Raw genomic sequence first — 57,081 nt, 5'->3', positions numbered from 1 at the left:
CGTGCCGGGGTACTGCGATGCCTCGCACCCGCCGTCGCCGACCAGGAGGCCCGCATGTCCGTCCCCGCCACCCCGAGCAGCAAGGTCGCCGTGATCACCGGCGCGGACTCCGGCATCGGCCGGGCCACCGCCGTACGCCTGGCCGCCGCGGGCATGGACGTGGGCATCACCTGGCACGGCGACCGCGAGGGCGCCGAGGAGACGGCGCGGGAGTGCCGGGCGCACGGGCGGCGGGCCGAGGTGGCGCACCTGGACCTCACCCGGCTGCCCGCCGCCGCGGACACCGTCGACGAGCTGTGCGACCGTCTGGGCCGTGTCGACGTGCTGGTCAACAACGCCGGCACGGGCACGATGACGCCCTTCCTGGACCTGGAGCTGTCGAAGGTGCGCGAAGTGCTCGACGTGGATCTGATCGGCCCGTTCCTGTGCGGGCAGAAGGCGGCGCGGCACATGATCCGGCAGGGCGACGGGGGCCGCATCGTCAACGTGACGTCCGTGCACGAGCACCAGCCCCGCGTGGGCGCCGCGCCGTACTGCGCCGCCAAGGGCGGCCTCGGGCTGCTCACCCAGGTGATGGCGCTGGAGCTCGCCGAGCACGGCATCACCGTCAACGCGGTCGCACCCGGCGAGATCGCCACGCCCATGACCGGCCAGGAGGACACCGACCCGCACACCGAGAGCCGCCCCGGTGTCCCTCTCGGACGGCCCGGCGACGCCCGTGAGGTCGCCGCGGTCATCGCCTTCCTCGCCGGACCCGACGCCTCCTACGTCACCGGTGCCTCCTGGAGCGTGGACGGCGGAATGCTCCGGATGGGTCCGCAGGCCGGGTCGCACCTGACGGGCGACGACTGGCGGCGGCCCTGAACGCGGGCGCGCCCGCACGCCGCGTTCGCACCGTTCGCGCTCTACCCTCGATGCATGACCGAAAGCGCGAGCCCGTACATGTCGCATCCGCGGATCATGGTGCTCGGGGTACAGCCCGGGACTCCGCCGTTCCGGATCGTGGAGATCGACGGACAGGTGGTCGGCGAGGCGAAGACCGTCACCGACGTGCTGCACGCCGCCGCCGCGTTCGGGATCACGGTCCACGACCTGGACGACCCGGACGTGGTCCGCTGGGTGGGCGGCGACAAGTTCACCTGGACCCTGCGCGGGGCCCCACGCGCGCACGAGCGGCCCTGACCCCTGGAGGAGGGACGCCTCAGGGAGTCAGGGCTTCGGGCGGCGCGCGTGCACGGCGCGGCTCAGGCGGCGGCCCACGAGCAGGTATCCGAGCAGCGCCCCGCCGGTGTTCAGGATGACGTCGTCGATGTCGAAGGCGCGTCCGGTCACCAGGGCGCCCTGCGCGAACTCCACCAGCAGCATCACGACGGCCGTCAGCACCAGCACCCGCAGGAACCCGCGCGTGCGCGGTGCGACGACCGGCGCGAGCACGCCGAAGGGCACGCCGAGCAGGATGTTGCCGCCGATCTGACGCACGGCGTCACGCAGCGCGGGCTGGTCCAGATAGGCCCGCAGCGAGCGGCCCGGACGCAGATTGGTGTGGGTCAGCGCCTCCGAGGCGGGGGAGGGGTGCAGGGTGAGCCGGGCCAGGACCGCGGCGAAGGCGACCATGAACACGAAGGCGCACAGCATCGCCAGCAACCGCGGGAGCAGCGGCAGCGGGCGCCGCCCCGGACCGTCCTTTGCGGTGCCGCGCCCGGACGGTCGCGGACGCCGGTGGAGCAGGGAGCGCGGACGTGGGACGGCGCGGGCCATTCGGTCCTCCAGTGGTCAACTTCCTTGTGTGATACGCCGGTTACCCCCGGCTGTGCGGGTCAGTCGCCGTAGCCGACCCGCACCTCCTCGAACCCCAGGGAGCGCAGCAGCCCTTCGAGCATCTCCGTGGTGTTGGTCTCGGCCCGGGCGATGAGTCCGCTCTCCTTCGCCGCGTCGCCGATGTGCCGCACGGCGAGCTTCTGGACGGCCTGTTCACTGCCCGGGTTGTCCGAGAAGAGGTCGCCGAGCCGGTCGAACAGCCCGCGCTGCTTGGACACGGCGTAGGAGCGCTCGGGGTCCAGGGCCGGCTTGTCCAGGCGGGCGTGGGGCAGCCGCAGCGTGGCGGACGTACGGTCGTCGTCGACCCGTACGTCGTCCTCGTCCAGCTTCCCGAGGTCGACGTAGGCGTCGACGGTGCCCGCGCCCACGTACAGCGTGCGGCTGCCGCGGACGGCGTCCGGCAGGAACTTCGTGTCCTTCTCCAGGTCCACCACCACCTGGAAGTTGCCCGAGGCGGCGTCGTAGCGGCTGATGTCCTGGACGGACTCCAGGAGCGCGGGTCCGGAGCGGTCCTCGGTCTCCGTGCCGAACAGGTCCTTCAGGCCCGGCAGCACGCTCAGCCGGAGCCCGGCGAACAGCACGACGAGCAGCAGCACCACCGCGCCGAGCGCCTTCACCCATCCGGGTACGCGCGTGATCGGTCCCTTCACGGGAGTCGTCATGGCGACGGCCCTCCTTCCTCCTGACCGCATGCCCCTCAGTTCCCGGGACAGACAAGGAAGTCGAGGAACGGGCGACCGCACCGGGAGCACGGAGGGGCGCACGGTGGGCGTCGGGTCGCGGCCCCGGTGGTCAGAGTGGGCCGGAGGCGGTCCCCGGCTGTTCCAGGGCCGCGTCCAGGGTCGGCCACGGCGGCAGCAGACGGGACGTGCCGGTGATCCGCAGCATGCGCAGGGTCAGCGGGTGGGTGCACACGAGGCGCAGCCGGCCGGGGCCGTCCGTGATCCGCTGCCGGGCCCGGTACAGCAGGCGCAGCCCGGAGAGGTCGAAGAACTCGACGTGGGTCAGGTCGATCACGATCCGGGCGTCCGGTTCGGCGGTCGCCATGTCCAGGTGCGGGGCGATCTCCGCGGCCGCGGCGATGTCGATCTCACCGCGGAACTCCAGCACCGTGTGTCCCCGGTCGTGGCGGACGCGCAGGTGCCGGGTCAGCGGTGCAGGTTCGTACCGCACCACGTCATCGCCTCCAGCCTGCTCCGTGCAACGGGGAGCGGACCGGTCCCAACACCGGTCCCCTCCTTGCAAGTTACCTTCGGTCGAGTGCATTTGAGCATGTTCGATTGACATATGTCTTCGAATTGCGACCGAGTTCTTTCGAACCGGTCGGTCGGTCCCGGAAGTCCTCGTCGGAGCGTGACAGAACCCTCACTTCAGGCAGCGGCCGGACTTGATCCACAGGGCTGCCGACCCGATAAGCTCCTTGCCAGCGCCGCGAGTTGACCGACATCGCGACGGGTCGCTTCGTGGTGCGTACGCATGAGGGCGGTCCCCGTCGCACACCCCCCCATTGCACACCCCCCCATGTTGCTTCGAAGGATGCAGATGGAACTCGCCACTCCGCCACCGGCGGCGCGGGCCCCTGTCGCCTGGCACGGCTGGTGGCTGATGCCGTTCGGCCTCGGCGGCGGGACGGTCGCCGCCACGTCGATGAGTTCGGACCGGATCGCCACGGCCGTCCTCGGCGCCGCCGCGACGGCCGCCTGCTCCGTGTGCGTACGGCTCATGCTCCGGTACCGGATCCGGCTGCTGCGCGCGGAGGACGCCCACCGCGCCTCGCAGGCCGAGCACACCCGGCGGTGGCAGCAGCACATGGCGGACCAGGAGCGGAGGTTCACCGCCGAACGCACCACCAGGGAGCAGGAGTTCGAGGAGCGGCTGGCCGGACAGGCCAGGACCTACGAGGCACGGCTCGCCGAGGAGACCGAGGCCCGGCGGGAGCAGCTGGCCCACCAGTTGTCCGCGGTCGCCCGCCTCGCCGACGAGCAGCTCCCGGAGGCGATCGGACGGCTGCGCGCCGGTGACGCCATCGACGACCTGCTGCCGGGCGTCAACCAGTGCGCGAAGGTCGGCGCCGCCCTCCAGACCGAACTCCGCAAGCTGCTGCGCACCGCACTGATCGGCCTGGAGGAGGAGTTCGACCGCTCCACCTCCGCCGAACAGGCCGTCATCAGCATCGGCAACCGCATCCACGTACTGACCAGCAAGCTCCGCGGCCGGCTCCACGAGATGCAGGGCGAACACGGCCGGCTGCCCGCCGTCGCCCGGGGGCTGATGGAACTCGACCAGGAGATCGGCCCCGCCGACTGCCTGGCCGCCAGCATCGGCGTCCTCGGCGGTTCCGACCGGCCCGGCAGGCAGTGGCAGGAGCCGCAGCGGCTGCTGAGCGTGGTGCGCGGCGGCATCGGCCGGATCAAGGACTTCCACCGCGTCCAACTGAGCCGGCTCCCCGAACTCGGCGTGGACGGCGGACTGGTGGACCACCTCACGCTGATCTTCGCCCATCTGCTCGACAACGCGGCACGCTACTCGCCGCCCACGGAACCCGTGGTGGTCTCCGGCCGCGAGGTCCCCAACGGCGTCGGCATCGAGATCCAGGACTCCGGCAAGGGCCTGAGCGAGGAGAAGAAGCGCGCGGCCGAACACGCCCTCGCGGGCACCGCGCCCGGGGCGGGCATCGGCGGCATCACCGAGGACGCCAACATCGGTCTGCGGGTCGTCGGCATCCTCGCCCGCCGCTACGGCATCCGCGTCACCTTCGCGGACTCCCCCTGGCTCGGCACCTCCGTGGTGGTCGTCGTACCGCACAAGTACTTCAGCCCGCTGCCCGCGACCACCGCGGCGGAGACCCCCGCCGAGCCCGGCCCGGCGTCGTCGGCCACCGTCGGACCGGCCCCGGACGAATCCGCCGAGTCCGCCGACACCACCCCCGGCGGACTGCCCCGCCGCCGCTCCAGGCGGACCGGCGCGGACGCCCCGCGGCCCGTCGCACCGGCCGGGCCGACGACGGGCGCCGCCGTGGCCGCCGTACCGCCGGACGCCTCCTTCACCGGCCTCGCCGCCTTCGCCACCGCCGGTCGCGCCGGCGACCCGGCGCCCCGGACGCCCGGCGACCGTGACACCCCCACCGGACGTGAGTCCACCGAGCACCGCACCGAAGAGAGCGACCAGACCACATGACGCAGCAGGGAACCGACGTGAGCTGGGCGCTCCGCGACCTCGTCGAGAGCATCCAGGAGATCCGCTTCGCCCTCGTGGCCTCCAGCGACGGCAAGGCCATCACCTCCTACGGGGCGGACGACCCCGACGACGTCGACCGCTTCGCGGCGGTGGTGGCCGGCCTGCAGGCCCTGGCCCAGCCGGTCGCCGAGCAGTTCCCCGCCTACGCGGGACAGCTGCGGCTGGCGATGATCGAGGTCGACGGCGGCCACCTCTTCGTGGTCCGCGCCGGCGTGGAGACCTACCTCGGCGTCCTCGCCCGGGAGGGCCTGGACCAGGGGCTGCTCGGACACCAGATGAGGGACCTCGCCCGCAGAATGGGCGAGCTCCTCGGGACCACTCCGCGCCTGGAGGAGCACTCTGGATGAGTGCTCCCCGCCGGCCGGCGGACCCGTCCGGTCTCGAGCGTTACTACGTCCTCACCGGAGGGCGCAGCGGACCGGGCGGCTCGGCGGCCGGCCTCGACGTGGCGACCCTCGTCGTCTCCCGCTCGGGCCCCGTCCCGGGCCTGCAGCACGAGCACGAGGAGATCGTCCGGCGCTGCCGTGAGCCGCTCTCGGTCGCCGAACTCGGCGCCCACCTCGGGCTGCCGTTCAACATTCTCGCGGTGCTGCTGTCGGACCTGCTGGACGCGGGCCGGGTCGAAGCCCGTGACCCCGTCCCGGCACACGTCGCCGGGCGCGGGCCCGACCTCGCGCTCCTTGAGGAGGTACTCAGTGGACTTGAAAGGCTTTGACCGACCCGGCCGGCACGGCGGCGGGGACATCCGCTCGGTGAAGGTGATGATCGCCGGCGGCTTCGGCACCGGGAAGACCACCATGGTCCGCTCGGTGAGCGACATCAGGCCGCTCACCACCGAGGAGACGCTCACCCAGGCCAGCGCCGGCGTCGACGACCTCATCGGGGTCGCCGACAAGTCGCAGACCACCGTCAGCCTGGACTTCGGCAAGATCGGCCTCAACGACAGCCTGGTGCTGTACCTGTTCGGCACGCCCGGACAGGAGCGGTTCTGGTTCCTGTGGAACGGGCTCTTCAAGGGGGCGCTCGGCGCGGTCGTCCTGGTGGACACCCGGCGGCTGGCCTCCAGCTTCCGGGCGATCGAGGAGATGGAGCGGCAGAAGGTGCCGTTCGTCATCGCCCTCAACGTCTTCCCCGACTCCAAGGACTTCCCGGTCGAGGAGATACGGGACGCCCTGGACATCCCCGCGCACATCCCGGTGGTGTCCTTCGACGCCCGTGACCGTGCCTCCAGCCGTGACGTGCTGGTCGCCCTGATCCGGCACCTGAAGGAACGCTCGGTCGTCGCCGGGGAGTCCCGATGAACGACCCGGACACCCCCCGCGGCTGCCCCGTCGCCCACCACGGCGCGGAGCCCGTCCGGCTGTACGGGCCGGAGGCGGCCACCGACCCGGCCGGCGTCTACGAACGGCTGCGCAAGGAGCACGGCCCGGTGGCGCCCGTGCTCCTGGAGGGCGAGGTGCCGGCCTGGCTGGTGCTCGGCTACCGGGACGCCCGCCGGGTGCTGGACAACCCACGCCAGTTCACCCGGGACGCCCGCATCTGGCGGGACCGGATCGACGGCCGCGTCGACGAGAACTCACCGCTGATCCCGATGCTCGGCTGGCGTCCCGACTGCGTCTCCCAGGACGGCGAACCGCACCGCAGGCTCCGCGCGGCCGTCACCGACGCCCTCCAGGCGGCGGCCGGCCGCGGCATCCGCCGGCACGCCACGCACTACGCCAACAAACAGATCGACGCGTTCGCGGACACCGGACGCGCCGACCTGGTGCACGACTACGCCGATTACCTGCCGATGCTGGTGCTCAGCCGCCTGCTGGGGCTGCCCGAGGCGGAGGGGCGCGACCTGGTCGAGTCCTGCGCACAGGTCCTGGGGGGCGGCGAGGACGCCGTCGCCCACGACGCGCGCATCCAGGAGATCCTCGGCGAACTCGTCGTGCGCAAACGCTCCGAGCCCGGCAGCGATCTCGCCACCGCCCTGCTGGAGCACCGCGCAGGGCTCGACGAGGACGAGGTCGTCAGCCATCTGCGTCTGGTGCTGATCGCCGCGCACACCACCACCAGCAATCTGCTGGCCCGGGTGCTGCAACTGGTCCTCAGCGACACCTCGCGGCTCTCCGGGCTGATCAGCGGCCGGCTGAACGTCTCCGAGATCGTGGAGGAGGTCATGTGGGACAGCCCGCCGCTGGCCGTCCTGCCGGGCCGCTTCGCCGCGAGCGACCTGGAGCTCGGTGGTCACCGCGTCCAGGAGGGCGACCTGCTGGTGCTGGGGCTCGCCGCGGGCAACCGGGACCCCGAGATCCGTCCGGACGCCGGGGTGTCCGTCCAGGGCAACCAGGCACACCTGGCGTTCAGTTCGGGTCCGCACGAGTGCCCCGGACAGAACATCGGACAGTCCCTCGTCGAGATCGCCGTCGACGTCCTGCTGCACCGGCTGCCCGGACTGCGGCTGGCGGTGGAACCGGAGGAGCTCAGCTCGACCGCCTCCACCTGGGAGTCCCGGCTGGACGCCCTGCCCGTCGAGTTCGGCGGGTGACGTCGCTGCCCGTCGAGTTCGGCGGGTGACGTCGCCGCCCGGCCCCGGTGGCCGGGCAGCACGGCCGTCTCACACGGTCAGCAGATCGTCCACGGAGCCCCGCCCGGCCTGTTCCGCGGTGGCCACGGGGCCCTCCTTGGCCGCCGCGTACCGGCCGGTGGTCAGCGCCCACTCGTAGTTGCCGTTGATCCAGTGCCGGATGGCCTCCACACCCCGGCGCACCCGGTCGCGCTCGTCCGCGTCCAGCCCGAGCTCGTCGCACATCCGCGGCACCCGCGCCTCCAGTTCGACGTACTCCGCCAGCCGGGCGGTCGTCATGCCGTACGCCTCGGCGGCGGCCTCCTCCCAGGAACAGCCCCGCTCCCGGTGCAGGACGGCGATGAGGTTGTGACCGTCACCGCGGCGGCGCTCCCGCTCGAAGGAGTGGATGTCGTTCATGAACCCGATGGTGTCCGCGGCCAGATCGCGCAGGCGCTCCATCAGCGGATGCGCCATCGCCTGCGCCGGGACCTCGAAGCCGCGGCTGCGCTCGCCCGCGTCGATGCTGTGGTGGATGCCGACGGTACGGCGCCGGAAGGCCGCGTACTCGTCCAGGCCGAGCGTCCCGGCCAGCCCCCGGGCGGCCAGGTCGACCTCCTCGCAGTGCGCCACCAGGAACCGCCCCCAGGAAGCCGCGAACCGGGTCTGCCAGGTCAGGGACATGCCATCCGAGAGGCGCGCCCAGACCTGGGCCCAGGCCAGGGTGATGGGACAGGCGACCCGGGGTGTGCTCCCCGCCGGCCGCAGCGGGGTCACGATCAGTTCCCGGGCCACCTCGGCTATGCGCTCGGCGCGGTCGGGCCGCGCGGCGTCGAACTGGTCGTCGAAGAGGAACGCGAGGGAGAACCAGTTCATCAGGACGACCAGGTCCTCGGCCGAGGCGTGGGGATACGTACGGGCGGCGGCCTGGGGCAGGTCCCAGGACCGGTACTCCTCGAAGCCGGCCCGGCTGCGCACCAGTCCCATCTCCCGCACCCAGCGCAGATGGCGTGCCCGCGCGTACTCCAGATGGTCGCTGACGGGGGTGTCGAAGGGGAGATCGAACCGGACGTCCTGGGACATGTGTTTCCTTTCGGGAGACGGAACGCAGAGTCCCCCCGCCCTGCGAGCGGACGGCCGTGACGGCGACCGCCCGCACACTCGAACTCGACTTCCCCATACGGAAGTTGAATCGGCAAGCGCTACGAGGATGCCCCAAGATCGAAAAATCCGCACCGTGACGGTTGGTGATCTTCGTTACTGCACGGGACAGTCGGGGCGCGTACGCTCACACGCCCCCCGGAAGTCGCCTGCCACGGACCCCGGTTGAATCCGGCGAGCGGGGACAGGTGTCACGTACAGGGCGGGGCGGGAGCGCCCCGCGCCCCGGACTCCCGAGGAGGAGACATGACCCTGGTGACGGCCGGAGTGGTGGTGCTCGACTGTGCCGAGCCCGAGAAACTCGCCGAGTTCTACAAGGAGTTGCTGGGGGCGCAGGACGTCGACGCCCACGTCAACCGGGTGGAGATCCGGGCCGCCGACGGTTTCCGCCTGGCGCTGCGCCGCGACGTGAACGCGACCGCCCCGAGCTGGCCCCGCCCGGAGAACTCCCTCCAGGCGCACCTGGAGTTCGTGGTGGACGACCTGGACGCGGTGGAACGCCTGATCGTGGGCCTCGGCGGGCGCCCGATGGAGGCGGGCGACGCCTCGGGACCCACCGGGGAACGCGGCTACGCCGACCCGGCGGGCCACTCCTTCACCGTCCGCCGGGGCACGTCGACGGCGCCCAAACAGGGCTGACCCGCCGTCGGGGGACGGCGGGCCGGCCGTACGTACGGACGCGTCAGTCGCGGCCGCCCTTGTCCGGGACCGGCCAGGTGCCGGTGGAGCGTTCGATGGCCTTGGCGCCGGCCCGGTCCACGGCACTGCGCACCACCGCGAAGATGGCGCCCTGGATCGCCGCGGCCAGCAGGATCTCCCCCCAGCGGCGGTCCCGGTCCAGCGCGTCCGGCGCGTTGTCCTCGTGCCGGATCACCTTCCAGGTCTTCTGGAACGCCATCCCCGCCACGGTGCCGCTGGTCCAGCCCAGCACGAAGCCGATCGGCTTGTACGCCATGGGCAGCTTCTTCTTCGCCTTCTTGCTCTTCTTCGCCACGTGGATCTCCTAGGTCGGCTGCGTCGTCTCGTCGGTGGATGGATCGTCGGTGGATCGTCGGGCCGGGGCGGTCAGGGGCGGCCCGGCGCCGGCACCTCCTCGCCGGCCCGCACCGGACCGGGCGGAGTGCCCTCCCCGAACGGCCGGCCGCCCAGCTCCTCCCGGTGGTGGGGCGCCGTCCAGCCGGACAGGTCGGGACCGAGGGGCACGATGCCGGAGGGGTTGATGCCGGTGTGCACCCGGTAGTAGTGCCGCTTGATGTGGTCGAAGTCCACGGTGTCGCCGAAGCCGGGCGTCTGGTACAGGTCGCGGGCGTACGCCCACAGCACCCGGTTCTCCGTCAGCTTCCACCGGTTGCACTTGAAGTGGCCGTGGTACACCGCGTCGAACCGCACCAGCGTGGTGAACAGCCGGATGTCCGCCTCGGTGATGGTGTCGCCGACCAGGTACCGCTGCCGCTCCAGCCGCCCCGCCAGCAGCTCCAGCCGCCGGAACAGGGCCGTGCACGCGGCCTCGTACTCCTCCTGGTCCGTGGCGAAGCCCGCCCGGTACACGCCGTTGTTGACGTCCTGGAAGACGTCGTCCGTCACCGCGTCGATCTCCTCGCGCCGCGCCCGCGGATACAGGTCGGGCGCCCCCTCGCGGTGCAGGGCCGTCCACTCGGTGGCGAGGTCCAGGGTGATCTGCTGGTAGTCGTTGGTGACCAGTTTCCCGCTGGGCACGTCCACGACCGCCGGCACACTCACCCCGCCCGGGTACTCCGTCTCGCGCCGGTCGTACGCCTCGCTCAGGTACCGGATGCCGAGCACCGGGTCGCGGCCGTCCGGATCCAGGGTGAAGCGCCAGCTCCGGTCGTCCTGGACCGGGTCCGTGACGGCCAGGGAGAGCGCGTCCTCCAGCCCGAGCAGCCGCCGGGACACCAGCGCCCGGCTCGCCCACGGGCAGGCGCGGCTCACCACGAGCCGGTACCGCCCGGCCTCCACCGGCCACCCGTCCCGCCCGTCCGCCGTGATCCGGTCCGCGAAGTGGGCCTTCGACCTCTTGAACTTCTTCCTGCCGTACGAACTGTTGCCGCCGCCCCCGTCGTCGCGGCCCATGGTGCCCTCCTCGTCGCCGATCGGATGTCCCTGTGACCGCGTTCCCCGTTTTCCGCCGACGGCACGGTATGGCCTGGGCCGACCGGGGCAATCGGCCGAGGGTGAGTACTCGATCGGATCGCAGAACCCGGATCACCGTGCTGGTGGCGCTCGCGGCCAATCTGGTGATCGCCGTCGCCAAGGCCGTCGGCGGACTGGCCGCGTCCTCCCCGGCGTTGCTGTCGGAAGCGGCGCACTCGGTCGCCGACAGCCTGAACGAAGTGTTCCTGCTGGCCGCGCTGCGGCGCAGCCGTCGCCCGGCCGACCGCCGTCACCCGTTCGGCTACGGCAAGGAGCGGTTCTTCTGGTCGCTGCTCGCGGCCGTCGGGATCTTCGTGATGGGCGGCTGCTTCTCGTTCTACCAGGGCGTCGAGGCGCTCAGGAACGGGGCCGAGGAGGACCTGGGCGGCTACGTCGCCGGACTGGTCGTGCTCGGCGTCGCCCTGCTCGCCGAGGGCGGCTCCCTGCTGCGCGCCCTGTACCAGGTACGCCGGCAGGGCGGCCTGGGCGGCGGACTGCGTGATCCGGCGCTGCGCACGGTGGTCGCCGAGGACGGCACCGCGGTGGTCGGCGTCACCCTGGCCGTCGTGGGCATGGCGCTGCACATGGTCACCGGACAGGTGGTGTGGGAGGCGTCCGCCTCGCTCGCCATCGGCGCGTTGCTGGTCTACGTCGCCTTCCGGCTCGGCCGCGACGCCCGTGACCAGCTGATCGGCGAGGCCGCCGACCCGGAGGCGAGCAACCGGATCCGGGAGCTGCTGTGCGAGCAGCCCGAGATCGACAGCGTGGAGGCGCTCTTCACCATGAAGACGGGCCTGGACACCGCCCTGGTGGCCGCCCGCGTCGACCTGGTGCCCGGTATGGACAGCGAGCGGGTGGAGGAGGTCGCCGTACGCATCAAGCGGTCCATCGCCCGTGCGGTGCCCGAGGCGGAACAAGTCTTCCTCGACGTCACCGAGCGGGGGGCCCCGGAGGCGCGGGAGGCATGGGAAAGCCCCGCCGCGACGGGGGAACGCGGCGGGGCCTGAACCACGCGTGCCCGGATGCCGACGCTTCATGCACACCGGAACGCGGAAAACTTTTCCGGGACTCGCCCCTGCTGCCCGTCCGGCTCCGGCACGAGGACCGGAATCCCACGGGCCGTCAGGCGGGCGCCACCGCCATGTGGACCGCAAGGGCCGTCATCACCCCGGACGCCACCAGCGAGGTCACCAGCCGGCCCCGGTGACCGGTCAGCGCCCGGCCCAGCAGCGCGCCGCCGCCGGCGAGCAGCACCTGCCAGCTCGCGGACGCGGCGAAGGCCGCCGTCACGAACACGGCCTGCTCCAGGGGCCCGGCCGCCTCCCCGCTCCGGGAGCCGAACACGAGTGCCGCGAAGTAGATCACGGTGGTGGGGTTCAGCAGGGTGATCCCGAGCAGCGACAGGTAGGCGCGGGCGGCGCCCGGGGGAGCGGCTCCGGTGCGGGCGGCGAGCCGCCGCCCCCGGTAGCGGCGTACGGCGCCGGCCGCGCCCCGCACTGCCAGCGCGAGCAGCACCAGCACACAGACCCACCGCATCGGCTCCAGGACCGGTTCCAGCGCCGACGCGAGGGCCGAACCGCCGAGTGCGGCCGCGAGGGCGTACAGCCCGTCGGCCGTGGCGACGCCGAGGGCCGCGCAGACTCCGGTGCGCAGGGTGGTGCGGGCGGTGAGGGAGACCAGGTAGGTCCCGACGGCACCCACGGGGACGGCGATGCCGTAACCGGCGAGCAGTCCCGCGAGCAGGGCGGCCGTCATGAGCGCGGCGGCGTCGGTCCTCCCCGGGAGCCGGGCTGCTGCCGCCGGCCCGCCGCGGGGGCGGTGGCGGACAACGGCAGCGGGAGAGGGCTCGTGAACATGGCAGGATCCTGGGGCCTTCCGGCCGGGGCGGGCAATCGGTTTTCCGCCCCCGGACGGCGGCGGTCCGCGTCCGGCGCCCGGCTTCGAGCGGGCACCGACACGTACGCTCCTCCTGGCAACAACCCTTCCAGGCGACAGGAGCAGCAACGATGCAGTACGTGAAGCTCGGTTCGACGGGCCTGGACGTGTCGCGGATCTGTCTGGGGTGCATGACCTACGGCGTGCCCGGCCGCGGCACGCACGAGTGGACCCTCGACGAGGAGGCGTCCCGTCCGCTGATCCGGCAGGCGCTGGAGGCGGGCATCACCTTCTTCGACACCGCGAACGTCTACTCGGACGGCACCAGCGAGGAGATCGTCGGCCGGGCGCTGCGCGACTTCGCCCGCCGGGACGACATCGTGCTCGCCACGAAGGTGCACGGCCGGATGCGGCCCGGACCCAACGGCGGCGGCCTGTCCCGCAAGGCGATCATGACCGAGCTGGACCACAGCCTCACCCGTCTCGGCACCGACTACGTCGACCTGTACCAGATCCACCGCTGGGACCCCGACACCCCGGTCGAGGAGACGATGGAGGCGCTGCACGACGTCGTCAAGGCGGGCAAGGTGCGCTACATCGGGGCCAGTTCGATGTACGCCTGGCAGTTCTCCAAGGCGCAGTACACGGCGGAACTGCGCGGCTGGACCCGGTTCGTGTCCATGCAGAACCACTACAACCTCCTCTACCGCGAGGAGGAGCGCGAGATGCTGCCGCTCTGCGCCGACCAGGGCGTGGGCGTCCTGCCCTGGAGCCCGCTCGCCCGGGGCCGGCTCACCCGGGACTGGGACGCCGCCACCGGACGCAGCGCCACCGACGTGTTCGGCAGCACCCTGTACCAGGAAGGGGACCGCGCCGTCGTCGAGGCGGTCACCCGCGTCGCCGAACGGCGCGGCGCACCGCGCGCCCGGGTCGCCCTCGCCTGGCTGCTCCACCAGGACACGGTCACCGCACCCATTGTCGGCGCGTCCAAGGCCCACCACATCGAGGACGCCGTGGCCGCCGTCGAACTCGAACTGACCGACAAGGAGCTCGAGGAGCTCCAGCAGCCGTACGCCCCGCATCCGGTCGCCGGTCACTGAGCGGTCCCTAGGGCCCGGTGCCCGGCTCCAGCACCGTGAGGAACACCGAGGACGCGTTGCCGGACACCGGGACCGCACCGGCCTTCCACGGCACCTTCAGGGGGTCGCGTTCGTCCGGTGGGGTGACGAGGAGCGCCGCCGGGGTGGCCGCGCGGGCTCCGCTGACGCCGGGGCTCGCGTAGCGCAGCCCCGCCCAGGCACTGGCGCCGGGCGCCAGGGTGACGGTCGCCGGGTCACCGGGGGTGCGCTTCGGGTCCCGGCCCAGCTGCTCGCCGGCCGCGTCCACGAAGGCGGCGCCCGGATGGCCGTACAGGGTGCAGGTGCGGGAGGAGACGTTCGTCAGTACGACGGGGAAGTTGCGCTGTCCCGCACCCGGGTCCATCCGGCCGACGGCGGCGCTCAGTTCGGCGGTGCGGCACCGGGACGCCGAGCGGTCCGTGGGTCCGGCGGCCGTCGGGGACCGGTCGTCCGTGGAACGGGCGGCGTCGCTCGGGACGGCGTCGCGCGGGGAGTCCCCGGCGGTCCGTCCGGCGGACGCGGAGGGCCGCGGGGTGGAGCCCGCCGTTCCGTCCTCGGTGCCGCAGGAGACCAGCGCGCCCGACAGGACCAGCGCGCCCACCATCGACATGCCCACGTGCCGCGACCCGTTCGCCATGGTCCACCCCATGTCACATCTCGTCCACCAGGGCCAGTTCCGACCAGATGGTCTTGCCGTCGGCCGTGTGTCTGCTGCCCCAGCGCTGGGTGAGCTGGGCGACCAGCAGCAGGCCCCGGCCGCCTTCGTCCCAGGTCTTGGCCCGGCGCAGATGCGGTGCCGTGTGGCTGGTGTCGGACACCTCGCAGATCAGCGTCGAGGCGTCGTGGATCAGCCGTAGCCGGATGGGTGGGGCGCCGTACCGGATGGCGTTGGTGACCAGCTCGCTCACCACCAGCTCCGCGGTGAACGACGCCTCGGTCAGCGCCCAGGTGGCCAGTTGGTCGAGGACCTGCTTGCGGACGGGGGCGACCAGTGCCGGGTCGGCGGGGATGTCCCAGGTGGCGACCTGCGCGGACGGCAGACCGTGGGTACGGGCCAGCAGCAGGGCCACGTCGTCCGTCGTGCCGCCCGGCGCGAGCACGGTATGCAGGACCCGGTCGCAGGTCTCGTCGAGCGGGCCTGCGGCGTTGGACAGCGCCTCGCGGAGCAGGGCCTGACCGACCTCGGTGTCCCGCCCGCGGGACTCGACCAGCCCGTCGGTGTAGAACGCCAGCACCGCGTCGTCGGGCAGCTCCAGCTCGACCGACTCGAACGGCAGCCCGCCCAGGCCCAGCGGCGGCCCGGAGGGCACATCGAGGTGCCGGGCCGGACCGCCCGGCGGGATCAGCACCGGTGCGGGGTGCCCCGCCCGGGACAGGGAGCAGCGCCGCGACACCGGGTCGTACACCGCGTACAGACAGGTCGCGCCGAGCTCGCCCGACGCGGGGTCGCCGCCCGACTCGTGCGAGAGGTGGAGGACCAGGTCGTCGAGGTGCGTGAGCAGTTCGTCGGGTGCCAGGTCGATGTCGGCGAGGGTGCGCACCGCCGTGCGCAGCCGGCCCATGGTCGCGGACGCCTGGATGCCGTGTCCGACGACGTCCCCGACGACCATGGCCACCCGCATCCCGGACAGCGGGATCACGTCGAACCAGTCGCCGCCCACACCGGAGCGCGCGGCCGGCAGATAGCGGGTGGCCGCCTCCACGGCGGCCGTGCGCGGCAGGGTGCGGGGGAGCAGGCTGCGCTGGAGCGCGAGGGTGGTCTCGCGTTCACGGGAGTACCGGCGGGCGTTGTCGATGCAGACGGCGGCGCGCGCGGTGACCTCCTCGGCCAGCAGCACGTCGTCGTGGGTGAACGCCTCGGGACGGGTGAAGCGGGTGAAGGCGGCCACCCCGAGGGTCGTACCGCGCGCCTGGAGCGGGACGGACAGCATGGAGTGGACGCCGAACTCCCGGACCTGCCGGGCGCGTGCCTCGTCCACCGCGAGCCACGGGTCGAGATCGCCGGAGGGCACCGAGGCCACGATGCTGTGGCCCGCGATCAGCGAGTCGGCCTGGGGCGCGGCGGCCGGGTAGACGACCACCTCGCCCGTGCGGGCGACCGACTCGGGGCTGCCCGGTGTCAGGGACTGATGGGCGACCCGGCGCAGCGAGACGGGCGTGGTCAGCGGGCCGGTGGGCTCGCCTCCGGGCTCCTCGGGCTCCAGCAGGTCCACGCTGACGAAGTCGGCGAGCGCGGGCACGCACACCTCGGCCAGTTCCTGCGCCGTCCGGGTGACGTCCAGGGTGGTGCCGATGCGGATGCTGGCCTCGTTGACCAGCTGCAGCCGCTCCCGCGCCCGGTACTGCTCGGTGAAGTCGTGGGCCGTCACGCACACGCCCCGCACCCGGCCGGAGTGGTCGGTGAGCGGTGCGAGCCGGGCCAGCCAGGCGTGCGCGCGGTTCTCGCCGGTGGCCTTCATGTACGTCTGCATCTCGGCCGGCCGGCCGGTGCGCAGCACCTGGCGCAGCTGGCGCTCGAGTTCGGAGTGCTGCGGCCGGCCGCCGATGTCGGTGGGCCTGAGCCCCCGCAGGTGGGGGGCCGGCAGGCCGAGGAGGTGGGCCATGGCGTCGTTGACCCCGCGCAGGCGCAGCCCTTCGTCGAAGACCATCGTGGCGCAGGGCGACTGGAACACGGCCGTCCTGACCAGCGGATCGTCGGGCAGTTCCTGGTCCGTGGTGTCCAGCGGGGTGACGGCGAGCCACTCCCCCGGACCGTCGTCCCCCGGCCGTCTGTGGTGGGCGAGCAGCCACACCGTGACGGCGGAGCCGTCGCGGTGCCGCAGGGCGAGGGTGCCGCTCCAGCGGGCGGCCGGGAGCCGGGGCGGACCGGAGCCCTCGGCCAGCAGGTCGGTGGCCGGGCGGCCGACGACCTCCTCGGCCGTGTGTCCCAGCAGCAGGCGCGCACCCTCGCTCCACCGCGCGAGCGTGCCGTCGGCGGCGATGACGGCCCGGGCCGTCACGGCATCGTCGAACGGGTCGTCCGGCCTCATCGTCGCCACTCCATCGCGCACACTCACCGTGAACCGGTGTATCGCCTGAGTTCCAGCCTAGTGGGTCGCGGCCCGACGCGGACTGCGAACCTCCGCTCCGGGTGATCCTCACCAGTCCCGTCCCAACCGTTGACGGAGTGTCACACCTGCCACAACCATGGTCCGCGTACGGAGATGGGAGCGCTCCCATATGTGCTTCCGCGCCCCCGCACCTCCCCAAGAGGAGCCCAGACGTGAACAGACGCAGAACCGCTCTGCTGTCCCTGACCGGACTGCTGGCGACCGCGCTCACCGCGCTGCCCGCCGCCCCGGCCGGGGCGGACGAGGTCGAGCAGGTCCGCAACGGCACCTTCGACACCGGCACCGACCCCTGGTGGGCCTCCGCCAACGTCACCGCGGGCCCGGCCGACGGCCGCCTGTGCGCCGACGTCCCCGGCGGCACCGCCAACCGCTGGGACGCGGCCGTCGGCCAGAACGACATCACCCTGGTGAAGGGGGAGTCGTACCGCTTCTCCTTCAGCGCGACCGGCTCGCCCGCGGGCCATGTCGTGCGGGCGATCGTCGGCCTGCAGGCGGCGCCGTACGACACCTACTACGAGGTGTCACCGCAGCTCAGCGTCTCCGGTGACACCTACTCGTACACCTTCACCTCGCCCGTCGACACCGCTCAGGGCCAGGTCGGCTTCCAGCTCGGCGGCAGCGCGGACCCCTGGCGGTTCTGCGTGGACGACGTGTCCCTGCTGGGCGGGGTCGCCCCCGAGCCGTACGAGCCCGACACCGGGCCCCGCGTCCGGGTCAACCAGGTCGCCTACCTGCCCTCCGGACCGAAGAACGCCACCCTCGTCACCGACGCCGGCGAGCGGCTGCCCTGGCGGCTGAAGGACGACGACGGCCGGGTGGTCCGCAAGGGCTGGACCGTGCCGCGGGGCGTGGACGGCTCCTCCGGGGAGAACGTCCACTCCATCGACTTCGGCGGCCACCGCAAGCGCGGCACCGGCTACACCCTGGTCGTGGACGGCGAGACCAGCCGGCCCTTCGACATCGACGCGAGCGCGTACGAGCGGCTGCGGCTGGACTCGGCGAAGTACTACTACACCCAGCGCAGCGGCACCGAGATCCGCGACGACCTGCGCCCCGGCTACGGCCGCCCGGCCGGACACGTGGGCGTGGCCCCCAACCAGGGCGACGGCCAGGTGCCCTGCCAGCCCGGGGTCTGCGACTACACCCTCGACGTCACCGGCGGCTGGTACGACGCCGGCGACCACGGCAAGTACGTCGTCAACGGAGGCATCAGCACCTGGGAGGTGCTCAGCACCTACGAACGCGCCCGGCACGCCCGCACCGGCGAGGCGGACAAGCTCGGCGACGGCACGCTGAACATCCCGGAGAGCGGCAACAAGGTCCCGGACATCCTCGACGAGGCCCGCTGGGAACTGGAGTTCCTGCTGAAGATGCAGGTCCCCGAGGGTGAGCCGCTGGCCGGAATGGCCCACCACAAGATCCACGACGAGCAGTGGACCGGGCTGCCGCTGCTGCCCAGCGACGACCCCCAGAAGCGGGAACTGCACCCGCCGACCACCGCCGCCACCCTCAACCTCGCGGCCACGGCGGCCCAGGCGGCACGGCTCTACCGCTCCTACGACAAGGAGTTCGCGGCCACCACCCTGGCGGCGGCCCGAAAGGCCTGGACGGCGGCCCTCGCCCACCCGGACCTCCTCGCCGATCCGGACGACGGCATCGGCGGCGGCGCCTACCCCGACGACACCGTGGCCGACGAGTTCTACTGGGCCGCCGCCGAGCTGTACCTCACCACGGGGGAGCGGCAGTTCGAGGAGTACGTCCTGAACTCCCCGGTGCACACCGCCGACATCTTCGGCCCCCTCGGTTTCGACTGGGCGCGCACCGCCGCGGCCGGCCGGCTCGACCTCGCCACCGTGCCCAACCGGCTGCCCGGCCGGGACAAGGTCCGCCGCTCCGTCGTCCAGGGCGCCGACGGCTACCTGGCCACGCTGAAGGCCCACCCGTACGGCATGCCGTACGCGCCGGCCGGCAACGTCTACGACTGGGGCTCCAGCCACCAGATCCTCAACAACGCGGTCGTCCTCGCCACCGCCTACGACCTCACCGGCGCCTCGAAGTACCGGGACGGCGCGCTGCAGAGCATGGACTACATCCTGGGCCGCAACGCCCTGAACATGTCGTACGTCACCGGCTACGGCGAGGTCAACGCGCACAACCAGCACAGCCGCTGGTACGCCGCGCAGCTCGACCCGAACCTGCCGAACCCGCCCGCCGGAACGCTCTCCGGCGGACCCAACTCCAGCATCCAGGACCCCTTCGCCCAGTCGAAGCTCCAGGGCTGCGTCGGTCAGTTCTGCTTCATCGACGACATCCAGTCCTGGTCCACCAACGAACACACCATCAACTGGAACGCGGCCCTGACCCGCATGGCCTCCTTCGTGGCCGATCAGGGCTGACACCCGTCCCGGCGGGGGCCGGCGGCCACTCGGCCGTCGGCCCCCGCCGGTACCCCTTTCTGTACGGTCTGACCTGCACGTATTTACGATTCAGTACCCGCGCGGTACCGTGAAGGCATGCCAGCTCTCAACGTGGAGTTCAGCGACCGCGAGCTCGAGGACCTGCGGCAGATCGCCAAGGAGCGCGGTACGTCCATGAAGGCGCTCGTGCGGGAGGCGGCCGCGGCGGACATAGCACGCCACCGCGCCCTGCAGGAGGGCGCGGAAGCCTTCCGCCGGTTCTTCGCCTCCCACGCCGACGAATTCGCCGCGGCCTTCCCGGACGACGAACCCTCCGCCGGCGGCGCGGGACGGGCCGCCTGACCGATGGCACCCGTGCTCCACATCGACGTGCCCTGGCTGCTCCAGCGGCACGAGGAGGTCCTCCCGGACCAGCCCGTCGTCAACGACTTCTCCGCCCTCGTCGCGGCCGTCGCCCGTCACCGCGTGGACCCGCCCCGGCTGGGCGTCGACTCCGATCCGGCCTGGCGGGCGGCGGCCCTGCTGCACACCCTCGCCGTGCTCCGGCCGCTGCCCTCGGCCAACGCCCGCTTCGCCTGTGCCACGGCGGTCGCGTACATGTTCGTCAGCGGGGTCGGCATCGACCCGCCCTACGGCGCCCTGGTCGATCTGGCGCGCGACCTGATCTCCGGCGAGGCGGACGTGTACAGCGCGGCCGACCGGCTGCGCTCCTGGCAGATCTGAACCGCGCGGGGACGGGTCGCGCGGGATGCCGGGGTCCCTCGGGGCCGGCGGCCGGGGGCGGGAGGACCGGGGCCGGCGGCCGTGCGCGCGGGAGGGCCGCCATCTCTGCGCGTGCCCTCCGGGAAGGGCCGTGACCGGTTGACCACGCTCCGGCGTGCGCCGGGGGCGTGCGCGAGGCGCCGGTGCGGGCGCGGAGTTCGCACGGGGCGCGGAAGGGGCCCGGGCGCCCCCTGGGACGCCCCGCCTGTGAACGGCGTGAAAACCCGGGCCGAAAGCCGCGGTGAGAGCGGCGGGCCGCGTTTCCTTTCTGACTTTCTGTCAACGCGCGGATGTTGCCCGAGCGCCTTGTTGGCCGAGCGCGGGTTGTGCGAGAGTGAGCCACCCGTGCGGGGGGTAAAGGCCGGGGGCGCACGTGAGTTGATGAACCGGGTCCGATTCGCCGTCGGTGAATTTCCGCCCCCCCGTGCCGCGCCAAAGAGGCATGCACCCAACGGTCTCCTTTTCGGCGTCGGAAACCCTCGAATGTCACATGCGCTGTGGGAAGGAACCATCTCAGTGCACACCCCCCACCCCCCTCGCCCCCCGTATCCGCCGCCCGGCGGGGACCGGGGGGAATCCGACGAGTTCCTCGCCGTCCGGTTGCGGGGCCGTCCGGAAGGCGAGGCCGCCTCTTCCGTCGCGCTGCTGTCGGCACGGCACTGGCAGTCGATGCACGACTACGCGGCCGTCTGCCTCGCCTCGTCGGGGCAGCTCGCCGCCATGGTCACCGCGGCCGCCCTGCACCGGGTCCTGGACCGGGTCGCCGTCGGCGAATCGGCCGTCGCGCTCCGGCCGGTGCTGCTGGTGGGCGTGCGGGACACGGTCCGCGAGTGGGCCGCGGACGATCGAATAGCCGGAGTTATGCCGGAGCTGCAGAAACCGGCGGGCGGGCGCGGCATGCGCGCGGCGACCACCATGACTCCGGAAAACCGCGCACTCGCCCAGCGGGCATTCCGCTCGCTGCCCGCACTCGCGCGCTGTTTGCTCTGGCACGTCGAGGTCGAGGCCGAGCCGATTTCCGTGCCGGCCGGTCTGCTCGGCATGGACCCCGACATCGCGTCGGGCGCACTCGAACAGGCGCGTGAAAAATTCCGTCAAGGTTGTGTCCACGCCCATCAGGAACTGGCACCGACGAAGGACTGCCGCTTCTACAACCGCCTCCTCGACGTCCCCATCCGGCGGGGCGGGGCCCTGCTGCCGGACGTCCGGCAGCATCTGGCGGAGTGCCGCTACTGCCGGAACGCGGCCGAACAACTCGGCCACTTCGAGGGCGGGTTGGGCACGCTGATCGCCGAGGCGGTGCTCGGGTGGGGGGCCCGGCGCTACCTCGACTCGCGCCCGGGGCGCCTGACGGCCGGCCCACGCGGCGGACGCACCGCCCGCCGGCGCCGGGGCGGGGGCGGGCGGCCCGGCGGCGGCCGGCACCGTGTGCTGTCCCGCATCCCCGTTCCCGGACGGCTGACGGGCATCGCGTTCCCGGACCCGGTGCGCTCCACCAGGACCCTGCTCACCGGCATCGGCGCGGTCTCCGCCGGGGTGCTGGTGAGCGTGCTCATCGCCGGGCCCTCCACCCCGGACGGCGGTGCCGCCGACCCGACGGGCTCCACCGGAGCGGCGGGCGGCCGCGCGGCCGTGCCGTCCGCGTCCCCGCCCGGCGCCGCCGGGCTTCCCACCGCGCCGGGACGGACGCGGCTGCGCAACGTGGCCTCCGGCCTGTGCCTCGACACCCGGGGCGAGCCGCAGGACGGCTCCGGGACCCGGCTGGCGGACTGCTCCTCGGCGTGGACCCAGCAGTGGACGTACGAGGAGGACGGGCTGCTGCGCAGCGTGGCCGATCCCGGTCTGTGCCTGGACTCGCACAAGGACGCCGGTGTCGTCGTCCTCGGCACCTGCGCCGACCCCGGCGACCGGCGGGGCGGCGACGTGCGGTACGACCTCACCGTGCAGGGCGAACTGGTGCCCCGCTGGGACGTCCAACTGGCCCTCACCCCGGCGACCCCTGACGCGAACGCCGACATCGTCGTCAAGGTACGCGACCGGACCGTGAACCAGCGCTGGACCCCCGAACCGGTACGGACGGCCACGGGCTCCCTGTCCATCAGCGGCACCCCGGCGGCCCGACACGTGGAGCTGGCCGAGCCGGTGACGTGACCCCCGGGCCGGGGCGGGGATCCGGCCCGGGAGGCCGCCTCGCCCCGGCCCGGGACGTGCCGTGGTGGTGCCGCACCGTGACGGTGCGGCCCGGCAGGGCTTCGACCCGGAAGACCCCCTGCCCCGACCGCCGGCACGCGCCGTAGTGGTGCGGGCCGGGGCGGGTCAGCCCGCTGCCTCCGTGAGGGCGTCGGGACCGATCGTGGACGGGGTGGCGTGGCCCGACAGGGCCATGGTGAGGTCGAGTTCGGCGAGCAGGCAGCGGATCACGTGTTCCACCCCCGCCTGTCCGTCGAGGCCGAGCCCGTAGACGTACGGACGCCCCAGCAGGACCGCCCGCGCCCCCAGGGCGAGGGCCTTGAAGACGTCGTCGCCGGTGCGCACCCCGCTGTCGAAGAGCACGGTGAGCCGGTCGCCGACGGCCTCGGCCACGCCGGGCAACGCGTCCGCCGCGGCGATCGCCCCGGCCACCTGACGCCCGCCGTGGTTGGACACCACCACGCCGTCCATCCCGGCGTCGGCGGCGAGCCGCGCGTCGTCGGGATGGAGCACGCCCTTGAGGACGATCGGCCCGTCCCAGTTCTCCCGCAGGAACGCCAGATCCGGCCAGGACTTGGCGGGATCGGCGAACATGCCGACGAAGTGCATCACCGCCGCGTTCGGGTCCTCGTGCACCGGCTTGGCCAGCCCTGCCTGAAACGCCGGGTCCGAGAAGTAGTTCGCGGTGCCCACCCCGTGCAGGAACGGCAGATACGCCTGGTCCAGGTCGCGCGGACGCCAGGACAGCAGGGGAGTGTCCAGGGTGACGATCAGTGCCGTGAACCCGGCGGCCTTCGCCCGGTCCAGGAAGCTCCGGGCCACCTCCACGTCCTTCGGCCAGTACAGCTGGAACCAGCGCTCCCCCTCGCCCATCGCCTCCGCGACCTGCTCCATCGGCGTGCTGGACGCGGACGACAGCACGAACGGCACGCCCTGCGCGGCCGCCGCCCGGGCGGCGGCGGACTCGGCGTCCGGATGCATGATCGACAGCACCCCGACCGGCGCCAGCGCCAACGGCGCCGGCAGCGCGCGGCCCAGCACCTCGACCGACAGATCACGCTCGTGCACGTCCCGCAGCATGCGCGGCACGATCCGGCGGCGTTCGAGCGCGGCCCGGTTGGCGCGGGCGGTGCTGCCGTCGCCCGCGGAGCCCACGACATACCCGGCGGGCCCCGGGCCCAGCCGCTGCTCGGTCAGCTCCTCCAGCCGGGTCAGATCGGTCGGCAGCCGGGGCACGGCCCTCGTCATCCCGTTCAAGTAGATCTCGTACTGGAAGTCGGCCCAGTGCTTCGCCATCCGCCCCGCCTCGTCTCCTCGAGCCACGTCGTCCCGGGGCATACTGGCCGGTATGCGCGGGGCGCGTCCAGCGCCGGGCGGCCGTGGATCAGCGGGCGGCGGCCGCCGCCCGCAGGACCCGGGCCAGTTCGCGCGGCCGGGAGAACATCGGCCAGTGCCCGGTGTCCATCGTCACCAGCTCCCAGTTCTCGCTCTTCAGCGCCTCCGCCACGGACGGCAGCGGCTCCTCCCCGTCCAGCAGGCACTTGACGTACGTCGCCGGCAGCTCGCCGAGCGGCCGCTCCAGCACGGCCGGTTCGGTGAGCGTGGCGCCCGGGTGCGGGGTCGATCCGGCGGTGAACCGGGCCGTCTGTTCGTCCGTCAGGCCCTGGCCCGCGCAGTCGCCGGCCTCCAGGGGCGGCCAGAACCCGCCATGGGCGTCGATCGCCCGTCGGACGCCGTCGCTCGGCCAGCCGTACAGGAACGACTCCCCGTCCACGGGCACGTTCGCGTCGACGAACACCACGCGCCGCAGCCGCTCGCCGATCCGCTCGGCCGCCTGGCCGACCGGCACGCCGGAGTAGCTGTGTCCCACGAGGACGACGTCCCGCAGGTCGAGCCGCCCCACCTCGTCCACGATGTCCTGGACATGGGTCTGCTGCCCCGCCGGCACCCCCTGCCTCTCCGCGAGCCCGGACAGCGTCAGGGGATGCGCCTCGTGCCCGCCCGCGCGCAGTTCGGCCGCCACCTCGTCCCACGCCCACGCCCCGAGCCAGGCGCCGGCCACCAAGATGAATCGAGTCATGCCCGCACCGTAACGAACGCCACTGACAACGCCGTTCACCCGCCGTCGGCGCCGGGCTCCGCCTCCTCCGGCTCGTTGTCCGGCCCCCGGCCCCGCACCCGCTGGACGTGTTCCAGCGACTCGCGCAGCTCGGTGAGCCAGTCGTCGGTGTGCCGCTGGACCAGACGCACGCACCAGGCCAGCGCCTCGCTGCGGCTGCGGGCCACCCCGCCCGCGATGAGGGTGTCGAGGACCTGCCGCTCCGGCTGGCGCAGCCGGGTCATGACGGGCGCGGCCACATGCGTGAAGAGGGCGCGGCGCCCGTCGCACTCCACGCCCCAGGACACCTTCCTGCCGAAGCGGTGCTCGGCGTCCCGGGCGACCGCGATCCGGTCGTCCCGGGTGCGTTCCCGGAACTCCTGGACGCGGCCCTCGACCGCCGCCTCCCGTTCGGCCGGCGAGGCGCCCTCCGCCGGCCGGGGGCCGGGAATGCGGCCGATGACGGTGATCTCCTCGCGGTCGACCGTGACCTCGGTCAGCTCCTCGAAGAGACCGTCGGGGATCCGGCCGGTGAACCAGCCCCGCAGTTGCTCTCGCTGCTCTGCCGTAATCATGTAATGACGATTACTCGCCCTGTCCATGAACACAAGGCGTCGCGGAACGGTCTGCCGAGAGCGGAATCGGAATGTTTCAGGCCGATTAACGAGCAGCCGCATTCCGGCCATCTGGCCACTTCGCGTGCTCGGAGTCCGTGCGGTTACAGGGCGGCACCCCACACCTTCCGTGACTTCACGCCACTGATTCAATACGCAAGGTTACCGAAATCCGCATGCCCGATGTGAAGTTCCGGCGCGGACTCGGCAGACTCCGGCACGCCGGTTCGGCACCGACCGAGCACGAGCCGGCGACTCGTCGACACGAGCGGAAGGATGCACACAATGCGGAACACCGCGCGCTGGGCCACCACCCTCGGCCTCACGGCCGCAGCCGTCTGCGCACCCCTGTCCGGGGCGGCGCTGGCCGCTCAGGGAACCGACCCGTCCGCGCTCTACGCCCCCTCGGCCCTGGTGCTCACCCTGGGCCACGGCGACAGCGCGGCGACCGTCACGCCGGAACGCGCGGTCACCCTGACCTGTGCCCCGGGCCCCTCGGGCACCCACCCGGCCGCGGGGGACGCCTGTGCGGAGATGGACCGCGTCAGCGGTGACCTCGACGCCCTGACGATGAGAGAGGGCGTCTTCTGCACCAAGCAGTACGACCCGGTGTTCGTCACCGTCGACGGGGTGTGGCAGGGACAGCGCGTCTCCTACGAGCGGATCTTCTCCAACGCGTGCGTGATGAACGCTCACGGTTCGAGCGTCTTCGCGTTCTGAGACCGGGATCGCACGGTTTCCCGTGACCGCGCGGCGGCCGGCGGACTGGGGAGTACCGGCCCTCTCGCGGAACGTGCGATCCCGCGCAAGGAGGCCGGCGGGCGGAGTGGGGCCGCCCGCCGGCCTCCGGGCCTCGCTCACGGAGCCCGGAGGCTCAGGCCCGGTCCCGGTGGCTGGTGTCGCACCACGGATACCGCCGGCTGCGGCGGCAGGTGCACAGGGCCACCCGGAAGCGGTCGGAGGCGACGACCGTGCCGTCCTCCAGCTCAACCTCCACCGGGCCCTCCACCAGCAGCGGCCCCTTGCGCCGGACGGTGACGCGGCGCGGGGTGTCAGACGGGGAGTTCGGCACGGATCACCACCAGCTCTTCCTTGTCCTCGGTCCCGGACAGCAGCCCCCGCTCCCGCAGCCAGCGCTCCCTGCCCCGTACCACCGGGCCGAAGGCGATGCGCCGGCGCCGGATCACCGCGGCCTTCATCCCGGCCGCCCGCAGTTGTCCGATCGTCAGCCCGGGGTCGCTGAGCGCCGACTGCACCAGCAGCAGGACGCCGCCCGGCCGCAGCAGCGCGGGCGCCTCCCGGCAGATCCGGTCCAGGACGAGCCGTCCGTCACCGCCCGCGTCCCAGGCCCGGGCCGCACCCCGCGGCAGCGAGCCGCCGCCGGGCGCCGGAACGTACGGCGGATTGGCGAGGATCAGGTCGAACGACTCGCCCCGCACCGGCGCGAACAGGTTGCCGCGCCGGACCCGGACCGGCACGCCGGCCCGCAGCGCGTTCAACCGCGCCGCGCACACCGCCCGCCACGAGACGTCGACCGCGGTCACCCGGCAGCCGCGCCGGGCGGCCCCGACCGCCAGCGCGCCGGATCCCGTTCCCACGTCGAGAACGTCCGCGCCCGGAGGGACGGGCTCGTCGGACAGGGCACCGGCCAGCAACTCGGTGTCCTCCTGAGGGGCGTACACGCCCGGTGGCGCCAGTGGACTCACGGACCGCCGAGTACCCCCGCCGTCAAGAAGCATGAGTGAACTCCTGGGACAGGGGAGTGCGCAGCGACGACCGGCCGGCGCTCCAGTCCGCGAGCAGCCGGTCGCCGAGGCGGTCCTCGGCGAACACGGTGGCGTCGACACCGAAGGCGATGTCCGCCGCGAGGTGCGGCTCCACCTCCAGCAGACCGGCGACGACCTCGTGGCGCACCACCTGCTCGTGCACCGCGTCCGCCTCCACGTGCTCGTCGTAGAAGTGCTCGGCGGCGGGCCCCGCGCCCGTGCGGCGCATCGCCTCGGCGAGCCGCCGCGAGCCGGGCGACGAGGTGATCTCGACCGTCGCGAAGTGGCCCACCAGCGCGCCCCTGAGGGAGCGGTGCAGCCCGAAGAGGGACATCAGGTTCACCGTCACGAGCAGCTCGGCGCAGGCCGCGTCGAGGTAACGGCCGTACGTCGTGTCCAGGCCCAGGTCCGTCATCAGGTCGGCGAAGAGACGGGCGTGCACCCGGTCGGCGCGGCCACCGCCGTACTCGTCGAACTCGACCGCCGCCATCGCCGCCTTGGCCCGCCCCCACAACCGGGGGAGCACCCACGCGTGCGGGTCGGCCTCCTTCAGGTGGTACAGGGACCGCTGGGCGGCGTACTCGCGCATGTGCCACAGCTCGCCCTTGTCGCGCAGGAAGTGGCTGACGCCCGTGCCGTCCACCGGTTCCACCAGGATGTCGGCGAGCGCCTCCTCGACGCCGTCGTGCCGCCGGGCGTCCGCGCGGAGCGCGGTGAGGAAGCGGTCCTCCAGGGCGGCGCGGACGCGCAACAGCTCCGGGTCCCATTCGCGGTCCGCCGCCACGCCCGCGAACCCGCGGTAGTGCAGCTCGTAGCACAGGTACAGGGCGAGCTGGAAGTCGTCGCCGTACACGGGGGCGGCGGCGATCTCCTCGTCGGGCGGCAGCGGGCCGGTGGCCCGCAGATGGTCCTCGACGGCGCTGCTCAGGGGGCCGCGCGGTGCGGGCAGCCGGGGTTCTTCACGGGTGTGCTCCATGCGCCCCGGGTACCCGGACGGCCCACGGACATCCGCGTTCGCGTGGCGGCGGGCCGCCCGTGGGGGTGGAACGCTCGTTCGGGTGAGTGTGATCGGACGCGGAGAGAAAAGCGAGCAGGTGGGGCTATGTCTGGCCGTTCGAGCGCCCGTGAACCTCAACCCGGCAGGGTTGGAATCCCTCTCCCTCGAGGAGAGGGAGGACGTCAGGAGAAGATCCTCGCGTCCGAGATCCTCGTCGTCGCCTCGCCGACCCGGCTCGGACAGCCGTCGTCGGTCGCTGGGGGTGCCCCCTCCGGGGGAGGGTCCTGGAACGGAGGGACGCCATGCTCTCCGAGACGGACGACGACGGCCGGCCGGTCGCCTGCGACCGGGTCGCGGGCGTCGTCGTCACCGGCAACGAGGACGGCGCGCACCATGTGATCAGCGAGATCACCGGCGGTCTGCAGGACATCGGCTGCACCATCCCCGGTCAGGCGCGGACCTACGGGAACCAGGGCCCCGGCCCCGGACCGACATGGACCACCGACGGGGCTCCGACCGCCGGACGGCCGAGGAGGCAGGGCCTGGGCTGCCCGGCACGACGTCATCGCCCTGGTACGTGTTCGCCGAGGAGGACCGCGTCGACTTCGACCGGTGCGGGTTCCTGCCCGGGCCCGGACGGGTTCGATCGACGGCTTCCTCGACAACTCGTCCGGCCTCACGAGGCGTTACCGCCTCACGGGGCTCCTGCCGTGCGGGCTCGCACCCCGGGGGGACGCGGACGTTCCGGTGTCCGTCCACGGGCGGAGATCGGCGTACGTCCGGGGGCCGACACCGTTCAGGCCGTGGACGGACGTCCCGGGCGGGGGCCGCTGCCTAGCCTCACCGGTATGAATCATCTGCCTCGCGGCGCAGCCGCCGCTTTACTCGGTCTGTCCCTCGCCCTCCTCGGCACGGGCGTGGCCGGAGCCGCATCACCCGCGTCCACGGCGGTGCCGTCGGCCGCCGAGACCGCCCGCGTGCGCCTCGAACTGCCACCGCCCACCGGGGCGTACGCGGTGGGCCGTGACACCTTGCACCTCGTCGACAGGAGCCGCCCCGATCCCTGGGTGCCGGAGGCCGGGGCGCGTGAGCTGATGGTGTCGATGTACTACCCGGCACGGCCCGGCGGCGGCCGGACGGCTCCGTACATGACCGCCGCCGAGGCCCAGGCCTTCATCGACGACCGGGAACTGACCGACGTGGTGTCCGCCGGGACGCTCAGCGCCACCCGCACCCACGCCCGCCCCGCCGCCCCGCCCGCACGCGGGAAGTACCCGCTCGTCGTGCTGTCGCCCGGATTCACCGTCAACCGCTCCACCCTGACGCTGCTCGCCGAGGAACTGGCCAGCCAGGGGTACGTCGTCGCCGCCGTCGACCACGCCTACGAGTCGGTCGGCACGGCCTTTCCCGGTGGGCGCCTCCTGAACTGCGTCGCCTGCGAGAAGATCGCCCCCGGTGGGTACGGCGTGGTGCCCAGGGGCCGGGCCGAGGACGTGTCCTTCCTCCTCGACAGGCTGCTCGTCGACCGGCACCCCGCCTGGCGGTTCGCCCGCATGATCGACCCCGCGAGGATCGGCATGGCCGGCCACTCCATCGGCGGCGCCTCGGCCGCGACGACCATGGCGGGTGACCGGCGGGTCCGCGCCGGGGCCAACATGGACGGTTCCTTCATGGAACCGGTTCCGGCGGAGGGCCTGGGCGGGCGCCCCTTCATGATGCTGGGCACCGGTGACGGCGACCGCTCCTGGACACGCGACTGGCCGCTCCTCGACGGCTGGAAGCGCTGGATCGACGTCACCGGCGCGGGACACTTCACGTTCACGGACGTGCCCGTCCTCGGTGACCAACTCGGCCTCCTGCCGCCGGAGGAGCCCTTGTCGGGCAAGCGGTCGCAGGAGATCACCCGCGCATATGTGACAGCCTTCTTCGACCTGCACCTGAAGGGCGTGGACCGGAAGCTGCTGGACGGGCCGACCGTCGAACACCCGGAGGTGGTCTTCCACACGGAAGGCTGAGGCGGGTTCGCCCGAGCAGCACCTCCCGGCGCCTCCGACGGCGCCCGGTGCCGCGGACCCGGACGGACCGCACGCCCGGTACCACCGGCACGATGCCCGGGACCGGGCGTCCTCGTCCGAGTCCGCGGACGGCCGCGTTCGCCGCCCCCGCGACGGTCCGGGGACATCGCGGGGGCCGTCCCGCACACGTTCACGCGGTCGGAGCGGAGCCGACGGTCCGCGCGGCACGGACCCTTCGGGCACCGGTCGGTCACGAACAGCGTCTTCCCGCGGCCGGGGACCGGCCGGACGGGACCTAGGGGGTGTCGTTTGGATCTTGCCGGGGTCACGGGCCCTGGCACCGCTCCCCCACGCTCGGCTTCGCTCGCGCGGGAGGGACCCCCACCGCCGCGTTGTCATCGGTTGCCAGGGCTCCGCCCTGGCGCCCTCCTCCGCCTTGCGATGCACGGCACCAGACCCCGCTCGGCTCGGCTGCAAGGCGCCGCTTCTTGGAGTCGGCCTGATCCAAACGACACCCCCTAGTCGCCCCGGGACTCCTCCTGCGCCTCGGTGTTCGGGGTGATGGCGTCCCCGGCCTCGCCCCGGTGGCGGCGCCGCTCGGCGGGGTCCCCGGTGCGCCGCTCGGCCTCCTCGACCTCGCGCAGCACCTCCTCGACGGCCGTCTCGGGTTTCTCGCGGTCGTCCCGCTCGGACACGGGCTCTCTCCTTTCGTCGTACGTCCGGGTCAGCCGCGCGCGGTGGCGATGCGCAGCGGTACGGGGCCTGCGGCCGCCGTCTCCTTCTCGTTGAGGCGGACGATCTCCGCCCACCAGGACGGGCCGTCCTCGATGTGGCGCAACAGCACCCCCTCGCGCAGCGCCCAGGGGCAGATCGTCACCGTCCCCAGGCCGGTCAGCTTCATCGCCGTGTGCCCCACGACCGCACCCGCCAGGCTCTGCGCGGAGCGCGGGGCGGAGATCCCGGGCAGCCGGGCGCGTTCGGCGGCGGGCAGGGCGGTCAGCCGGTCGATCGCCCCCCGCAGGTCGGCGCAGGACAACTCCCGCTCCACGAACGGGCCGTGCCGTCCGGGCGCGGCTCCGCACAGCCGCCCCAGCTGCTGGAAGGTGCGGGAGGTGGCCACCGCCGTACGGGGCCCCTCCCAGCGGATCCGGGCCGCCACGTCCCGCAGTTGGTGGCGCACCCGCCGGCGCAGCGCCCGCACCTGCTCCGGGGAGGGCGGGTCCGCGTCCGCGAAGTACTCGTGGGTGAGCCGGCCCGCTCCCAGCGGCAGCGAGGCGACGAAGTCGGGCAGCCGGCCGCGTCCGAAGGCGACCTCCAGCGAACCCCCGCCGATGTCCAGCAGCGCCAGCGGCCCGCAGCGCCAGCCCATCCAGCGCCGGGCCCCGAGGAACGTGAGCTCGGCCTCCACCTCGCCGGGCAGCGTGCACAGGTCGACGCCGGTCCGGGTCCGGACCGTGCTCAGCACCTCCCGCCGGTTCGGGGCGCCGCGCACCACGGCGGTCGCGAACGCCAGGGGACCCGACGCGCCCCACCGCGCGGCGGTCCTGTTCGCCGCGGCGACGGCGTCCACCAGGCGCTCCACGGCCTGCTCCGGCACCGGCTCCCCGGGCGTGACCTGCTCGGACAGCCTGAGCGGCCACTTCGCCGTGTGCACCGGCAGCGGCGCACCGCCCGCCGTGTCCGCCACGACGAGTCTGACGGTCTTCGATCCGACATCCATCACGCTGGTCCGCATGGCCCGTGGGTACCCACTTATCGCGCGGAGCAACGGACGGGCACCCGCATATGGCGAAGACACGTCCCAGGCGTGACCGGACGGTGACCATCCGTTGACATGTGGGTCATGGCCGCCCGACACCTCACGCCATCTGCCGCCGGACCAGTTCGTGCAGCCGCCCGCCGGTGTCGGCGAGCAACTGGGCGGGCGGACCCTGCTGGACCACCTTGCCGCCCTCCATCACCACCACCCGGTCCGCGTCGAGGACCGTCGACAGCCGGTGCGCGATGACGATCCGGGTCGCCTCCAGGGCCTTGGTGCTCTCGATGACCGTGCGCTGCGTCTCGTTGTCCAGGGCACTGGTCGCCTCGTCGAAGAAGAGGATCCGCGGCCTGCGGATCAGCGCCTGGGCGATCATCAGCCGCTGCCGCTGGCCGCCGGAGACCGCGCCGCCGCCGGACACGAGGGTGTGCAGCCCCATCGGCATCCGCCTGATGTCCTCGGCCAGCCCCGCCATCTCCGCCGCCGCCATCGCCTCCTCGGGCGTGTACGGCTCGCTCCCGCAGATGACGTCCAGGATGGACCCGGTGAACGGCTGCGCGTGCTGGAGCACCACACCGCACTGCCGGCGCACCGCCGAGCGGTCGAGCGCCGCCAGGTCCTGACCGTCGTACAGCACGCTGCCGGACACCGGCCGGTCGAAGCCGATCAGCAGCCGCAGCAGGGTGGACTTGCCGCAGCCGCTCGGGCCGACCACCGCCACGAACTCGCCCGGCCGCGCCTCGAAGGACACGTCGTCCAGGACCAGCGGACCGTCGTCGGAGTAGCGGAAGGACAGCCGCCGCGCCTCGACCGCACCCGACAGCGGGCCCGGCCGGGTGCTCGCCGCGCGCACCTCGGGCGTGGCGTCCAGCACCGGCTTGATCTGCTCGAACAGCGGCAGCGCGGCGACCGCCGAGACGAACGCGCCGGTCAGCTGGGTGACCGAGGTCAGCACCATCGTCACCGACGTGTTGAAGGTGAGGAACTCCGCCGCCGTCATCGAGCCGCGCGCCGGACCGGCCAGCAGCATGAACATCGCCAGCGTGACCAGCGGCAGGTAGACCGCGCCCAGCACCGCCGTCAGGTTCTTGATCCGGCCGGCCTTCTGCTGGAGCTCGCGGCTGCGGGCGAACTCCGACGCCCAGGCGGCGTACGCGTAGTTCTCCGCCGCCGCCACCCGCAGCTTCGGCAGCCCGCGCAGCGTCTGGAAGGCCTGGTTGTTCAGCTTGTTGGTGAGCACCACCAGCCGCCGCTGCCAGCGCACCTGCCACAGTCCGAGGCCCAGGAACACGCCCGCGACGACGACCAGCATCCCGATCGCGGCCAGCGCCATCGGCACGCTGAACCACAGCAGGATCCCCAGGTTCATCGCTCCCACGGTGACCGACTGGGCCACCGTCGGACCGACCCCGGCCAGCATGCGGCGGATCGCGCTGATGCCCATGGCCGCGCTCGCCAGCTCACCCGTCGAACGCTCGGTGAAGAACGTGGTCGGCAGCCGCAGCAGCCTGTCCCACACGGCCGGCTGGAGCGTGGCCTCCACCCGGCCCTCAAGACGCAGCAGGGTGAGGTTCTGCAGCAGCATGAACGCGGCGGCCACCACACTGCTGAGGATCACCGCGAGGCACATCTGCACGATCAGTCCGGTCTGCGCCTTCGGCACGAACTCGCCGAGCACCTTGCCGGTGGCGAGCGGCACCAGGGCCCCGATCGCCACCGTCACCAGACCGCTCAGCAGCAGACTCGTCAGATCACCGCGTGTACCCGTCATGCAGAACCGCAGCAGCCGCAGCGGGCTCAGCCGCCGCTCGGGCAGCGGACGGTAGAACATCACCGCGCGGGGCTCGAACTCCCCGGCGTTCGCCTTCTCGACCGGCGTCTCACGGCCGGTCGCGGGATGCACCGCCACATAGCCGCCGCGCCGCCACAGCAGCGCCACCGGAGCCCCCGACAGGGCCCGGTGACCCACCAGCGGCCCCACGTCGTCCCGCCACCAGCGGCCGTCCAGCCGTACGACACGGGTCCGCACCCGGGAGGCCAGGGCGATCTGCTCGACCGGATCGAGCCGGTCCCCGCCGGTACCGGACCGCGCGGGCGCGGCGAGCGTGATCCCGGCCGCCCGGGCCACCAGCTCGCAGGCCGCGTACGTGGCGTCCGCGTCGGCCGCCGTCGTGCGCTGCCCCGACCGCTTGCCGATCGCGGCGAGCAGCGTCCGGTCGGCCCGGGCACGGACCGCCTCACCGGCCGCGATGCCCTCGGCGGTCCGCGTCTCGTGCGTGTGCTCCAGCTGCTCGATCCACCGGTCCAGCGTGGTCATCAGCCGGTACTGCTGGTCGACCATGCTCTGCCACAGCGCCGGATCCATCAGCAGATCGGCCGCCGCCTCCGCCCCGTACAGCGAGCCGTACTGCACACTGCCCGGCGGGACCTGCATCCAGAACACGTCGTCGTCGCTGGGCGCGGTGGCCCGCTCCGTGGCCATCGGCGCCTGGAACAGCACCGCCAGACCGCGGCCCACACCGAGCGCCAGCGCGTACTCCAAGGAGCTCGTCGTGGGCGGCACGTACTGCGGGTTGCCGTACTCGTCGTACGACCAGGTCTGGGTGCTCGCCGGCTGGTACAGCTCGCGCAGGGCGATGCGGTGCACCACGCAGTCCCGCAGCGGACGCGCCACCAGCGTGTGCGCCGGGCCGGCCACCGGGCCCAGCACCAGCGAGCCCGCCTCCAGCCGGCCCAGATGGTGCCAGTGGCCCTGCCGTTCGGCGTCCACCGCGAACAGGTCCACGGCACCGGACACGATCAGCCACAGCGTCTGCGGCCCCTCCAGGTCCAGCCGGCCGGACCCGGAGCAGTCGATCGGCGTGCCCAGCGACCCGAGCGCGCCCAGGACGAGGTCGCCGCCCTGACTCTCCCGCACGGCTGTCATCTCATCGCTCCCTGACCAGCGCCGCGTACGCGCCGCCGCGCGCCACCAGCTCCTCGTGCCGTCCGCGCTCCACGACCGTGCCGTGGTCCAGGACGACGATCTCGTCGCTGTCGCGCACCGTGCTCAGCCGGTGCGCGATCACCACACAGGCACAGCCGCGCCGGCGCAGGTTGTCCATCACGACCAGCTCGGTCTCCGCGTCCAGCGCGCTGGTCACCTCGTCGAGGACCAGGATGCTCGGCCGGCGCACCAGCGCCCGCGCGATCTCCAGGCGCTGACGCTGACCGCCGGAGAAGTTCCGGCCGTCCTGCTCGACCGGGCTGTGGATGCCGCCCGGCCGGCGCAGGACCACGTCGTACAGCGCCGCGTCCTTCAGCGCCTCCACCACCGCCTCGTCCGGGATCGACGGGTCCCACAGCGCCACGTTGTCCCGGACGGTGCCCTCGAAGAGGAACACCTCCTGGTCGACGAAGGAGACGGAGGCGGCCAGCGCCCCGCGCGGGATGTCCTCGATGCGCTGCCCGTCGATCCGGATCACGCCCTCCCACGGCGCGTACAGCCCCGAGATCAGCCGGGACACCGTGGACTTGCCGCTGCCGGAGCCGCCCACCAGCGCCACCTGCTGCCCGGGACCCACCGTCAGGTCGAAGCCGGTCAGCAGCGGTGTGTCCAGCGGGTTGTAGCCGAAGGTGAGGTTCTGCAGCTCGACGTGACCGTGCAGGCGGCGCGTCGACTCGCCGGCGCCGGGACGGCCGTAGAGCGGGTCCGTCTTGAAGTTCTCCACGTCCTTCAGCCGGGCCACGTCCGCGGCGAAGTCCTGGATCCGGCCCGCGACGCCGTTGAGCCGGGTCAGCGGGGCGGTGAAGCGGGCGACCAGCGCCTGGAAGGCGACCAGCAGACCGACCGAGATGTGTCCCTCGACCGCCCGCATGCCGCCGATCCACAGGATCAGCGCGCTGTTGAGGGTGGCGAGCGTCGGCGCGACGACGCCGAGCCAGGCGCTCGGCACCCCGAGCCGCTGCTGCTCCTCCAGCGTGGTGGCGTGCTGCCCGGCCCACTTGCGGAAGTAGCCGTCCTCCCCGCCGGTCGCCTTGAGCGTCTCGATCAGCTGCAGACCGGTGTACGCCGTGTTGGTGAGCCGCGCGCTGTCCGCCCGCAGCTTCGCCGTACGGGTCGCGCGCAGCCGGATCACGATCCGCATCGCCACGATGTTCAGCAGCGCCACACCGATGCCCACGAACGTGAGCTGCGGGTCGTACGTGTACAGCAGCACCGCGTACAGCACGACCACCACCGCGTCCACGCCCGCCGCCGACAGGTCGCGGGCCAGCGTCTCGGCCACCGCGTCGTTGGACTGCAGCCGCTGCACCAGGTCGGCGGGGCTGCGCTGGGCGAAGAAGGTCACCGGCAGCCGCAGCAGATGGCGCAGGAAACGGGCGCTGGACAGGGTGGAGGAGATCAGCCGGCCGCGCAGCAGGTTGGCCTGTTGCAACCAGGTCAGCACCAGCGTGAGCAGCACACAGGCGCCCATCGACGTGAACAGCACGTCCAGCGTCGAGGTCCGGCCGCCGATCAGGAACTCGTCGATGAAGGTACGGCTGAGCCCCGGCACCGCCGCGCCGACCGCGACCAGCAGCAGGCTCGACAGCACCACCGCGGGCATGGTGCCCGCCGTGCCGCGCAACCGCGCCGGCATCGCGCCGAGCACGCCCGGCCTGCGGCCGCCCCGGGTGAAGTCCTCGCCGGGCTCCATCACCAGCACGACACCGGTGAAGCTGCCGTCGAACTCCTCCAGGGGGACGAACCGCCGTCCCTTGCCGGGGTCGTTGACGTACACCCCGCGGCGGCCGAACCGGCGGCCCATGCCGTCGTAGACGACGTAGTGGTTGAACTCCCAGAACAGGATGGCCGGCGCCGTCACCTCGGCGAGGGCGGCCAGGTCCATCTGCATGCCCTTGGCGGTCAGCCCGTAACCGCGGGCCGCCTTCAGCAGGTTGCTGGCGCGCGAGCCGTCCCGCGAGACGCCGCAGGCGATGCGCAGCTCCTCCAGCGGGACGTGCCGGCCGTAGTGGCCGAGCACCATCGCCAGCGAGGCGGCGCCGCACTCCACGGCCTCCATCTGGAGCACGGTGGGGGTACGGACCGTCTTCGCGCGGGACGTGGGCACCGTGCGTTTCGGCGGTGCGGCCCGGCGCCGGCCGCGGGTCTTCTGCGCGGTGGTCACGGCAGCAGCCAGTCGACGGGGCGCCGGTCGGCCAGCCGGATCGAACCCGTGGCCAGGGTCATCGAGGTCAGCTCGAACGGCGGGCCCTCCACGGAGGACCACGCGTAACCGCTCTTCGTGCCGGACGACCTCTCCAGCTCGACCGTGACCGCCACCGGCCTGCCCTTCTTGGTGAACTGCTCGCCGAGCTGGGCGTCCCCGAGGAACGCGGCGATCTGCTGGGGGGACTGCGCCGAGCGGTCCACCGACGTCACCTCGCCGTGCAGCACGCCGTACTCCTGGCTCGGCACCGACTGCACGGTCAGGTCCACGGAGGCGTGCGCGGGGATGCCGGCGGCGCTCTCGGCGGGGACGTACACCGTCGCCTGCAGCGGGGCCTCCGTACGGGCGACCTTCTCCACGGCGGCGACGTTCGCGCCGGTGGAGATGATCTGCCCGGTGCTGGCGGCGAGCGCGGTGACGCGGCCCGCGTCGAGGGTGCGGACGACCTTGTCGCCCTGCTCGGTGCCGACCTTCAGGACGGGGGAGCCGGCGGGCAGCCGCTCACCCTCCTCGGCGAGGACGGCGGTGACCTGGCCGGCGACGGGGCTCTGCAGGACGTAACTGCCCTGCCCGTACGTGAGGACGGCGGGCGCGCTGACCGTGGAGGACACCGAGCCGGTCACCGCCCACACCGACGCGGCCGCCATCGCGGCCACCGTCACGGAGAGCACCAGCCAGCCCTGCGGACGCGCGAAGCGCACCGGGAGGTCGAGTTCCTCCGGTGACTGGAGCCTGGCGAGGGCCTGTTGGCGGAACTGCACGGATCTTCCCTCACCTGCGTGAACTGTGCGACATGACGCGGGGGCCGTGGACGCGCCGCGAAGTCCCGGAGCCGGGGGCGGCTCCGGGACTCAACGGCACAAGGGCGCGATCAGAGACCGGCGACCAGGTTCGTGACCGGGGCGGTGTTCAGGCCGGTGACACCCTCGACGGTGCCGACGGCCGTGTCGACCAGGCCGGAGACCGGGGCGATGCTGTCCACCGCGCCCGTGAGGGTGTTCACGGCGTTCACGGACAGGCCGCCGGAGACGTTGTCGAGGTCGGCGTCGGAGATCTCGACGGTCTCGACCTGGGGGGTGGAGTTCATGATGGAACTTCCCTTCGTATGGATATTTCACAAGGGGGGAGCGGCCCCCCTCCGGTGACAGATGAAGGCCGCGACCGCGGGCGCCGGACGCCCGTCGCCGGGAGCCCGGAACGGCCTTGCGGTGCGATGGATCAAAGCACGCGGCGGGTACGGGCTTCCACTCAATCAAACGTCTCACCAGGCAACTTGTGCTCCACGGGGGTCCAAGCGTGCAGACGCGGACACGGCCCGGCGGCGACTTCTTCACATGCCCCACCGCATCGACCCATCCGGCCGCTTGCGCCCCGGTGACCGGAATCCGGCACACCGGCCCCAAAGGCGTACCCCGGTCCGCCGGCCCGTGGACGAACCCCGGTTCCGGTGACCGGGTTGGGCATGCGATGTGCAGATTCACTGAAGCCGGGATTCCGCCGCACGGCCGCGACCGACCGCGCACGGACGGTCGCCGAGCGTGATCGACCGGACGGGATTGAACGCCCCTCGCGGCCCGTGCGTACCAACAGCCGTCCAGGCGCCCCACAGCCGCCGAACACCGGCGCGACTCCGGTCCCCCCAGGAGGTCGAGAAGTTTGAGTCACAAGCGAATTCCGAAGCGGAAGGCCGCGATGGCGGCGGGCGGCGCGGTGGCGCTCGGCGCCGCCGCGATCCTGCTCCCGAACGCCAACGCGTCGCAGGACGGAGCGCCGGACGACGCGGCGGCGGCGCCGAAGACCCTGAGGGCGGGCGATGCCTCGGATCTCGCCTCACAGCTCGCCGGGCTCCTCGGTGACGCGTTCGCCGGCTCCTACTACGACGGTGAGAACAAGCAGCTCGTCGTCAACGTCGTACCGGGCGACGACAACAACGTGATCGTGCAGGCCAAGAAGGCGGGCGCGGCCGTCCGCGAGGTCGACAACAGCATGACCGAGCTGGAGGCCGGGGCGCGGACGCTGAAGTCGGAGGCGACCATCCCGGGCACCTCGTGGGCCGTGGACCCGCGCACCAACAAGATCCTCGTCACCGCGGACAGCACGGTGACCGGCGACAAGTGGGACCGACTGGAGTCGACCGTGCGGAGCCTCGGCTCCGGCATGGCGACCGTCAAGAAGTCCGCGGGCACCTTCAAGACGTTCGTGTCCGGCGGTGACGCCATCTTCTCCGGCGGTGCGCGCTGCTCGCTCGGCTTCAACGTCACCGCGGGCGACGGCAGTCCGGCGTTCCTGACGGCCGGTCACTGTGCCGTCGCGGCCGATCAGTGGTCCGACGCGCAGGGAGGACAGCCGATCGCCACGGTCGACCAGGCGGTCTTCCCCGGTGAGGGCGACTTCGCACTCGTCACGTACGACGACCCCGCCACCCAGGCGCCGAGCGAGGTGAACCTCGGTGACCAGACCCTCGCGATCTCCCGGGCCGCGGAGGCCACCGTCGGCCAGGAGGTGTTCCGGATGGGCAGCACCACCGGGCTCGCCGACGGCCAGGTGCTCGGCCTGAACGCCACGGTGAACTACCCGGAGGGCACGGTCACCGGGCTCATCCAGACGAACGTCTGCGCGGAGCCCGGTGACAGCGGCGGCTCGATGTTCACCCGGGACGGCCTCGCCGTCGGCCTGACCTCGGGCGGCAGCGGCGACTGCGCCTCGGGCGGCGAGACGTTCTTCCAGCCGGTCACCACGGCCCTGGAAGCGGTCGGCGCGACCCTCGGCGCGGAGGGTGCCGGCGACGCGGGCGCCGGAGGCGAGGAAGCCGGTGCCGGCGACCAGCCCGGCGCGGGAGCCGGTGACGCGGCGGACCAGGGTGTGGAGGACGACTCCGGCCCGGCCGGGACCCACTGACGCACCCTCGGTCCGGGTACACCCTCCGGCCCGGCCCCGCCACCCGCCTGTGGCGGGGCCGGGCCGTCGCCCGTGCGGTGACGCCGGGGCGGGCCGCCCGGTGGTCGCGCCGACGGCCGACGGCCGCGGGCGTCTGCGTGGGGTCGGCCCTGGGGCACCGGGCCGCGTCCGCGGTTCCGGAGCTCGTCCTGGGCCGCCCGCCCAGGGGGAGGACGCGTGTCCAGCCGTCGCACCGGGCGGCCGGGCCGTGTCAGTCGCGCGGCAGCGCCCTGAGCAGGAGCAGGGCGATGTCGTCCAGCCGGTTCTCCGCGTCCGCGCCGTGCTGGACCAGGGCGTCGGCGAGATCGTCCAGGGGAAGGTCACCGAGGTCGGTGAGACGGCGGCACAGGTCGGCGACGGCGTCCTCGAAGTCGGTGCCGGGGGATTCCACCAGGCCGTCGGTGTAGAGGACGAGCAGCGAACCGGGGGAGAGGTCGACCTCGGTCGACGGATACGCCGCCGAACCGTCGATGCCCAGCAGCGGCCCCCCGGCCAGGTCCAGCACCCGTACCCGCCCGTCCGGCCTGCGCAGCAGCGGCGGCGGGTGACCCGCGCGGGACATCACGGCCCGCCCGTGCGCGGGATCGAGCCGCAGGTACAGACAGCTGGCGAACAGATCCGCCCCCAGGTCCAGCAGCAGCCGGTTGGTGCTGCGCATGACCTCCTCGGGTGCCTGCCCGACGGCCGTGTACGCGCGCACCGCGGTACGGACCTGCCCCATCAGCCCGGCCGCCGTCACGTTGTGCCCCTGCACGTCCCCGATCACCGCCGCCGCCATCCCCTGCGTCGGCACCAGGTCGTAGAAGTCGCCCCCGATCTCCATCCCCTGAGTGGCCGGCAGGTAGCGGGCCGCCGCCTCGATCCCCGCCAGCGACGGCAGTGTGTGCGGCAGCAGCGCCTCCTGCAGCCCGTGCGCGAGCCGGTGCTTGGCGTCGTAGAGCAGGGCCCGCTCCAGCGCCTGGGCGATCAGGCCCGCCAGATTGGTCAGCACCGCCCGCTCCTCCGTCGCGAAGTGGTGCGGCGCCGCGTACGACAGCACGCACGTCCCCACCGGGCGCCCCGAGGCGATCAGCGGCAGATACGCCCACGCCGCGAACTCCGACGGGTTCACCAGCAGTGCCGGATACAGGCGCTCGACCTCCTCCCGGCTCTCGAAGAAGGCCGGCACACCGGACCGCAGCACCTGACTGCCGGGAGTCGGCTCCGACAGCGGCATCCCGTCGAACCGCTCCACGACCCGCGCGTCCGCGTACCCCTGGTGGCCGAGGATGCGCAGCCGGCCCGCCCGGGACCCGAGCATCACCAGCCCTTGGCTGCCGACCGCCGGCACGATCTCGTCCGCGACCAGCTGCACCACGTCCTGCACCCCGACCGCCTCGGTCAGCGCCCCGGCCAGGCCCAGCACCTGGGTGATGGTGACCAGCCGCGGCCGCCCCTGCCCGGACCGCGGCGCCGCGCGGTTCATCTCCGCCGCCGCCCGCGCCCGGCTGATCCGCACGCTGAGTCCGGTGGTGCTCGGATACAGCCGGAACGACAGCCACTCGTCCGGAGGGCGCAGCGCGACGAACGAGGTGACGTGCTGGCTGAACAGCGCCGCCCGGTACCGGTCCTCGTACACGGGGTCGTTCAGCCACGGCACCGACGCCCACATCTGGGCACCGAGCAGCCGGTTCGCCGGAACACCCAGCAGCTCCGTGGCGGCGGCGTTGGCGAAACCGACCCGCCCGTGCAGATCGAGCGAGCACAGGCCGTACGGCAGCCGGGACACCATCCGTGCCGCCTCCACCGTGCCGAGCGTGCCGGACATGCCGCCCACCAGCGGCGCCGCCAGCAGATCGGGCTCCGGTGCCAGCGGCAGGCTCTGCTCGGCGGCCCGCTCCAGCCGCACCGCGAGCCGGTCGCAGGCGGCGGTCAGATGATCGCGCTCCCAGTCGGACAGCTCCTGCGGATGCGTGCCGGGCCAGGTCACGAAGACCGCGCCGTACGCCTTGGCCGCGGTCGACACCGGCAGCGCGGCCAGCGAGAAGGGGTACGGCAGCACCATGGCGATCCGGGGGTAGTGGCGGGCCATCTCCTCCTCGCCGCCCACCCACACCAGCCGTCGTTCGCGCACCGCGTCGGAGACCGGGATCGGCGCGCTCAGCCCCACCCGTTCCCACGGGGCCGCGAAGGCGCGGGGCAGCCCCGCCATCACCGCCATCTCCAGCACCGGCTGGTCCGGCGAGAGCAGATACACGGCCCCGGAGTGGGCGTGCACCTCGTCCATCATCGAGGCCAGCGTCAGCGACAGCAGCGGACGGCCGACCGGCGCCCGCCCACCCGTCGGCGCCCGCGCGGACGACTGCCCCTCGGACACGCCGACCACCTCCTCGCACGGCCGCGCCACCGGCCCCGGGACCCAATCTCCACCCTGCCGGGCCGCCGCGCACGACGAGCGCCGGAAGACCGTACGCCCCGCCGGGCGACGCGCCCTCCGTATACCCCGGACCCGGGCCCGTAGGGCTGTCCGGGGTATACCCGCCCCGCGCACCCCGGAGGCCGCCGAACGCGCACAGGGGCTGCGCGGGTGTCCCACAAGCGCTGTAATGGCCAACGTGGTCGGTGAGGGCGCTGCGGGACGCAGCACGAGAACGCTGCGTGCGGAAGGTGCCCTGACGGCGATCGCGGCCGACCCCGAGTCACCCGAACGGGTGCGCAGGATCCTGGAGCAGGCCCTCGTCTTCGCCGGTGCCGCGTTCGCCGCCGTGTACACGGCCGACGCGGACGGAGAACTGCTGTACCTGGCGGAGTCCGTCGGGGTGCCGCGAACCCTGTGCGGGGTACGGGACAGCTACCCCGTCGCCGGGCGCGCTCCGGTGGCCGAGGCCCACCGCGGGCGGCCGGTGTGGCTGGGCCCGGACGACCTCGCCGCGCAGGCGCAGTCACGACGCGTGCCCAGCCGTGACTTCTTCCTGGCGGCGCTGCCCCTGCGCGGCGACGGCGGTGGCTGCCTGCTCGCGGTCGGCGAGCGCGCCGGCGGCTTCGACGCCGACGACCGCTTCTGCCTCGGCCTCGTCGCCGACGCCCTCGCCCTCCCCTCGTCGGCCGCCACCGCCGAGGCCGCCGACCTGCGGCCCGGCGGCTTCAGCCTCGCCATGGACACCGGGCGGGTCCGGGTCGGCGAGGGCATCCTGGAGCTGTTCGGCCTCGACCCGGACGACTTCGACGGACGGGTCGAGACCCTGCTGGGCCTGACGGTGCCGGAGGACCTGCCCTCACTGATGTCCGTCGTCGAGGCCGACCACATGACGATCGGCGACCGCGAACTGGAGTTCCGGGTGCTCCAGCCCACCGGACCGCCCAAGTGGCTCCGGCTGCGCGGCCGGCTGGTGCCCGGCGGCGAGGGGCGCCCCGCCCGGCTGGTGGGCTCCGTCGCCGACGCCTCCACCCTGCGCTCCGACATCACGGACGTGGCCCGCGTCCAGCGCCTGGCCGCCGCGCTCGCCACCGCGGTCACCGTCCGCGACGTCGGCAAGGCCGTGGTCGCCGCGCTGCGCCGGCCGCTGCGGGCCGACCGGATCGCGCTCGCCGAGCTGGAGAACGAACGGCTCGTCGTCACCGTCCTCGACCCGCCCGAACCGGAGGCCTGGCCGGAGCTGTGGCGCGCGGAGTGGCGCACCGAGTGGCCCGACGCGCCGGTGCGCACCATGCCCACCCTCGCCGCCGCCCTGCGCGAGGGCCGCGCCGGTATCTGGCCGGCCGGTTCCCCGCTGGAGACCGCCCTCGCCGAGGTCGGCCCCGGCGGACTCGCCGTGCTGCCGCTGCCGGCCGGGAACCGCATGGCCGGTGCCTGTCTGATCGGCTGGGACACCCCGCACGACTTCGGCCCCGACGAACGCGCCCTCCTCACCGCCGCCGCCGGCCTCGCCGGGCAGGCCCTGATGCGGGCCCGCGCCTTCGACGCCGAGCACGAACTGGTCGGCATGCTCCAGCGCCAGCTGCTGCCGCGCCGCCTGCCCCGGCTGCCCGGCGCGATCGCCGTCGCCCGCTATCTGCCCAGCACCGCCGGCCTGGAGCTCGGCGGCGACTGGTACGACGTGATCCCGCTGCCGGACAACCACGTCGCCCTCGTCATCGGCGACGTCCAGGGCCACAGCGCCGGCGCCGCCACCCTCATGGGCCAGATGCGCACCGCGCTGCGCGCCTACGCCGTCGAGGGACACCCCCCGGACGTGGTGGTCTCCCACTCCAACCGGCTCCTCATGGACATGGAGACCGACCTCTTCGCCACCTGTTGCTATGTCGACGTCGACATGGAGGAGGGCTTCGCCTGGTACGTCCGCGCCGGCCATCTGCCGCCGGTGCTGCGTCACCCGGACGGCCGTACCGAGATCGCGGAGGCCGAGGGCGGCCCGCCGCTCGGTGTGGTGCGGCAGAGCGACTTCCCCATGAGCCCGCTCAGACTGCAGCCCGGCACCATGGTCGCGCTCACCACGGACGGCCTGGTCGAGTCCCACGAGGCCGACATCGACGAGGGCATGAACCGCTTCGCCCGGCAGCTGTCCGCCGCCGACCCCGCCCACCTCGGGCAGGTCGCGGACGCCCTGCTCGGCAAGGCCCCGCGCAGCGACGACGTCGCCCTGCTGCTGATGCGCTACGACGGCATGACCTCCCGCCCGCTGCGGGAGAGCTGGACGGTGTGGCGGGTGCCCCAGGCGGTCGGGCACGCCCGCCGCTTCACCCGGCGCACCCTGCGCTCCTGGGGGGTGACCGCGGACGTCGACGCCGCCCTGCTCGTCGTCTCCGAACTGGTCACCAACGCCCTGGTGCACACCGAAGGGCCGGTCCGTCTCGACATCTCCCTGGTCAACGACCGGCTGCGCCTCGCGGTCGCCGACTCCTCGCCCCGCACGCCCGTGAAGCCCACCAGCATCAGCTGGGAGGCCACCGGAGGCCGGGGCATCCTCCTCGTCGAGGCCGTGTCGGCCACCTGGGGAACCCTTCCGGTCAGCGGGGGCAAGCAGGTGTGGGCGGAGTTCGTGCTGCGGCCCTGACGGCCGCCGGGTCCGCCGGCCGGGAACGCCCGCGCCCGGTGACCGCACCGCTCCACCGGGTACCCGGGACCCCACCGAGAGACAGGAGAGAGGACACGTCATGGCACAGCACGTGCGCGACATCATGACCGGCGCACCGGCGACCGTCGGGCCGCAGACCTCCGTCGCGGAGGTCGCCCGCATCATGCGCGACCGCGACCTCGGGTCCGTCCTGGTGACCGACGGCGACCGGCTGCGCGGACTGGTCACCGACCGCGACCTGGTGGTGCGGTCGGTCTCCCGGGGCGGCGATCCCGAGGACACCACCGTGGCCGGCGCGTGCAGCGACGACCTGGTGACCGTGGCACCGGACGACGACCTGGACCACGCGGTACGGCTGATGCGCGAACACGCCGTGCGCCGCGTCCCGGTCGTCGAGGACGGACGGCCCGTCGGTGTCGTCTCGCTGGGCGACACCGCCATGGAGCGCGACCCGGAGTCCGCCCTCGGCGACATCAGCGTGGCCCGGCCCAACACCTGACGAGGACGCCGGCTCGGACGGGAACTCCCCGTCCGGGCCGGGGTGTTGGGGAGGGGAGCCTGTACGGCGGGCGGGTGTTCGCCCGGCGCGGCGCCGGGGACCCGAAGGGCAGCGGAGCGGAAGGAAGATGATGAGCCGTGACCTCGGGGACCAGTGACCGACCCCGCCGGGCGGAGAGCGGCTGGGCGCGAGCCCGGCGACTGCGCGGCGAGGACCCGCTGCGGACCTGCCTCCCCGCCGTGGACCGCGGTACCACCTCCACCACCCCGAACGCGGGTGCGGAGGGGAATATCGTAAGAGGTGAGGATTAGCCCGTGTTCAGGCGGCTCATCGGCCATCTCGCAGGATTTCGTGACGCACGGGTAAAGCAAGTGATGTCCCATCCGCCGGAACACGGCTATGGTGAGTCGGATGAAGGCTCTCGTGCTGTCCGGTGGTGCCGGAACCCGGCTGAGGCCGATCACCCACACCTCGGCGAAACAGTTGGTGCCCGTGGCCAACAAGCCCGTGCTCTTCTACGGGTTGGAGTCCCTGGCGGAAGCGGGCATCACCGAGGTCGGAATGATCGTGGGTGACACGGCCGCGGAGATCGAGGACGCGGTCGGCGACGGATCGAAGTTCGGTCTGCGGGTGACCTACATCCGCCAGGAACAGCCCCTGGGACTGGCCCACGCCGTACTGATCGCCCGCGACTGGCTCGGCGACGACGACTTCGTGATGTATCTCGGCGACAACTTCATCGTCGGCGGCATCACCGGCCTCGTCGAGGAGTTCCGCCGGGACCGGCCCGACGCGCAGATCCTGCTCACCCGCGTCGCCGACCCCCGTTCCTTCGGAGTGGCCGAACTCGACCCGTCCGGCCGGGTGATCGGCCTGGAGGAGAAACCGGACCACCCCAAGAGCGACCTCGCCCTCGTCGGCGTCTATCTGTTCACGTCCGCCGTCCACGAGGCGGTGCGCGCCGTCGAGCCCTCCTGGCGCGGCGAACTCGAGATCACCCACGCCCTCCAGCATCTGATCGACTCCCGCGCCGACGTGCGCTGCACCGTCATCCAGGGCTACTGGAAGGACACCGGCAACGTCGTCGACATGCTGGAGGTCAACCGCTCCGTCCTCGAAGGCGTCGAACGCCGTATCGACGGCCAGGTCGACGACCGTTCGGAGACCATCGGCCGGGTGGTCGTGGAGGAGAACGCGCGGATCGTCAACTCACGTATCGTCGGCCCCGCCGTCATCGGCGCCGGCACGGTCGTCAGCGACTCCTACGTCGGCCCCTTCACCTCCGTCGCGGAGAACTGCCGGATCACCGACAGCGAGCTCGAGTTCTCCATCGTGCTGCGGGATTCCTCGATCGACGGCGTCGGCCGCATCGAGGCCTCGCTGATCGGCCGGCACGTCGAGGTGACACCCGCGCCCAGCGTGCCCAGCGCCCACCGGCTCGTCCTCGGCGACCACAGCAAGGTGCAGATCCATTCATGAGCATCCCGGGCGCCGACCCCCGCATCGCCCGCGGCCGCTGGGAGCGGGCCGTACGGGAGAAACCGCCCGGCGCGAGCACGACCGCGCGTACCGTTTGGCTCCACGGTGTCCACGGCGCTAACTTCGTGCGAACGATGACCGGTCCGGAAGAAGCCGCCGCCCCGCCGTCGCCACCGGCGTCGGCGGGACCACCTGGTGCGACCCGCCTCGGAGTGGGTACGGCCCACCACCGGCCTTCCGCGCCCCCCGGTACCGCGCCCTCGCGCACGACCGCGGGCAGGACATCGGCCTGCCCGCGCCGCGCGACCCTGCACGAAGCACTGCCCCGCATCCGCAAGGAGAGTCCCCTTCGTGAAACGCCATGAGTTCCTTCGGGAGCTGCACAAGGTCAGCGCCAACCGCAACTACCTGGAGATCGGCGTCAACGACGGCCGCAGCCTGCGCCTGTCGCGCGTCCCCAGCATCGCGGTCGACCCCGCCTTCAAGGTGGTCTCGGAGCTGAAGTGCGACGTCCACCTGGTGAAGGCCACCAGCGACGACTTCTTCGCCCGCGACAACCCGCTGGCCCACCTCAAGGGCGGCCGGCACCCGCTGCGCAATCTGCGCCGGGGCCGCAGCCCGATCGGCCACTGGCGCCGCACCACGCTCGACCTGTCGTTCATCGACGGCATGCACCTGTTCGAGTACGCCCTGCGCGACCTCATGAACGTCGAGAAGCACTCCGACTGGGCCAGTGTGATCGTCCTCGACGACATGCTGCCGCGCAGCGTGGACGAGGCCGCCCGCGACCGGCACACCAACGCCTGGACCGGCGACGTCTACAAGATCACCGAGGTGCTGGCGCGCTACCGCCCCGACCTGGTGACCGTCCTGGTCGACACCCAGCCCACCGGCCAGCTCGTGGTCTTCGGTGCCGACCCCGACAACACGGTGCTGCACGACAAGTACGACGAGATCATGGCCGAGTACAAGGTGCCCGACCCGCAGAAGGTGCCCGAGGCGATCCTGGAGCGGGCCGGGGCGGTGCCCCCGGAGGCGCTGCTGCAGGCCGGGTTCTGGCGCGCCCTCGCCCAGGCCCGCAACCGCGGCCTGCCGCGGCGCGTGGGCTGGGAGCCCCTGCGCCGCGCCCTGGAACAGGTCGGCGTCAGCCGCTGAGTCCTCTGCCGCGCAGCCCTTCGTGGCAGGCGCGGCAGCTCTCGTACGAGGGCACCGGGCCGAGGGACTCCGCCGCGGCCCGGTGCCGGTCCTGCCGGTCCTTCGGGGACAGCACCGGGCCGGTGCCCGCGGGTCACGTGCGACCCGCGGAGCACGCCCCCGGCGGGACACCGGGCGGTCGGCCCGCGGTCACCGCTTCTTGCGGATCAGGGGAGCCACCTTCGCGCGGGCCGCGCCGAGCGCCCGCCGCGCGGCACGCACCAGTTTCCGTACGGTGCCGGGACGCGGGACGGTCACCACCAGCACGCCGCCGCCGGCGGCGCGGAGCGCGAACGGCAGCCCGCTCCAAGCGGGTTGCGCGGCATCGGGGTCCGGGCTCAGGGCGACCCGCCAGACCCCCCGGGGGAGCCGGGCGGGAAGCGTGGCCTCCAGCAGGGAGCCCGGCCCGTCCGCCTCGCCGGTGAGCGTGCCGGACGCGTGCAGCGTCCTGCCGGAAGCGGTGAACCTGAGCCCCACCCGGGCGCCCTCGGCGGCGTGCAGCGGGATCCGGGCGCGCAGCCGGGTCCCGGAGACGGTGACGTCCGGCCGCCGCACACCGCCCAGACCGAGCCGCCTGCCCTTGACACCCGTGTCCAGCGAGAGATTGCCGTGCGGCTCGGTCCAGTACGGCAGGACCGCGCGACGGCCGGTCACACCCGCGTACGGCTCGGGACGGGTGGCGCGCGGGGCGGGGCCGAGCCGGCACTCCTTGGTCCAGCCGCCGAGCTTCACCCGTACGACCGCGTCCCAGACCCCGTCTCCCGGCAGCTCGGCGGGATCGACGGTGGCGGTCGCCCGCAGCACCAGCCGCACCCGCTCACCGCCGTCGACGGGAACCGTCTCCCGGGTCAACTCCACGGGCTGGAAGTACTGGGCGGAGCTGGACCGTTCACGCAGCAGCAGATCCGCGGTGGCCTGTCCGAACCGGGCCGCGGTCTGAGCGCCGACCCACGCCACCGCCTCCTCCACGTTCTTCGGAATGTCGGCCAGCGGGGTGCGGGCGGCGTCCGCGGGGAAGGTCATCGGCTCGCGGTCGGAGGTGTACTCGGCGGTGAAACCGATGCGCAGCGAGCCGCTGTGCCACTCCACGCCCGTGGGCGTCGCCGTCGGCGCGACACCGGCCTCCCACGCGGCGAAGTCCACCACGTCGTCGTACCGGTCGGCCTCGGTCAGCGCGGCGACGACCTGCTGCGTCGGCGGCAGCCCGGCGGAGACCCCCGGGCCGAACCGCTCGACGACGACCTTGTGGATCTCCGTGAACAGCTGCCTGCGGTAGTCGTCCGGCAGCCCCAGCAACCGCCGCGCCCGCAGCCGCTCCACCATCTCCACCCGCAGCCAGCGGCGGAACAGCCGGTCCCGCACCGGGCCCGGCTCGGTGTACCGCTCGACGACGTCGAGCGCCTCCCGCAGGTTGCCGAAGTACCCCACGGGGTCGAAGCGCTGGAAGCCGGCGTTGGAGGCGTCGTCGCGTCTGATGTGGTAGTAGCAGACGTAGTCACTGAGCACGGACACGTTGTCCGCGCGCAGGTACGCCTCGGTGACGAAGACGTGGTCCTCCAGGCGCCGCCGCCCCTCCGGGAAGCGCAGCCCGATACGGTCGAGGAACTCCCGGCGGAACATCTTGTGCGGGGTGAGACTGTCGATCAGCGGGGCGTTCTCGACCGTCGCCCGCGGATGGTTGCGGCGGAACAACTCCACCGGCACCCCGCGGTTCTTGCCGGCCATCTTCCCCACGACGACATCGGCGCCGTGGGCCACGCCGTACGCGTACATCCGCTCCAGGGCCTCGTCGCCGAGATAGTCGTCGTTGTCGACGAACATCACGAACTCGCCCCGCGCGGCGGCGATCCCCACGTTGCGGGGCTTGCCCGACCAACCGGAGTTCTCCTGGTGGATCACCCGCATCCGGGGGTCCTCGGCGGCGAGCCGGTCGAGCCGGGCCGGTGTCCCGTCGGTCGAGCCGTCGTCGACGAAGATCGCCTCGTACTCGTCGGGGGGCAGTGACTGCCGCTGCAGCGAGGAGATGCAGTCCTCGATGTAGATCCCCGGGTTGTACACGGGAATGATGACGCTGACCTTGACCGGCATCTGGATCTGGGCCCTTCGGGTCTCTCGCCGTGGAACATGCGTCGCCCGATCGTAATGCCACGGCAGCCGCGTTCCCCGTTTCGCCCCGCCACCGAGAGCCCGCCGTGACGACCACCGGCACCCGCCGACCGGCGTGCTCGCCGGGTCGCTTGAGGCGTGGCGTCCCGCCGGGGACGCGGCGCCGCCTAGGCTGCCGCCCGTGCGACTGCTCCTGACCTCCGACACCCACCTGCCGAAGCGCGCCAAGCGTCTTCCCGCCCCCCTGCTGGACGAACTCCCCCGCGTGGACGTCGTGTTCCACGCGGGGGACTGGGTCGACACCGCTACCCTCGATCTTCTGGAGAGCCGCAGCCGCAGACTCGTCGGCGTGTACGGCAACAACGACGGACCCGAGTTGCGGGCCCGTCTGCCGGAGACCGCGTACGCGGATCTCGGCGGGTTGCGCTTCGGCGTGGTCCACGAGACGGGCCCGGCGCAGGGGCGGGAGAACCGGTGCGCCGCGCGCTTCCCCGGGGTTGACGTGCTGGTGTTCGGACACAGCCACATCCCGTGGGACACCACCGCGTCCACGGGACTTCGTCTGCTCAACCCGGGATCACCGACAGACCGTCGCCGGCAACCCCACTGCACTTATATGACCGCCACGGTCGCCGGGGGCCGGCTCATGGAGGTGGAACTCCACCGGCTGCCCCCGCGCTGACGGGCCGGGCCGCTTCGTGTCGGTGGAAGCGGCCCGGACGCTGCGAGTAGTTGTGCTCTCACGGACCTCCTTCCCACGATCGGAGGTGATACCGGGCGACTACCCCCTCCCGCGGAACTCACACACCTGATTCTCGGGTTTTCCGCCCGGGCGCCCGGGCGTCGTCTCGTCGTGACCGGTGGGAACCGAGTGAGTCAGGTGAGTCAGAGGACTGGAGGGGCCGGACGGACTGCTCCAGCCCCATGTGAACGGATGGACGGCAGTGGTGTCGGTACTGGTTGCCGTGTCCGAACAAGTGCAATATGTGGCGAGTTGTGCGGCAAACCGCTGTCGCACGCCCCCTCGGCGTGCTGCGCGCCGCGACCATCCACCACGCACGCGCGAACACGTCGCGCCGGGAGTGCACCCATGTCTGACCAGTCGACCCCACGCGGGCCGAACACCGACCCGTACGGCGCCGAGCCCCCTCGGACCCTTCTCCGGGACACCGCGCCCGGCACGGAGCTGACGCGACGCAGGGTCCTCGGGCTCGGCGCCGCGCTGGGGCTGGTCGCGGCGGGCGGTACGGACGCCGCCGCCGCGCCGCCGAGCCGCCACAACACCGGTGGGCAGCTGCGCAGCGCCGTACCGCTGCCCGAGCCCTACACCGTGCCCCTGCCGATCCCGCCCGTTCTGGCGCCGGCCGACACCTCCGGGGGAACCGACCGGTACGAGATCACCCAGCGCCAGGTGACCGCTCGGATCCTGCCGGGGGTGACGACGACGCTGTGGACCTACAACGGCACCTACCCCGGCCCCACGATCGAGTCCCGTAGCGGCCGGCCGGTCACCGTGCTGCACCGCAACGAACTTCCCGTGCCGACCGTGGTGCACCTGCACGGCGGACGCACCCCGGCCGGGTCCGACGGCTACCCCACCGACCTCGTCCTCCCGGACGGCTGGTCCGACCCCGCGTCCGGCCGCCACGGCGAGGCGCACATGGCGCACGACCCGCGCGCGGTGACGAGCCGGGTGACACGGGAGTACACGTACCCGCTCGACCAGCGTGCCGCGCTGCTCTGGTACCACGACCACCGGATGGACTTCACCGCTCCGGCGATCTGGCGGGGCCTGACCGGCATGTACATCGTCCGGGACGCGGTCGAGGACGCCCTGGACCTGCCCCGCGGCGAGCGGGAGCTGGCGCTGATGATCTCCGACCGGGCGTTCGCCGCCGACGGGTCCCTGGCCTACCCGGCCCTCGATCCGGAGCTGCGCGACCGGCCCGGGGTGACCGAACCCTACGCGGCCGGCGTCCTGGGCGACGTGATCGTGGTCAACGGGGCGCCGTGGCCCGTCCACGAGGTCGACGCCGTACGCCACCGGCTGCGGCTGGTCAACGCGTCCAACGCCCGTCACTACCGGCTGGAGGCCGTCACGGACGACGGGCACCGGCTCGACCTGGTGCAGATCGGCGCCGACCAGGGGCTGCTCGCCGCCCCCGTCACCCTCACCGACCTGCCCATCGCGCCGGCGGAGAGGTACGACGTGGTCATCGACTTCGCGGGCCTGCCGGCCGGCAGCCGGGTACGCCTGCGCAACCGGCTCGGCAGCGGACGCACCCGCGACGTCATGGCGTTCCGTGTCGCACGCGCGGCGTCCGACCACAGCACGATCCCCGAGGTGCTCTGCGACGACCTGCCCACCTGGCGGCGCTCGCAGGTGACCACGGTCCGCCGGTTCACCTTCCGCGCCGGGCACGCGGAACAGGGGCGCGGCTGGTTCATCAACGGCGAGCCGTTCGACCCGTCGCGCACCGACGTCTACACCTGGCGCGGTGCCGTCGAGGTGTGGCGCCTCACCGCCGACGTCGACCATCCGGTCCACCTCCACCAGACGGGGTTCCGGGTGCTCTCCCGCGACGGGCGCGCGCCGCTGCCGCACGACGCCGGCCTGAAGGACACGGTGTCGCTGCGCCCCGGTGAGACGGTGGACATCATCACCCGCTTCGACGGCCACCGGGGCCGCTACCTCTTCCACTGCCACAACGCCGAACACGAGGACATGGGCATGATGGCCAACCTCGAGATCGTCTGACACCCCTGGACACCGTCGTACCGGCTTAATGTGTTGCGGGGGTCCCCGCCGCTCTGTTGCACTGCCGGGGACACCGCAGTCACGTTCCGAGGAGAAGCAATGCGCGCATCGTTCATGTCCCCCCAGGAAGGAACGGCCCGCTCTCCGAAGGACATGACGCTTCGTGCACCTGCTCAACCTCGGCATCCTCGCCCATGTCGACGCCGGTAAGACCAGCCTGACCGAGCGGCTGCTGTACTCGGCCGGCGTGACCGACGAGATCGGCAGCGTCGACGACGGCAGCACCCGCACCGACACCCTCGCGCTGGAACGGCGGCGGGGCATCACCATCAAGTCCGCCGTCGTCTCGTTCCCGCTCGACGACGTCACGGTCAACCTCCTGGACACGCCCGGCCACCCGGACTTCATCGCCGAGGTGGAGCGCGTGCTCGGCGTGCTGGACGGCGCCGTGCTGGTCGTCTCCGCCGTCGAGGGCGTGCAGGCGCAGACGCGGGTGCTGATGCGGACCCTGCGGCGGCTGTCCATCCCGACCCTGCTCTTCGTCAACAAGATCGACCGGCGCGGGGCCCGGGAGACGGAGCTGCTCCGGGCGGTCTCGGCACGCCTCACCCCGTCGATCGTGCCCATGGGCACCACCGGCCGGCTCGGCACGCCCGAGGCCCGTTTCGTTCCCGGCCCCTCCCCGGCCGCCCTCGACGTCCTGGCCGACCACGACGACGGACTGCTCGCCGAGTTCGTGGACGGGACCCTCACGGACACCCGTCTGCGGACGGCGCTGGCCGAGCAGACCCGGCGGGCCCGCGTCCACCCCGTCTACTTCGGCTCCGCCGTCACCGGCGCGGGCGTCGACGCACTGCTGGCCGGCGTCAGGGAACTGCTCCCACCGGCCGACGGTGACCCCGGCGGGCCGGTCTCCGGCACGGTGTTCAAGGTGGAGCGGGGGCCGGCGGGGGAGAAGGTCGCCTACGCGCGGATGTTCTCCGGCACGCTGCGCACCCGCGACCGGATCCCGTTCGGCCCCGCCGGTGCCGCGGAGGGCCGGATCACCGGCATCAGCGTCTTCGACGGCGGCACCGACGCGCGTACGGACGCGGTGCCGGCGGGCAGGATCGCCCGGCTGTGGGGACTGGCGGACATCCGCGTCGGCGACGCGATCGGCGAACCCCGCGAGGAGTACGGGCACGTCTTCGCGCCGCCCACCCTGGAGACCGTCGTCGTGCCCGCACCGGACACCGACCCGGGCGCGCTGCACCTCGCGCTCACCCAGCTCGCCGAACAGGACCCGCTGATCGCCCTGCGCCACGACGAGCGGCGGCGCGAGACCTCAGTGTCGCTCTACGGCGAGGTCCAGAAGGAGGTCCTCCAGGCCACCCTCGCCGAGGAGTACGGGCTCGACGTGACCTTCCGCGGGACGACACCGCTGTGCGTCGAGCGGCCGGCCGGATCCGGGGCGGCCGTCGAGTCCATCGGCGAGGACGCCAACCCCTTCCTCGCCACGGTCGGGCTGCGGGTCGACCCCGCACCGCTCGGCTCGGGCGTGGACTTCCGGCTGGAGGTGGAGCTGGGCGCGATGCCGTACGCCTTCTTCAAGGCGGTCGAGGACACCGTGCGCGAGACGCTCGGACAGGGCCTGCACGGCTGGCGGGTCACCGACTGCGCGGTCACCATGACCCACTCCGGTTACTGCCCCCGCCAGAGCCACGCCCACCAGGGCTTCGACAAGAGCATGTCGAGCACCGGCGCCGACTTCCGGGGCGTCACCCCGCTCGTCCTGGCCGAGGCCCTGCGGCGGGCGGGAACCGCGGTGTGCGAGCCGGTGCACCGCTTCCGGATCGAGGCCCCGGCGGACACCCTCGGCGCCCTGCTGCCGGTGCTGTCCGGGCTGGGCGCCGTACCGCGTACGACGCGGACCCGGGGCGGACTCTGCGTCCTGGACGGCACGGTGCCGGCGGCCCGGGTGCACGAGCTGGAGCAGCGGCTGCCGGGGCTGACCCGGGGCGAGGGCGAGCTGGAGAGCGCCTTCGCGCACTACGCGCCCGTCACCCGCGGCACGCCACCCCGGCGCCCGCGCACGGACCACAACCCGCTGAACCGGAAGGAGTATCTGCTCAACGTGACCCGGAGGGTGGGCGGTTGAGTCCCTACTGCCCACCTTCCGCGCCGGACCAGTCGGCCTCCACATGGCCGAGGCGCACCCGCTGCGGGTGGTCGCCCACGGGTACGGACACGGTCTTCTCGCCGGTCGCGAAGTCGATGGCGGTGACCCGGTCGGCGCCGCTCTCGGAGACCACGCAGGACCTGCCGTCACCGCTGACGGTCGCCCAGTACGGCTTGGACGCGGTGACGAGCGGCCCCTGCTGAAGGGTCGCGCGGTCGACGACGGTCGCGTAGTCGTCCATGGTGCCCGCCACGCACAGCTTGGTGCCGTCGGGCTTCATGGTGATGCCGTGGTGGCGTGAGTCGTTGACCCAGGTGGTGCGGTCGTCGTTGGTCGCCGGGTTCTCCGGCAGGGTCTTGGTGCGGGTGATGCGGTCGGTGGCGACGTCGTACTCGAAGAAGCCGTTGAAGAACGACACCTGGAAGTACAGCTTCGACTCGTCCGGGGAGAACGCGGCCGGGCGCACCGCGTCCGAGTGGTCCTTCAGACCGATCGCGTCGAGCCGGTCCCGCATGTCGATCACCTTGACCTGCCGGAACGTGGTCGCGTCGACGACCGTGATACGGCGGTCGCCCTTCGTCCAGTCCAGCCAGGTCGCGTCGAGCGCGGTGTTCACCTCGCCGATGGACATGTTCCAGATGTACGTGCCGTCATTACTGAAGACGTTCTCGTGCGGCTTGTCACCGGTCTTGAACGAGCCGAGCTCCTCACCGGTCCCGATGTCCAGGACGTGCACCGTGTTGGAGGTCGAGGCCGAGACGGCGACGCGCTTGCCGTCGGGGGAGACCGCCATGTGGTCGGAGCGGTAACCCGACACCGGGAAGCGCCAGTTGACCCGTCCGGTGGCGAGGTCGAGGGAGACCACGTCGGCGAAGCTCGGCCGGGAGACCACCACCGAGGTGCCGTCCGGGGTGGAGTACATGTCGTCGACGAACTGGTCGTGGCCCTCGCCTACGCCGCTTCGGATCGCCATGAAGTAGATCCAGCGGATCGGGTCGGCGTTGATCTCGGCCATCCGCTCGGCCTTGTCCGGGATGACGTCGATCCGGCCGATCCGCGCGAAGTCACCGGTGGACTCGATGACATCGGCGGTGCCGTCCCAGTTGTTGCCGACGAACAGCACCTCGCGCAGGGCGGGGGAGGAGTCGGCGGTCGCGGCGGTGGGCGCCGTGACGGTGAGGACGAGCGTGGCGGCGATGGCGCACAGGTACCTGGTTCTGCGGACCGGCATGACGGCTCTCTCCAGAATCCGGAATCACGTGCTCTGAAAGGCAACTTACTGAAAAGTAAGGAAGAGAGCCGTCCGCGACAAGACCGCGTACACGACAAAATTAAACGCGGTCGGCGTCCGGCGTGGTGACCCTCGCCCGCGGCGCTCGGCACAGGCGCGGGTGACTCACTGACCGGCCGACAGGGCGACGAGAACGGTCCCGAAGGCCAGGGCGCAGCCCAGGAGCACCCAGCCCAGGAGCCGTTGCCGCAGCTGCCGGTACCGGGTCTCGTACTGCGCCCGCAGTTCCTCGCCCCGCCGGGCCGTCCGCTGCCACGACGCCCGGCTGAGGGCCAGGTACCGCTCGGCGAGCCGCCGGGCGACCTCCTCCCGCTGGTGCTCCGTCAGCCAGCCGAGACCGGCGGTGAGCTCCGCCGCCGCCGTACGGGCCTCGGCGCGGGCCGCGTCGACGAGGAGATGGCCCTCGATCTCGTTCAGCAGGACTTCCATGTCCACGGAGGAGCCGTCCCGGCCGCTCACCGGACGCTCAACTCCCTCACGGACTCCGAGGGGTGGTGCAGGTCGAACGCCGGGGACTCGCTGCGGATGCGGGGGAGCTCCACGAAGTTGTGGCGCGGCGGCGGGCAGGAGGTCGCCCACTCCAGGGAGCGGCCGTAGCCCCACGGGTCGTCGACGCCGACCGGCTCGCCGTACTTGGCCGTCTTCCAGAGGTTGTAGAAGAACGGCAGCATCGACATGCCGAGCAGGAACGAGAAGACGGTCGAGAGTGTGTTGAGCGTCGTCAGGCCTTCCACCGCCAGGTAGTCCGGGATCCGTCGCTGCATTCCGTTGGTG

50 protein-coding genes and 1 pseudogene are annotated in these 57,081 nt (G+C 72.8%); 24 read left to right on the top strand and 27 right to left on the bottom strand.

What is annotated here, in order from left to right; all coding sequences use genetic code 11:
* Positions 1-54: 54 nt before the first annotated feature.
* Positions 55-864, top strand: a complete 810-nt coding sequence (locus KUM38_RS31160) for an SDR family oxidoreductase (protein WP_217134305.1) — start codon at positions 55-57, stop codon at positions 862-864.
* Between the two features lie 54 nt (positions 865-918).
* Positions 919-1,182: a hypothetical protein gene (locus KUM38_RS31155; protein WP_217134303.1), complete on the top strand. Its 264-nt coding sequence runs from the start codon at positions 919-921 to the stop codon at positions 1,180-1,182.
* A gap of 27 nt (positions 1,183-1,209) precedes the next feature.
* On the opposite strand, the gene KUM38_RS31150 is transcribed toward KUM38_RS31155, so the two are convergent.
* The 3 genes from KUM38_RS31150 to KUM38_RS31140 all read right to left on the bottom strand — a co-directional run bounded on the left by KUM38_RS31150 (position 1,210) and on the right by KUM38_RS31140 (position 2,991).
* Positions 1,210-1,758: a VanZ family protein gene (locus KUM38_RS31150; protein WP_217134301.1), complete on the bottom strand. Its 549-nt coding sequence runs from the start codon at positions 1,756-1,758 to the stop codon at positions 1,210-1,212.
* 59 nt (positions 1,759-1,817) lie between these two features.
* Entirely contained in the window at positions 1,818-2,480 is a 663-nt protein-coding gene (locus KUM38_RS31145; RefSeq protein ID WP_217134299.1) for a DUF4230 domain-containing protein, read from the bottom strand.
* A 130-nt stretch (positions 2,481-2,610) separates the two neighbouring features.
* Positions 2,611-2,991: an anti-sigma factor antagonist gene (locus KUM38_RS31140; RefSeq protein ID WP_217134488.1), complete on the bottom strand. Its 381-nt coding sequence runs from the start codon at positions 2,989-2,991 to the stop codon at positions 2,611-2,613.
* Positions 2,992-3,360: 369 nt separating this feature from the next.
* Here KUM38_RS31140 and KUM38_RS31135 point away from each other — a divergent pair, with 369 nt between their 5' ends.
* From KUM38_RS31135 to KUM38_RS31115, 5 genes are read left to right on the top strand one after another with little or no spacing between them, the layout of a single operon-like run.
* On the top strand, positions 3,361-4,995 hold the full coding sequence (locus KUM38_RS31135) for an ATP-binding protein (RefSeq protein WP_217134298.1): 1,635 nt from the start codon (positions 3,361-3,363) through the stop codon (positions 4,993-4,995).
* Positions 4,992-5,402 (top strand): roadblock/LC7 domain-containing protein, encoded by a 411-nt coding sequence (locus KUM38_RS31130; protein ID WP_030821389.1) that lies wholly within the window; start codon positions 4,992-4,994, stop codon positions 5,400-5,402. Before KUM38_RS31135 ends, KUM38_RS31130 begins: the two co-directional genes overlap by 4 nt.
* Positions 5,399-5,770, top strand: a complete 372-nt coding sequence (locus tag KUM38_RS31125) for a DUF742 domain-containing protein (protein WP_217134296.1) — start codon at positions 5,399-5,401, stop codon at positions 5,768-5,770. Before KUM38_RS31130 ends, KUM38_RS31125 begins: the two co-directional genes overlap by 4 nt.
* Positions 5,751-6,356, top strand: coding sequence for an ATP/GTP-binding protein (locus KUM38_RS31120; protein WP_217134294.1), 606 nt, complete (start codon positions 5,751-5,753; stop codon positions 6,354-6,356). The genes KUM38_RS31125 and KUM38_RS31120 overlap by 20 nt, the downstream gene beginning before the upstream one ends.
* Positions 6,353-7,588 (top strand): cytochrome P450, encoded by a 1,236-nt coding sequence (locus tag KUM38_RS31115; RefSeq protein WP_217134292.1) that lies wholly within the window; start codon positions 6,353-6,355, stop codon positions 7,586-7,588. The genes KUM38_RS31120 and KUM38_RS31115 overlap by 4 nt, the downstream gene beginning before the upstream one ends.
* 69 nt (positions 7,589-7,657) lie before the next feature.
* On the opposite strand, the gene KUM38_RS31110 is transcribed toward KUM38_RS31115, so the two are convergent.
* Entirely contained in the window at positions 7,658-8,689 is a 1,032-nt protein-coding gene (locus KUM38_RS31110; protein WP_217134290.1) for a 7-epi-alpha-eudesmol synthase, read from the bottom strand.
* A gap of 324 nt (positions 8,690-9,013) precedes the next feature.
* On the opposite strand from KUM38_RS31110, the gene KUM38_RS31105 reads away from it, so the two are divergent.
* Positions 9,014-9,406 carry a VOC family protein gene (locus KUM38_RS31105; protein WP_217134288.1) on the top strand — a complete coding sequence of 131 codons (393 nt, stop codon included), beginning with the start codon at positions 9,014-9,016 and terminating at the stop codon, positions 9,404-9,406.
* Between the two features lie 43 nt (positions 9,407-9,449).
* Here KUM38_RS31105 and KUM38_RS31100 read toward each other — a convergent pair whose 3' ends face one another.
* Positions 9,450-9,761, bottom strand: a complete 312-nt coding sequence (locus KUM38_RS31100) for a DUF4235 domain-containing protein (protein ID WP_217134286.1) — start codon at positions 9,759-9,761, stop codon at positions 9,450-9,452.
* 71 nt (positions 9,762-9,832) lie between these two features.
* Positions 9,833-10,858 carry a glutathione S-transferase family protein gene (locus KUM38_RS31095; protein WP_217134284.1) on the bottom strand — a complete coding sequence of 342 codons (1,026 nt, stop codon included), beginning with the start codon at positions 10,856-10,858 and terminating at the stop codon, positions 9,833-9,835.
* Positions 10,859-10,995: 137 nt separating this feature from the next.
* Here KUM38_RS31095 and KUM38_RS31090 point away from each other — a divergent pair, with 137 nt between their 5' ends.
* Positions 10,996-11,925, top strand: coding sequence for a cation diffusion facilitator family transporter (locus tag KUM38_RS31090; protein WP_217134485.1), 930 nt, complete (start codon positions 10,996-10,998; stop codon positions 11,923-11,925).
* 115 nt (positions 11,926-12,040) lie between these two features.
* Here the strand turns inward: KUM38_RS31090 and KUM38_RS31085 are convergent, their stop codons facing one another.
* Positions 12,041-12,673, bottom strand: a complete 633-nt coding sequence (locus tag KUM38_RS31085; RefSeq protein WP_217134283.1) for a LysE family transporter — start codon at positions 12,671-12,673, stop codon at positions 12,041-12,043.
* 251 nt (positions 12,674-12,924) lie between these two features.
* On the opposite strand from KUM38_RS31085, the gene KUM38_RS31080 reads away from it, so the two are divergent.
* Entirely contained in the window at positions 12,925-13,893 is a 969-nt protein-coding gene (locus KUM38_RS31080; RefSeq protein ID WP_217134281.1) for an aldo/keto reductase, read from the top strand.
* A 7-nt stretch (positions 13,894-13,900) separates the two neighbouring features.
* Here the strand turns inward: KUM38_RS31080 and KUM38_RS31075 are convergent, their stop codons facing one another.
* Entirely contained in the window at positions 13,901-14,548 is a 648-nt protein-coding gene (locus KUM38_RS31075; RefSeq protein ID WP_217134279.1) for a DUF4232 domain-containing protein, read from the bottom strand.
* Between the two features lie 13 nt (positions 14,549-14,561).
* On the bottom strand, positions 14,562-16,940 hold the full coding sequence (locus KUM38_RS31070; RefSeq protein ID WP_217134278.1) for a SpoIIE family protein phosphatase: 2,379 nt from the start codon (positions 16,938-16,940) through the stop codon (positions 14,562-14,564).
* Positions 16,941-17,173: 233 nt separating this feature from the next.
* Between KUM38_RS31070 and KUM38_RS31065 the strand changes: the two genes are divergently transcribed.
* From KUM38_RS31065 to KUM38_RS31050, 4 genes are all read left to right on the top strand, one after another.
* Complete coding sequence (locus KUM38_RS31065) at positions 17,174-19,417, top strand: glycoside hydrolase family 9 protein (RefSeq protein WP_217134277.1); 2,244 nt, start codon at positions 17,174-17,176, stop codon at positions 19,415-19,417.
* A 117-nt stretch (positions 19,418-19,534) separates the two neighbouring features.
* A complete protein-coding gene (locus KUM38_RS31060) occupies positions 19,535-19,780 on the top strand; it encodes a hypothetical protein (protein WP_217134276.1) in 246 nt (81 codons plus the stop codon).
* A gap of 3 nt (positions 19,781-19,783) precedes the next feature.
* Positions 19,784-20,161, top strand: coding sequence for a toxin Doc (locus KUM38_RS31055; RefSeq protein ID WP_217134275.1), 378 nt, complete (start codon positions 19,784-19,786; stop codon positions 20,159-20,161).
* Between the two features lie 555 nt (positions 20,162-20,716).
* A complete protein-coding gene (locus KUM38_RS31050) occupies positions 20,717-22,351 on the top strand; it encodes an RICIN domain-containing protein (RefSeq protein WP_217134274.1) in 1,635 nt (544 codons plus the stop codon).
* 165 nt (positions 22,352-22,516) lie between these two features.
* Here the strand turns inward: KUM38_RS31050 and KUM38_RS31045 are convergent, their stop codons facing one another.
* The 3 genes from KUM38_RS31045 to KUM38_RS31035 form a co-directional block, all read right to left on the bottom strand.
* Entirely contained in the window at positions 22,517-23,686 is a 1,170-nt protein-coding gene (locus KUM38_RS31045) for a lactate 2-monooxygenase (protein ID WP_217134273.1), read from the bottom strand.
* An 88-nt stretch (positions 23,687-23,774) separates the two neighbouring features.
* Complete coding sequence (locus KUM38_RS31040) at positions 23,775-24,470, bottom strand: alpha/beta fold hydrolase (RefSeq protein WP_217134272.1); 696 nt, start codon at positions 24,468-24,470, stop codon at positions 23,775-23,777.
* Positions 24,471-24,505: 35 nt separating this feature from the next.
* Complete coding sequence (locus KUM38_RS31035) at positions 24,506-25,063, bottom strand: hypothetical protein (protein WP_217134271.1); 558 nt, start codon at positions 25,061-25,063, stop codon at positions 24,506-24,508.
* Between the two features lie 324 nt (positions 25,064-25,387).
* On the opposite strand from KUM38_RS31035, the gene KUM38_RS31030 reads away from it, so the two are divergent.
* Positions 25,388-25,822: a subtilase-type protease inhibitor gene (locus KUM38_RS31030; protein ID WP_217134270.1), complete on the top strand. Its 435-nt coding sequence runs from the start codon at positions 25,388-25,390 to the stop codon at positions 25,820-25,822.
* Between the two features lie 154 nt (positions 25,823-25,976).
* Here the strand turns inward: KUM38_RS31030 and KUM38_RS31025 are convergent, their stop codons facing one another.
* The 4 genes from KUM38_RS31025 to KUM38_RS31010 form a co-directional block, all read right to left on the bottom strand.
* On the bottom strand, positions 25,977-26,174 hold the full coding sequence (locus tag KUM38_RS31025) for a CDGSH iron-sulfur domain-containing protein (protein ID WP_030226631.1): 198 nt from the start codon (positions 26,172-26,174) through the stop codon (positions 25,977-25,979).
* Positions 26,155-26,841 carry a HemK2/MTQ2 family protein methyltransferase gene (locus tag KUM38_RS31020; RefSeq protein WP_217134269.1) on the bottom strand — a complete coding sequence of 229 codons (687 nt, stop codon included), beginning with the start codon at positions 26,839-26,841 and terminating at the stop codon, positions 26,155-26,157. Before KUM38_RS31020 ends, KUM38_RS31025 begins: the two co-directional genes overlap by 20 nt.
* Positions 26,831-27,844 (bottom strand): iron-containing redox enzyme family protein, encoded by a 1,014-nt coding sequence (locus tag KUM38_RS31015; RefSeq protein ID WP_217134268.1) that lies wholly within the window; start codon positions 27,842-27,844, stop codon positions 26,831-26,833. Before KUM38_RS31015 ends, KUM38_RS31020 begins: the two co-directional genes overlap by 11 nt.
* A 203-nt stretch (positions 27,845-28,047) precedes the next feature.
* Positions 28,048-28,260 (bottom strand): hypothetical protein, encoded by a 213-nt coding sequence (locus KUM38_RS31010; protein ID WP_217134267.1) that lies wholly within the window; start codon positions 28,258-28,260, stop codon positions 28,048-28,050.
* Positions 28,261-28,713: 453 nt separating this feature from the next.
* Here KUM38_RS31010 and KUM38_RS31005 point away from each other — a divergent pair, with 453 nt between their 5' ends.
* Positions 28,714-29,880 carry an alpha/beta hydrolase gene (locus KUM38_RS31005; RefSeq protein WP_217134265.1) on the top strand — a complete coding sequence of 389 codons (1,167 nt, stop codon included), beginning with the start codon at positions 28,714-28,716 and terminating at the stop codon, positions 29,878-29,880.
* 518 nt (positions 29,881-30,398) lie between these two features.
* Here KUM38_RS31005 and KUM38_RS31000 read toward each other — a convergent pair.
* From KUM38_RS31000 to KUM38_RS30975, 6 genes are all read right to left on the bottom strand, one after another.
* Positions 30,399-30,575 (bottom strand): hypothetical protein, encoded by a 177-nt coding sequence (locus KUM38_RS31000; protein WP_217134264.1) that lies wholly within the window; start codon positions 30,573-30,575, stop codon positions 30,399-30,401.
* Between the two features lie 29 nt (positions 30,576-30,604).
* Positions 30,605-31,615, bottom strand: coding sequence for a Ppx/GppA family phosphatase (locus KUM38_RS30995; protein ID WP_217134263.1), 1,011 nt, complete (start codon positions 31,613-31,615; stop codon positions 30,605-30,607).
* A 124-nt stretch (positions 31,616-31,739) separates the two neighbouring features.
* A complete protein-coding gene (locus KUM38_RS30990) occupies positions 31,740-34,565 on the bottom strand; it encodes an NHLP bacteriocin export ABC transporter permease/ATPase subunit (protein WP_217134262.1) in 2,826 nt (941 codons plus the stop codon).
* A 1-nt stretch (position 34,566) separates the two neighbouring features.
* Entirely contained in the window at positions 34,567-36,789 is a 2,223-nt protein-coding gene (locus KUM38_RS30985; protein ID WP_217134261.1) for an NHLP family bacteriocin export ABC transporter peptidase/permease/ATPase subunit, read from the bottom strand.
* Positions 36,786-37,592 (bottom strand): HlyD family efflux transporter periplasmic adaptor subunit, encoded by an 807-nt coding sequence (locus KUM38_RS30980; protein WP_217134260.1) that lies wholly within the window; start codon positions 37,590-37,592, stop codon positions 36,786-36,788. Before KUM38_RS30980 ends, KUM38_RS30985 begins: the two co-directional genes overlap by 4 nt.
* 110 nt (positions 37,593-37,702) lie before the next feature.
* Positions 37,703-37,918: a type A2 lantipeptide gene (locus KUM38_RS30975; protein ID WP_125501864.1), complete on the bottom strand. Its 216-nt coding sequence runs from the start codon at positions 37,916-37,918 to the stop codon at positions 37,703-37,705.
* A gap of 569 nt (positions 37,919-38,487) precedes the next feature.
* Between KUM38_RS30975 and KUM38_RS30970 the strand changes: the two genes are divergently transcribed.
* The gene (locus KUM38_RS30970; protein ID WP_217134259.1) at positions 38,488-39,729 is read left to right on the top strand and encodes a S1 family peptidase; all 1,242 of its coding nucleotides are present in this window, start codon (positions 38,488-38,490) and stop codon (positions 39,727-39,729) included.
* Positions 39,730-39,979: 250 nt separating this feature from the next.
* On the opposite strand, the gene KUM38_RS30965 is transcribed toward KUM38_RS30970, so the two are convergent.
* Complete coding sequence (locus KUM38_RS30965; RefSeq protein WP_217134257.1) at positions 39,980-42,124, bottom strand: SpoIIE family protein phosphatase; 2,145 nt, start codon at positions 42,122-42,124, stop codon at positions 39,980-39,982.
* Between the two features lie 229 nt (positions 42,125-42,353).
* On the opposite strand from KUM38_RS30965, the gene KUM38_RS30960 reads away from it, so the two are divergent.
* The 4 genes from KUM38_RS30960 to KUM38_RS30945 all read left to right on the top strand — a co-directional run bounded on the left by KUM38_RS30960 (position 42,354) and on the right by KUM38_RS30945 (position 47,955).
* Positions 42,354-44,801, top strand: coding sequence for a SpoIIE family protein phosphatase (locus KUM38_RS30960; RefSeq protein ID WP_217134255.1), 2,448 nt, complete (start codon positions 42,354-42,356; stop codon positions 44,799-44,801).
* Between the two features lie 100 nt (positions 44,802-44,901).
* A complete protein-coding gene (locus KUM38_RS30955) occupies positions 44,902-45,321 on the top strand; it encodes a CBS domain-containing protein (RefSeq protein ID WP_217134252.1) in 420 nt (139 codons plus the stop codon).
* Between the two features lie 411 nt (positions 45,322-45,732).
* On the top strand, positions 45,733-46,800 hold the full coding sequence (locus KUM38_RS30950; protein WP_217134251.1) for a glucose-1-phosphate thymidylyltransferase: 1,068 nt from the start codon (positions 45,733-45,735) through the stop codon (positions 46,798-46,800).
* Positions 46,801-47,151: 351 nt separating this feature from the next.
* Positions 47,152-47,955 carry a class I SAM-dependent methyltransferase gene (locus KUM38_RS30945; protein ID WP_217134249.1) on the top strand — a complete coding sequence of 268 codons (804 nt, stop codon included), beginning with the start codon at positions 47,152-47,154 and terminating at the stop codon, positions 47,953-47,955.
* Positions 47,956-48,144: 189 nt separating this feature from the next.
* On the opposite strand, the gene KUM38_RS30940 is transcribed toward KUM38_RS30945, so the two are convergent.
* Complete coding sequence (locus tag KUM38_RS30940) at positions 48,145-50,082, bottom strand: glycosyltransferase family A protein (protein ID WP_217134247.1); 1,938 nt, start codon at positions 50,080-50,082, stop codon at positions 48,145-48,147.
* 199 nt (positions 50,083-50,281) lie between these two features.
* Here KUM38_RS30940 and KUM38_RS30935 point away from each other — a divergent pair, with 199 nt between their 5' ends.
* From KUM38_RS30935 to KUM38_RS30925, 3 genes are all read left to right on the top strand, one after another.
* Positions 50,282-50,782 carry a metallophosphoesterase gene (locus KUM38_RS30935; protein WP_217134245.1) on the top strand — a complete coding sequence of 167 codons (501 nt, stop codon included), beginning with the start codon at positions 50,282-50,284 and terminating at the stop codon, positions 50,780-50,782.
* A gap of 408 nt (positions 50,783-51,190) precedes the next feature.
* Positions 51,191-52,858, top strand: a complete 1,668-nt coding sequence (locus KUM38_RS30930) for a multicopper oxidase family protein (RefSeq protein ID WP_254397984.1) — start codon at positions 51,191-51,193, stop codon at positions 52,856-52,858.
* A 163-nt stretch (positions 52,859-53,021) separates the two neighbouring features.
* Entirely contained in the window at positions 53,022-54,995 is a 1,974-nt protein-coding gene (locus tag KUM38_RS30925; RefSeq protein ID WP_217134244.1) for a translation factor GTPase family protein, read from the top strand.
* 4 nt (positions 54,996-54,999) lie between these two features.
* On the opposite strand, the gene KUM38_RS30920 is transcribed toward KUM38_RS30925, so the two are convergent.
* From KUM38_RS30920 to KUM38_RS42415, 3 genes and pseudogenes are all read right to left on the bottom strand, one after another.
* A complete protein-coding gene (locus tag KUM38_RS30920; RefSeq protein ID WP_217134242.1) occupies positions 55,000-56,247 on the bottom strand; it encodes a YncE family protein in 1,248 nt (415 codons plus the stop codon).
* A 165-nt stretch (positions 56,248-56,412) separates the two neighbouring features.
* Positions 56,413-56,766 carry a hypothetical protein gene (locus KUM38_RS30915; protein ID WP_308409099.1) on the bottom strand — a complete coding sequence of 118 codons (354 nt, stop codon included), beginning with the start codon at positions 56,764-56,766 and terminating at the stop codon, positions 56,413-56,415.
* A pseudogene (locus tag KUM38_RS42415) lies at positions 56,763-57,081 on the bottom strand (cytochrome ubiquinol oxidase subunit I); the annotation flags it as partial. The gene KUM38_RS30915 and the pseudogene KUM38_RS42415, both read right to left, overlap by 4 nt.

The organism is Streptomyces sp. AC558_RSS880 (genome assembly GCF_019049255.1).
In the GTDB taxonomy this organism is placed as follows: domain Bacteria; phylum Actinomycetota; class Actinomycetes; order Streptomycetales; family Streptomycetaceae; genus Streptomyces.
This window is presented reverse-complemented; position numbering and strand designations above follow the sequence as displayed.

Bases quoted from the DNA above. Each gene is read 5' to 3' on its own strand.
- KUM38_RS31160 (WP_217134305.1), top strand. From the start codon at position 55: ATGTCCGTCCCCGCCACCCCGAGCAGCAAGGTCGCCGTGATCACCGGC.
- KUM38_RS31155 (WP_217134303.1), top strand. From the start codon at position 919: ATGACCGAAAGCGCGAGCCCGTACATGTCGCATCCGCGGATCATGGTG.
- KUM38_RS31150 (WP_217134301.1), bottom strand. From the start codon at position 1,758: ATGGCCCGCGCCGTCCCACGTCCGCGCTCCCTGCTCCACCGGCGTCCG.
- KUM38_RS31145 (WP_217134299.1), bottom strand. From the start codon at position 2,480: ATGACGACTCCCGTGAAGGGACCGATCACGCGCGTACCCGGATGGGTG.
- KUM38_RS31135 (WP_217134298.1), top strand. From the start codon at position 3,361: ATGGAACTCGCCACTCCGCCACCGGCGGCGCGGGCCCCTGTCGCCTGG.
- KUM38_RS31130 (WP_030821389.1), top strand. From the start codon at position 4,992: ATGACGCAGCAGGGAACCGACGTGAGCTGGGCGCTCCGCGACCTCGTC.
- KUM38_RS31125 (WP_217134296.1), top strand. From the start codon at position 5,399: ATGAGTGCTCCCCGCCGGCCGGCGGACCCGTCCGGTCTCGAGCGTTAC.
- KUM38_RS31115 (WP_217134292.1), top strand. From the start codon at position 6,353: ATGAACGACCCGGACACCCCCCGCGGCTGCCCCGTCGCCCACCACGGC.
- KUM38_RS31110 (WP_217134290.1), bottom strand. From the start codon at position 8,689: ATGTCCCAGGACGTCCGGTTCGATCTCCCCTTCGACACCCCCGTCAGC.
- KUM38_RS31105 (WP_217134288.1), top strand. From the start codon at position 9,014: ATGACCCTGGTGACGGCCGGAGTGGTGGTGCTCGACTGTGCCGAGCCC.
- KUM38_RS31095 (WP_217134284.1), bottom strand. From the start codon at position 10,858: ATGGGCCGCGACGACGGGGGCGGCGGCAACAGTTCGTACGGCAGGAAG.
- KUM38_RS31085 (WP_217134283.1), bottom strand. From the start codon at position 12,673: ATGACGGCCGCCCTGCTCGCGGGACTGCTCGCCGGTTACGGCATCGCC.
- KUM38_RS31080 (WP_217134281.1), top strand. From the start codon at position 12,925: ATGCAGTACGTGAAGCTCGGTTCGACGGGCCTGGACGTGTCGCGGATC.
- KUM38_RS31075 (WP_217134279.1), bottom strand. From the start codon at position 14,548: ATGGCGAACGGGTCGCGGCACGTGGGCATGTCGATGGTGGGCGCGCTG.
- KUM38_RS31070 (WP_217134278.1), bottom strand. From the start codon at position 16,940: ATGAGGCCGGACGACCCGTTCGACGATGCCGTGACGGCCCGGGCCGTC.
- KUM38_RS31060 (WP_217134276.1), top strand. From the start codon at position 19,535: ATGCCAGCTCTCAACGTGGAGTTCAGCGACCGCGAGCTCGAGGACCTG.
- KUM38_RS31055 (WP_217134275.1), top strand. From the start codon at position 19,784: ATGGCACCCGTGCTCCACATCGACGTGCCCTGGCTGCTCCAGCGGCAC.
- KUM38_RS31045 (WP_217134273.1), bottom strand. From the start codon at position 23,686: ATGGCGAAGCACTGGGCCGACTTCCAGTACGAGATCTACTTGAACGGG.
- KUM38_RS31040 (WP_217134272.1), bottom strand. From the start codon at position 24,470: ATGACTCGATTCATCTTGGTGGCCGGCGCCTGGCTCGGGGCGTGGGCG.
- KUM38_RS31035 (WP_217134271.1), bottom strand. From the start codon at position 25,063: ATGATTACGGCAGAGCAGCGAGAGCAACTGCGGGGCTGGTTCACCGGC.
- KUM38_RS31030 (WP_217134270.1), top strand. From the start codon at position 25,388: ATGCGGAACACCGCGCGCTGGGCCACCACCCTCGGCCTCACGGCCGCA.
- KUM38_RS31020 (WP_217134269.1), bottom strand. From the start codon at position 26,841: ATGCTTCTTGACGGCGGGGGTACTCGGCGGTCCGTGAGTCCACTGGCG.
- KUM38_RS31015 (WP_217134268.1), bottom strand. From the start codon at position 27,844: ATGGAGCACACCCGTGAAGAACCCCGGCTGCCCGCACCGCGCGGCCCC.
- KUM38_RS31010 (WP_217134267.1), bottom strand. From the start codon at position 28,260: ATGGTGCGCGCCGTCCTCGTTGCCGGTGACGACGACGCCCGCGACCCG.
- KUM38_RS31005 (WP_217134265.1), top strand. From the start codon at position 28,714: ATGAATCATCTGCCTCGCGGCGCAGCCGCCGCTTTACTCGGTCTGTCC.
- KUM38_RS30995 (WP_217134263.1), bottom strand. From the start codon at position 31,615: ATGCGGACCAGCGTGATGGATGTCGGATCGAAGACCGTCAGACTCGTC.
- KUM38_RS30990 (WP_217134262.1), bottom strand. From the start codon at position 34,565: ATGACAGCCGTGCGGGAGAGTCAGGGCGGCGACCTCGTCCTGGGCGCG.
- KUM38_RS30975 (WP_125501864.1), bottom strand. From the start codon at position 37,918: ATGAACTCCACCCCCCAGGTCGAGACCGTCGAGATCTCCGACGCCGAC.
- KUM38_RS30960 (WP_217134255.1), top strand. From the start codon at position 42,354: ATGGCCAACGTGGTCGGTGAGGGCGCTGCGGGACGCAGCACGAGAACG.
- KUM38_RS30955 (WP_217134252.1), top strand. From the start codon at position 44,902: ATGGCACAGCACGTGCGCGACATCATGACCGGCGCACCGGCGACCGTC.
- KUM38_RS30950 (WP_217134251.1), top strand. From the start codon at position 45,733: ATGAAGGCTCTCGTGCTGTCCGGTGGTGCCGGAACCCGGCTGAGGCCG.
- KUM38_RS30940 (WP_217134247.1), bottom strand. From the start codon at position 50,082: ATGCCGGTCAAGGTCAGCGTCATCATTCCCGTGTACAACCCGGGGATC.
- KUM38_RS30930 (WP_254397984.1), top strand. From the start codon at position 51,191: ATGTCTGACCAGTCGACCCCACGCGGGCCGAACACCGACCCGTACGGC.
- KUM38_RS30920 (WP_217134242.1), bottom strand. From the start codon at position 56,247: ATGCCGGTCCGCAGAACCAGGTACCTGTGCGCCATCGCCGCCACGCTC.